The organism is Brevibacillus sp. NRS-1366 (genome assembly GCF_050467985.1).
Map to the genome: position 1 here is coordinate 1 of NZ_JBITPN010000024.1, position 57,671 is coordinate 57,671.

58 protein-coding genes and 4 pseudogenes (1 of these 62 running past the window's edge) are annotated in these 57,671 nt (G+C 47.5%); 4 read left to right on the plus strand and 58 right to left on the minus strand.

Annotation, left to right across the window (positions count from 1 at the left end):
• Positions 1-171 precede the first annotated feature (171 nt).
• The 28 genes from ACIFQN_RS21600 to ACIFQN_RS21735 form a co-directional block, all read right to left on the minus strand.
• A complete protein-coding gene (locus tag ACIFQN_RS21600) occupies positions 172-696 on the minus strand; it encodes a GNAT family N-acetyltransferase (protein ID WP_429835110.1) in 525 nt (174 codons plus the stop codon).
• Between the two features lie 71 nt (positions 697-767).
• Entirely contained in the window at positions 768-1,769 is a 1,002-nt protein-coding gene (locus tag ACIFQN_RS21605) for a CotS family spore coat protein (protein ID WP_429835111.1), read from the minus strand.
• A 167-nt stretch (positions 1,770-1,936) separates the two neighbouring features.
• On the minus strand, positions 1,937-3,556 hold the full coding sequence (locus ACIFQN_RS21610; RefSeq protein WP_429835112.1) for an amidohydrolase: 1,620 nt from the start codon (positions 3,554-3,556) through the stop codon (positions 1,937-1,939).
• Complete coding sequence (locus tag ACIFQN_RS21615; protein ID WP_429835113.1) at positions 3,553-4,980, minus strand: amidohydrolase family protein; 1,428 nt, start codon at positions 4,978-4,980, stop codon at positions 3,553-3,555. Before ACIFQN_RS21615 ends, ACIFQN_RS21610 begins: the two co-directional genes overlap by 4 nt.
• Positions 4,981-5,003: 23 nt before the next feature.
• Positions 5,004-5,732 carry an amino acid ABC transporter ATP-binding protein gene (locus ACIFQN_RS21620; RefSeq protein WP_429835114.1) on the minus strand — a complete coding sequence of 243 codons (729 nt, stop codon included), beginning with the start codon at positions 5,730-5,732 and terminating at the stop codon, positions 5,004-5,006.
• Between the two features lie 37 nt (positions 5,733-5,769).
• Entirely contained in the window at positions 5,770-6,423 is a 654-nt protein-coding gene (locus tag ACIFQN_RS21625) for an amino acid ABC transporter permease (protein WP_429835115.1), read from the minus strand.
• 46 nt (positions 6,424-6,469) lie between these two features.
• Complete coding sequence (locus ACIFQN_RS21630) at positions 6,470-7,291, minus strand: transporter substrate-binding domain-containing protein (protein ID WP_429835116.1); 822 nt, start codon at positions 7,289-7,291, stop codon at positions 6,470-6,472.
• A gap of 36 nt (positions 7,292-7,327) precedes the next feature.
• Positions 7,328-8,278, minus strand: coding sequence for a dimethylarginine dimethylaminohydrolase family protein (locus ACIFQN_RS21635; protein WP_429835117.1), 951 nt, complete (start codon positions 8,276-8,278; stop codon positions 7,328-7,330).
• 199 nt (positions 8,279-8,477) lie between these two features.
• A complete protein-coding gene (locus tag ACIFQN_RS21640; protein WP_429835118.1) occupies positions 8,478-10,055 on the minus strand; it encodes a copper amine oxidase N-terminal domain-containing protein in 1,578 nt (525 codons plus the stop codon).
• A gap of 180 nt (positions 10,056-10,235) precedes the next feature.
• On the minus strand, positions 10,236-10,553 hold the full coding sequence (cyoD, locus tag ACIFQN_RS21645; RefSeq protein ID WP_429835119.1) for a cytochrome o ubiquinol oxidase subunit IV: 318 nt from the start codon (positions 10,551-10,553) through the stop codon (positions 10,236-10,238).
• Between the two features lies 1 nt (position 10,554).
• Complete coding sequence (gene cyoC, locus ACIFQN_RS21650) at positions 10,555-11,175, minus strand: cytochrome o ubiquinol oxidase subunit III (protein WP_429835120.1); 621 nt, start codon at positions 11,173-11,175, stop codon at positions 10,555-10,557.
• Positions 11,175-13,145, minus strand: a complete 1,971-nt coding sequence (locus ACIFQN_RS21655; protein ID WP_429835121.1) for a cbb3-type cytochrome c oxidase subunit I — start codon at positions 13,143-13,145, stop codon at positions 11,175-11,177. Before ACIFQN_RS21655 ends, cyoC begins: the two co-directional genes overlap by 1 nt.
• Positions 13,146-13,165: 20 nt before the next feature.
• Positions 13,166-14,149: a cytochrome aa3 quinol oxidase subunit II gene (qoxA, locus tag ACIFQN_RS21660; protein ID WP_429835122.1), complete on the minus strand. Its 984-nt coding sequence runs from the start codon at positions 14,147-14,149 to the stop codon at positions 13,166-13,168.
• Positions 14,150-14,597: 448 nt separating this feature from the next.
• Positions 14,598-14,810, minus strand: coding sequence for a hypothetical protein (locus ACIFQN_RS21665; protein ID WP_429835123.1), 213 nt, complete (start codon positions 14,808-14,810; stop codon positions 14,598-14,600).
• Positions 14,811-15,109: 299 nt separating this feature from the next.
• Positions 15,110-15,811: a TerC family protein gene (locus ACIFQN_RS21670; protein ID WP_429835124.1), complete on the minus strand. Its 702-nt coding sequence runs from the start codon at positions 15,809-15,811 to the stop codon at positions 15,110-15,112.
• 190 nt (positions 15,812-16,001) lie between these two features.
• Positions 16,002-17,537: a benzoate-CoA ligase family protein gene (locus ACIFQN_RS21675; protein WP_429835125.1), complete on the minus strand. Its 1,536-nt coding sequence runs from the start codon at positions 17,535-17,537 to the stop codon at positions 16,002-16,004.
• A 65-nt stretch (positions 17,538-17,602) separates the two neighbouring features.
• Positions 17,603-18,430 (minus strand): PaaX family transcriptional regulator, encoded by an 828-nt coding sequence (locus ACIFQN_RS21680; protein ID WP_429835126.1) that lies wholly within the window; start codon positions 18,428-18,430, stop codon positions 17,603-17,605.
• 150 nt (positions 18,431-18,580) lie between these two features.
• Complete coding sequence (locus tag ACIFQN_RS21685; RefSeq protein ID WP_429835128.1) at positions 18,581-19,369, minus strand: 2-keto-4-pentenoate hydratase; 789 nt, start codon at positions 19,367-19,369, stop codon at positions 18,581-18,583.
• Between the two features lie 2 nt (positions 19,370-19,371).
• Complete coding sequence (dmpG, locus tag ACIFQN_RS21690; RefSeq protein ID WP_429835129.1) at positions 19,372-20,400, minus strand: 4-hydroxy-2-oxovalerate aldolase; 1,029 nt, start codon at positions 20,398-20,400, stop codon at positions 19,372-19,374.
• Complete coding sequence (locus tag ACIFQN_RS21695; protein WP_429835130.1) at positions 20,397-21,278, minus strand: acetaldehyde dehydrogenase (acetylating); 882 nt, start codon at positions 21,276-21,278, stop codon at positions 20,397-20,399. The genes dmpG (ACIFQN_RS21690) and ACIFQN_RS21695 overlap by 4 nt, the downstream gene beginning before the upstream one ends.
• 15 nt (positions 21,279-21,293) lie before the next feature.
• Positions 21,294-22,073, minus strand: a complete 780-nt coding sequence (locus ACIFQN_RS21700) for a 2-keto-4-pentenoate hydratase (protein WP_429835131.1) — start codon at positions 22,071-22,073, stop codon at positions 21,294-21,296.
• A gap of 28 nt (positions 22,074-22,101) precedes the next feature.
• Entirely contained in the window at positions 22,102-23,571 is a 1,470-nt protein-coding gene (locus tag ACIFQN_RS21705) for an aldehyde dehydrogenase (protein ID WP_429835132.1), read from the minus strand.
• A 10-nt stretch (positions 23,572-23,581) separates the two neighbouring features.
• Positions 23,582-24,043 (minus strand): RidA family protein, encoded by a 462-nt coding sequence (locus ACIFQN_RS21710; RefSeq protein WP_429835133.1) that lies wholly within the window; start codon positions 24,041-24,043, stop codon positions 23,582-23,584.
• A gap of 4 nt (positions 24,044-24,047) precedes the next feature.
• Positions 24,048-25,049, minus strand: coding sequence for an amidohydrolase family protein (locus tag ACIFQN_RS21715; protein ID WP_429835208.1), 1,002 nt, complete (start codon positions 25,047-25,049; stop codon positions 24,048-24,050).
• Positions 25,040-25,576: a 3-hydroxyanthranilate 3,4-dioxygenase gene (locus ACIFQN_RS21720; protein WP_429835134.1), complete on the minus strand. Its 537-nt coding sequence runs from the start codon at positions 25,574-25,576 to the stop codon at positions 25,040-25,042. The genes ACIFQN_RS21715 and ACIFQN_RS21720 overlap by 10 nt, the downstream gene beginning before the upstream one ends.
• Entirely contained in the window at positions 25,573-26,148 is a 576-nt protein-coding gene (locus ACIFQN_RS21725; protein WP_429835135.1) for an NADPH-dependent FMN reductase, read from the minus strand. The genes ACIFQN_RS21720 and ACIFQN_RS21725 overlap by 4 nt, the downstream gene beginning before the upstream one ends.
• 44 nt (positions 26,149-26,192) lie before the next feature.
• Positions 26,193-26,717, minus strand: a complete 525-nt coding sequence (locus ACIFQN_RS21730; RefSeq protein ID WP_429835209.1) for an FAD synthetase — start codon at positions 26,715-26,717, stop codon at positions 26,193-26,195.
• Between the two features lie 68 nt (positions 26,718-26,785).
• Positions 26,786-28,261 (minus strand): 4-hydroxyphenylacetate 3-hydroxylase family protein, encoded by a 1,476-nt coding sequence (locus tag ACIFQN_RS21735; RefSeq protein ID WP_429835136.1) that lies wholly within the window; start codon positions 28,259-28,261, stop codon positions 26,786-26,788.
• Positions 28,262-28,609: 348 nt separating this feature from the next.
• On the opposite strand from ACIFQN_RS21735, the gene ACIFQN_RS21740 reads away from it, so the two are divergent.
• Positions 28,610-29,260, plus strand: a complete 651-nt coding sequence (locus ACIFQN_RS21740; protein ID WP_429835137.1) for a Crp/Fnr family transcriptional regulator — start codon at positions 28,610-28,612, stop codon at positions 29,258-29,260.
• 89 nt (positions 29,261-29,349) lie between these two features.
• Positions 29,350-29,661 (plus strand): annotated as a pseudogene (locus ACIFQN_RS21745) (MFS transporter); the annotation flags it as partial.
• A 4-nt stretch (positions 29,662-29,665) separates the two neighbouring features.
• Here the strand turns inward: ACIFQN_RS21745 and ACIFQN_RS21750 are convergent.
• The 7 genes and pseudogenes from ACIFQN_RS21750 to ACIFQN_RS21780 all read right to left on the minus strand — a co-directional run.
• Positions 29,666-29,864: pseudogene (locus ACIFQN_RS21750) on the minus strand (EamA family transporter); the annotation flags it as partial.
• A 101-nt stretch (positions 29,865-29,965) separates the two neighbouring features.
• Positions 29,966-30,214: a 4-oxalocrotonate tautomerase gene (locus ACIFQN_RS21755; protein ID WP_429835138.1), complete on the minus strand. Its 249-nt coding sequence runs from the start codon at positions 30,212-30,214 to the stop codon at positions 29,966-29,968.
• Positions 30,180-30,962, minus strand: coding sequence for a 2-keto-4-pentenoate hydratase (locus ACIFQN_RS21760; RefSeq protein WP_429835139.1), 783 nt, complete (start codon positions 30,960-30,962; stop codon positions 30,180-30,182). Before ACIFQN_RS21760 ends, ACIFQN_RS21755 begins: the two co-directional genes overlap by 35 nt.
• Before the next feature lie 15 nt (positions 30,963-30,977).
• Positions 30,978-32,003 carry a 4-hydroxy-2-oxovalerate aldolase gene (gene dmpG / locus ACIFQN_RS21765; RefSeq protein ID WP_429835140.1) on the minus strand — a complete coding sequence of 342 codons (1,026 nt, stop codon included), beginning with the start codon at positions 32,001-32,003 and terminating at the stop codon, positions 30,978-30,980.
• A gap of 16 nt (positions 32,004-32,019) precedes the next feature.
• Positions 32,020-32,913 carry an acetaldehyde dehydrogenase (acetylating) gene (locus ACIFQN_RS21770; protein ID WP_429835141.1) on the minus strand — a complete coding sequence of 298 codons (894 nt, stop codon included), beginning with the start codon at positions 32,911-32,913 and terminating at the stop codon, positions 32,020-32,022.
• Positions 32,914-32,937: 24 nt separating this feature from the next.
• Positions 32,938-33,732 (minus strand): 2-keto-4-pentenoate hydratase, encoded by a 795-nt coding sequence (locus ACIFQN_RS21775; RefSeq protein ID WP_429835142.1) that lies wholly within the window; start codon positions 33,730-33,732, stop codon positions 32,938-32,940.
• A 14-nt stretch (positions 33,733-33,746) separates the two neighbouring features.
• Complete coding sequence (locus ACIFQN_RS21780) at positions 33,747-35,222, minus strand: aldehyde dehydrogenase (RefSeq protein WP_429835143.1); 1,476 nt, start codon at positions 35,220-35,222, stop codon at positions 33,747-33,749.
• Positions 35,223-35,431: 209 nt separating this feature from the next.
• Between ACIFQN_RS21780 and ACIFQN_RS21785 the strand changes: the two genes are divergently transcribed.
• Complete coding sequence (locus ACIFQN_RS21785) at positions 35,432-36,241, plus strand: IclR family transcriptional regulator (RefSeq protein ID WP_429835144.1); 810 nt, start codon at positions 35,432-35,434, stop codon at positions 36,239-36,241.
• Positions 36,242-36,262: 21 nt separating this feature from the next.
• Here ACIFQN_RS21785 and ACIFQN_RS21790 read toward each other — a convergent pair whose 3' ends face one another.
• A complete protein-coding gene (locus ACIFQN_RS21790; protein ID WP_429835145.1) occupies positions 36,263-36,796 on the minus strand; it encodes an NADPH-dependent FMN reductase in 534 nt (177 codons plus the stop codon).
• 314 nt (positions 36,797-37,110) lie between these two features.
• Between ACIFQN_RS21790 and ACIFQN_RS21795 the strand changes: the two genes are divergently transcribed.
• Positions 37,111-39,048 carry a XylR N-terminal domain-containing protein gene (locus ACIFQN_RS21795; protein ID WP_429835146.1) on the plus strand — a complete coding sequence of 646 codons (1,938 nt, stop codon included), beginning with the start codon at positions 37,111-37,113 and terminating at the stop codon, positions 39,046-39,048.
• Between the two features lie 51 nt (positions 39,049-39,099).
• Here ACIFQN_RS21795 and ACIFQN_RS21800 read toward each other — a convergent pair whose 3' ends face one another.
• From ACIFQN_RS21800 to ACIFQN_RS21905, 22 genes and pseudogenes are all read right to left on the minus strand, one after another.
• Positions 39,100-40,383, minus strand: a complete 1,284-nt coding sequence (locus ACIFQN_RS21800; protein ID WP_429835147.1) for a TRAP transporter large permease — start codon at positions 40,381-40,383, stop codon at positions 39,100-39,102.
• Positions 40,380-40,934, minus strand: a complete 555-nt coding sequence (locus ACIFQN_RS21805; protein WP_429835148.1) for a TRAP transporter small permease — start codon at positions 40,932-40,934, stop codon at positions 40,380-40,382. The genes ACIFQN_RS21800 and ACIFQN_RS21805 overlap by 4 nt, the downstream gene beginning before the upstream one ends.
• A gap of 73 nt (positions 40,935-41,007) precedes the next feature.
• Positions 41,008-42,423 carry an amidase gene (locus ACIFQN_RS21810; RefSeq protein WP_429835149.1) on the minus strand — a complete coding sequence of 472 codons (1,416 nt, stop codon included), beginning with the start codon at positions 42,421-42,423 and terminating at the stop codon, positions 41,008-41,010.
• Entirely contained in the window at positions 42,413-42,535 is a 123-nt protein-coding gene (locus ACIFQN_RS21815; protein ID WP_429835150.1) for a hypothetical protein, read from the minus strand. The genes ACIFQN_RS21810 and ACIFQN_RS21815 overlap by 11 nt, the downstream gene beginning before the upstream one ends.
• Before the next feature lie 37 nt (positions 42,536-42,572).
• Complete coding sequence (locus ACIFQN_RS21820) at positions 42,573-43,625, minus strand: TRAP transporter substrate-binding protein (protein ID WP_429835151.1); 1,053 nt, start codon at positions 43,623-43,625, stop codon at positions 42,573-42,575.
• A 100-nt stretch (positions 43,626-43,725) separates the two neighbouring features.
• Entirely contained in the window at positions 43,726-44,091 is a 366-nt protein-coding gene (locus ACIFQN_RS21825) for a hypothetical protein (RefSeq protein WP_429835152.1), read from the minus strand.
• A 31-nt stretch (positions 44,092-44,122) separates the two neighbouring features.
• On the minus strand, positions 44,123-44,878 hold the full coding sequence (locus ACIFQN_RS21830) for an SDR family NAD(P)-dependent oxidoreductase (RefSeq protein ID WP_429835153.1): 756 nt from the start codon (positions 44,876-44,878) through the stop codon (positions 44,123-44,125).
• Positions 44,879-44,970: 92 nt separating this feature from the next.
• Entirely contained in the window at positions 44,971-46,101 is a 1,131-nt protein-coding gene (locus ACIFQN_RS21835; RefSeq protein WP_429835154.1) for an acyl-CoA dehydrogenase family protein, read from the minus strand.
• Positions 46,102-46,412: 311 nt separating this feature from the next.
• On the minus strand, positions 46,413-47,615 hold the full coding sequence (locus ACIFQN_RS21840) for a dipeptidase (RefSeq protein ID WP_429835155.1): 1,203 nt from the start codon (positions 47,613-47,615) through the stop codon (positions 46,413-46,415).
• A 44-nt stretch (positions 47,616-47,659) separates the two neighbouring features.
• The gene (locus tag ACIFQN_RS21845; protein WP_429835156.1) at positions 47,660-48,934 is read right to left on the minus strand and encodes a Rieske 2Fe-2S domain-containing protein; all 1,275 of its coding nucleotides are present in this window, start codon (positions 48,932-48,934) and stop codon (positions 47,660-47,662) included.
• Positions 48,935-48,990: 56 nt separating this feature from the next.
• Positions 48,991-49,410, minus strand: coding sequence for a GlcG/HbpS family heme-binding protein (locus ACIFQN_RS21850; protein ID WP_429835157.1), 420 nt, complete (start codon positions 49,408-49,410; stop codon positions 48,991-48,993).
• 59 nt (positions 49,411-49,469) lie between these two features.
• Positions 49,470-49,748 (minus strand): 2Fe-2S iron-sulfur cluster-binding protein, encoded by a 279-nt coding sequence (locus ACIFQN_RS21855; RefSeq protein WP_429835158.1) that lies wholly within the window; start codon positions 49,746-49,748, stop codon positions 49,470-49,472.
• A gap of 50 nt (positions 49,749-49,798) precedes the next feature.
• A complete protein-coding gene (locus tag ACIFQN_RS21860) occupies positions 49,799-50,710 on the minus strand; it encodes a catechol 2,3-dioxygenase (RefSeq protein WP_429835159.1) in 912 nt (303 codons plus the stop codon).
• A gap of 236 nt (positions 50,711-50,946) precedes the next feature.
• Positions 50,947-51,144: pseudogene (locus ACIFQN_RS21865) on the minus strand (acetyl-CoA C-acyltransferase); the annotation flags it as partial.
• The gene (locus ACIFQN_RS21870) at positions 51,107-51,349 is read right to left on the minus strand and encodes a hypothetical protein (RefSeq protein ID WP_429835210.1); all 243 of its coding nucleotides are present in this window, start codon (positions 51,347-51,349) and stop codon (positions 51,107-51,109) included. The gene ACIFQN_RS21870 and the pseudogene ACIFQN_RS21865, both read right to left, overlap by 38 nt.
• An 18-nt stretch (positions 51,350-51,367) precedes the next feature.
• On the minus strand, positions 51,368-51,715 hold the full coding sequence (locus ACIFQN_RS21875) for a hypothetical protein (RefSeq protein ID WP_429835160.1): 348 nt from the start codon (positions 51,713-51,715) through the stop codon (positions 51,368-51,370).
• A gap of 60 nt (positions 51,716-51,775) precedes the next feature.
• Positions 51,776-51,925, minus strand: a complete 150-nt coding sequence (locus ACIFQN_RS21880; protein WP_429835161.1) for an AroM family protein — start codon at positions 51,923-51,925, stop codon at positions 51,776-51,778.
• An 88-nt stretch (positions 51,926-52,013) separates the two neighbouring features.
• Positions 52,014-52,061, minus strand: a pseudogene (locus ACIFQN_RS21885) (hypothetical protein); the annotation flags it as partial.
• Between the two features lie 160 nt (positions 52,062-52,221).
• Positions 52,222-53,166, minus strand: coding sequence for a DUF1177 domain-containing protein (locus tag ACIFQN_RS21890; protein ID WP_429835162.1), 945 nt, complete (start codon positions 53,164-53,166; stop codon positions 52,222-52,224).
• A 59-nt stretch (positions 53,167-53,225) separates the two neighbouring features.
• Positions 53,226-54,287, minus strand: coding sequence for a DUF917 domain-containing protein (locus ACIFQN_RS21895; RefSeq protein WP_429835163.1), 1,062 nt, complete (start codon positions 54,285-54,287; stop codon positions 53,226-53,228).
• Between the two features lie 23 nt (positions 54,288-54,310).
• Positions 54,311-55,924 carry an OPT/YSL family transporter gene (locus ACIFQN_RS21900; RefSeq protein ID WP_429835164.1) on the minus strand — a complete coding sequence of 538 codons (1,614 nt, stop codon included), beginning with the start codon at positions 55,922-55,924 and terminating at the stop codon, positions 54,311-54,313.
• 315 nt (positions 55,925-56,239) lie between these two features.
• A protein-coding gene (locus ACIFQN_RS21905) for a PucR family transcriptional regulator (protein ID WP_429835165.1) crosses the window boundary here: on the minus strand, positions 56,240-57,671 show its 3' portion. 134 nt of this gene lie beyond the right edge of the window; only the last 1,432 of its 1,566 coding nucleotides appear in the window; its start codon lies beyond the right edge, outside the window; the stop codon is at positions 56,240-56,242.

A 57,671-nucleotide genomic window follows, 5' to 3' on the forward strand; every position in this document is an offset into this window, starting at 1 on the left:
TACTTGACAGGGGGCACTTCATTTGTAGAGGGCTTTTTTGTGTTTCTTCTTCCTCCCAAAAATGAATGCCTCTATCTAGAAATAGCTGACCCGTCCCTTTAAGAGACGGGTTTATTAATTGGGGTATTCCAGATATTTTTCATCGCTACGATTCCCAAGCATGGCTTGCAATTACAAGGTAATCCAAAATCTGCGCACGACATTGCCATCCTCTTCTGTAAATTCGGATTCAAGTACACCGCCGTTGTTTCGAATCGTTTTTTCCGATGGCGTATTCCAGTGATCGCAGACAACGAGGACTTTATCCAATCCCAGCTCCCTTGTTTTCTCGAGCGACTTGGCAAGGATTACTGTCGCGTAGCCTTTTTGCCTCTCCGACGGTCGAATTCCGTAGCCGATGTGTCCCCCTACTTTCAGCAAACGTTCATTTAAACGATGACGAATATTGACCGCTCCCACGACGCGCCCATCCTCTTTCACCAGCCAGTACGTAGAATGAGGCACATAGTCCGCTGGAAGATTGTTTTCGTCTTTTTCACTCTCCAAAAAATGCAGATACTGTGCAAAGTCGTATGGCTCTTTTTCCACTACCCAAGGAACGATTGGCTCATTGCTGTTTTTCCATTCCTCATAGAATGACAGATACTCCTCATAATGTTCGACCGAAGGCTTCACCAAAGAAAGCTGCTCTTCCATACCTCTCACTCTCCAAACCGTTTTTCCTGTAAATTCTGTCCATCTTAACATGGTGAATGAGAGCCTTCAAGCTACGTTATTTGATATTCACGAGCACTTTGCAGCATGTCGCTGGTCTTTTGCTTTTCTCGACGCAGAAACTGTTTCACTTGGTATGGAGACATTCGATGATATATTTTCTTTCGCAAATAGCGCTCAAAGACATGTGGAAAAGCCAAATCGATAAAAAAAATACTTTTTTGTTGATCGGTTAAGGGATTTTCTTTCAGATACTCAGATAAAAGCATGGTAAATTTCTTCTTACTCCATTTTGAATCGCGATCTATTATGTTATCAACAAGACGGATGATATCCTTTGAGGGAGAATCGTATCGCACATCTTCCCAATCAATGATTGTTGTATCGGAACCATTGATTAAGAAATTCCGCGGATGAAAATCGCCATGACAGAGAAAGTGCTCGTGTGTAGGAAGGTTTCGCCATTTCAGGAAAAATTGATTTTTATGTAGCATGGTTCGCGCTGTTTTCCCTGAGCTGAGAAAAAAGCGAATATACGGCAAGATCACTTTTATTTTTGGTTCTTTTTTGTATCTGTTTCTTTTTTGCCAAGCCCTGATTGAGGATAGGTCATCTTCGTATTCCTTCATCCAGTTGCTTGGTCCGACATACCGATCTCCCAGCTCTGAGCGAAAGCCCAATGAAGCTCTATGCATTTTGCCCAACAAGCTTCCTGCTTGTTTGATACGATTTGGTGATCGTAATCCAAATGGCTTTCCTGGGTACATACGCTGAAGGATAAAAAGATGATGCTTCCAATAAAAATAGGGTTTATTTCGTAATGTAGGAATCACCTCTGGGATGCTGATTCCCTGATTGCGGAGGTAATTCTCTGCATCAATGATAAACAACTGACGAGTCTTTGAAGTATACAGACTTTTGAGGATATAGTTACCCTGATCAGTTTGGAGCCGGAAAACGCTCGTATTTTTGACTGTTGGTATCCGTTTCATGTTGCGAACAGTAAAACCATACTCCTTCCTAATCGACTCCCTCAACCGATTACCCACTTTCATCTCCCCTAAAGTACCTTTTGATTTATCATATAAACACCGAGGTAAACATGTTAACTCACACAACAAAAAACCTCTCGGGTAAAGTACCCAAGAGGTTACGTCTTCCTACTAATACTTGTTGAAAGTCATGGCCCGAATCCTTTGGCTAGGTGGTATTTTTGAAACGCTTAGATTTCACACAAGTTTTTGTTCCCTCCCTGTTGGTAGCAGATCTCTCCGTTGATAATGGTCATCTCGATGTTCATACTCAAAATTTCATCCGGCTCTATCTCCAGTAGATTTTGCGAATAGACCGTCATATCCGCATACTTTCCTATACTCAGAGTTCCTTTGACTGCTTCTTCATTGGTTGCCAGAGCACCGCCATATGTAAATACTCGCAGCGCTTCCTCCACGGTCAAACTCTCGCTTGGATTATATCCCTCATGCGTGTCATGCGGTGCGCGTCGGGTAACCGCAGCGTGGATGCCCAGCAGAGGTTCCAGCGGTTCTACCGGTGCATCGGAACCACCAGCACACAAGACCCCTGCTTCCAGCATAGTCTTCCATACGTAGGCTTGATTAGCCCGCTCGCTGCCGATGCGATCCGCCACCCATGGGAAGTCCCCTACTACAAACCGTGGCTGAATATCAGCTACGATACTTGGGCTCTTCAATCGTTCCAGCAAATCCGGACGAAGCAGGGAGGTATGAATGATCCGATCCCGGTAGGCCACGGTTGGGAATCTCTCCAATGTGTTCAACACATTTTCCAGCGCCTGATCGCCAATCGTATGAACGGCTACAGGCATCCTCACTTCCCGTGCTTCCCGGAACAGCTGGTGCAGAGTCGCATCGTCATGGATCTCACTTCCTACATTCCCTGGATCATCCGAATAGGGAGCGGATAGATATGCCGTTCGACCGCCAAAGCTTCCGTCGGCAAATATTTTAACAGCACCGATCTGCAGCGTCTCGTTCCCGTATCCTGTGTACATCCCTCGCTCAATCAACCGTTTTACATGAGGATGATAGATTAACAGATTACAGCGCAGCCCTAATTTTTCTTCGTTCAACAGCTCGTCATACAGTTGCCAGGTCTGATCCAATCCCCCCAGGGTCCGTAAATCCTCCGTATGGACACTGGTCAGCCCGCATTGCATCGCCAGTTGAATCGCCTGTTTCAACGATTGCTTCAGCTGCTCGTAGGTCGGGTCCGGAATGTGCCTTTGGACGATGTTGGATGCCGTTTCCAGCAACAGGCCAGTGGGTCTTTTTATGAGCGGATCGACTACCACCGTTCCCCCTGCAGGAATGTCCATGCCCGCGGAGTAACCGGCTATTTCCAATGCTTTGCTGTTCACCAGAAACACATGACCGCAAACACGCGTCAGGAAAACAGGGCAATGTGGTGCCACGCTGTCCAGTTCTTCTATCGTGGGCAAAGTCCCTTCCGTGAACCGGTTCTCGTCCCAGCCTCTACCTTGCAGCCACTCGCTCGATGGCGTTTGGCTTGCCCGCTCCTTGACCACTTGAAGCAGGCGATCTTTTGAGGTGACCTTCTCCAAATCCATTGTCATTAATTTGGTTGCAATCGAGGAAAGGTGCAGGTGACTGTCGATCAGACCCGGTGTCACCATTTTGTTGTCCAAATCCTTCACGGTTGCCTCAGGCCGCCCCCACTGCAGAAGCATGTCACGGTGGCTTCCCAGGTCCACAATCTTACCATCCTTCACTACCACAGATTCAACCTTGGGCGCGGATGGATCAAACGTATAAAACCTGCCATTGGTAAAAATCGTTGTCACAGATACCCCTCCTCCATCATTTGGTAAACGTCGCTCCCAGCTGCTGCAATGTCTTCCCGCGAGCGGCGGCTGATTCGGTCAGCTGCCTCCTGAGCTTGTCGGATGGCTTCCTTTTCGTCCACAGTGGTAAGCTTGCGGTCCTCCATGACCACCTGACCATCAATGAGGACTGTCTCCACTTCGCTGCCTCGTGCCGAATAAACAAGATTGGGAACGATGTTACGGATCGGATCAGTGTAGATCGGGCACAAACTAGGGTCTTGCAGATTGAGGATGACGATGTCCGCTTTTTTGCCCTTTTTCAGACTTCCTATCTCGTGATCAAGTCCAATGGCTTTGGCTGATTCGATCGTCGCCAGCCTCAGGGACAGCCACGCCGGAAAAACCCTTGGATCGGATCGCTTCACCTTGTTTAAGATGGCGGCAAACTTCATTTCGTTGAACATGTTATTGCAGTTGTTGCCAGGCGCTTGATCCGATCCGAGGGCCGCCTGGCCGCCCGCTTCGAGAAAGTCCATAATCGGAGGAACCAACCCATCAATGATTCCGATACTGCCCGCACAGTAGATCATGGAAGCCCCGCTTTTTGCCACCAGCTGCGTTTCTTCTTTTGTGGCCTCCGTCAGGTGTACGGCCATTAGTCGAGAATCCAGATATCCGAGCTCATCGAGAAAAGGAATGGAGCGCTTGCCGTACCGCTTCACCATCTGATCGATTTCCCGGTCCCCTTGTGCCACATGCATATGAATTTGTGTATCGTACTTTTGGGCCAGCTCTTTTACCTCTAGCAGCAGTTCCGCTCCCATCATGTCCGCTCCCTGCGGCCCGAAAAGGCAGGTAATTCGCCCGTTTTCCTTGCCATGCCATTCCTCGAACAGCCTGATGCTATCTTTAAGCTTCTTTTCCCCAATCGACGGGTCTAACGGATACAGTTCTCCAACCGGAATTTGTCCGATATCATCTGGCAGTTCATTTACCGTTTCCGCTACTCTGGCACGTGCCCCAACCTTTGCATAATGCTGGATGATCCGGTTCATCGAGTGGTCAAAATCGCAAAAAGTGGTCGTCCCTGCTTTGATCCCCTCGATGATGGTCACCAGCGATCCCTTCAGCGACTCGTCCTCATCGGTATTTTTCTTGAATGGCCACAATCCTTTTTGCATCCAGTGAGACATGTCCTGCGCCATCCCCCTGAAGATGGACAGACCTGTGTGAATGTGCGCGTCAATGAGACCCGGCATAACCAGCTTTCCGGTTCCATCGATCATTCGCTCTGCCTGGTACGCCGCAAGGATCTCGTCCGTCGCTCCTACAGCAAGAATGGTATCTCCTTTCACGGCGACCGCACCGTTTTCCACCATACCGACTCCCTTGCCTTCCATCGTCAAAACAAAGGCATGAGCGATGATCAAATCCGCTTTCATATGAATGACCTCCGTTTCCATTCCTAATGATTTAACACTTTGGAAAGGAAGTCTTTCGCCCGCTCTGTCTTTGGATTGACAAAAAACTGTTCAGGCGGGGCAACTTCCACAATCTTTCCTTCCGCCATGAAGACAATCTGGTTGCAAATTTCCCGGGCAAACCCCATCTCGTGTGTAACGACCACCATCGTCATCCCGCTAGACGCCAGATTTCGTATGGCATCGAGCACTTCTTTGATCATCTCCGGATCAAGAGCGGAGGTAGGTTCATCGAACAGCATCACTTTGGGGTCCATCGCCAACGCACGTGCGATGGCTACCCGCTGTTGCTGTCCCCCGGAAAGCTGGCCGGGAAACGAGTCGAATTTTTCACCCAAGCCTAGAGATGTCAGCAGTTTTTTCGCCTTTTCCTCCGCTTGCTCCTTAGGCGCTTTTTTCACCTGAATAGGGGCAATGGCTACGTTTTCCACGGCAGTCAAATGCGGATACAGATTAAATGACTGGAACACAAAACCGATGTCGGAACGCAGCTTGTTCATATTGGTCTTGCTGTCATGTACTGAAATACCGTCTACAATGATTTCTCCCGCCTGAATCGACTCCAATGCATTAATACTGCGGATCAGTGTGCTTTTTCCTGCGCCGCTCGGTCCGATCAGGGCATACACATGGGACTGTGGCACTTCCAAATTGATATTTTGCAAAACGTTAAGGCTTCCAAAACTTTTGTTCACCTGATTGATTTGGATCACAGTCGGGCCTCCTTCGCAGCTTGATGACACGGTCCCGTCATTCCGACACCCGATAGCGCCGCTCAAGCAGGGCGATCAATTGGGAAAGGAAGAACGTGATGCAGAAGTACATGATGGCGACAAAGGTCCAAACTTCCAACGCACGGAAAGAAGTAGCGACCAGGTTCTTGGCGACCAATGTCAGATCTACCACGGAGATGACAGAAACCAGCGAGGAGTCCTTGATCAGTGTGATAAATTGGGAAGCCATCGGAGGCAGCACCTTGCGAAACGCTTGCGGCAAGATGATAAACCGCATAGCCTGAACGTAGCTCATTCCCGAAGAACGTGCCGCCTCCATCTGTCCACGTGGTACCGCTTGAATCCCTGCCCTGACGATCTCGGCAATAAACGCGGCAGAAAACAAGCCCAATCCAACAACTCCTGACCAAAATGGTCCCAGCTTTAAGAATTTTCCCAGTACAAAAAATATCCACAGCAACAAGACGAGAAGCGGAACCCCGCGGATAAATTCCACATAGCTGACCGCCAGAAAGGAAACGATCCGATTCCCGGAGACCCGGCAAAGTCCCAGCAGAATGCCAACGGGAATGCTGACAAGAAGCGCACTTGCTGATAATTGCAACGTTAACAGTAAACCGTTCCATAACAAGTCAAAATTTTCAGGAATCACACTCCATGTGCCACCCATCGTGATCAAACCTCCTAAAGCCGCTCTCTTTCACGAGAATTGGCGGTTAGTTGTTCTGCTGGACCTCGTTGATCCACTCGTTCGATTTGAACCATTTGTTGATCGAGGCTTGATCTGCCGGACCATTCCGGTACGAAGCCAGGAACGAGTTCAACCATTGGACGGTGCCGTGGTCGTTCAACGGTACGGCGATACCCAGATTCTCGCTGGACAACACCTCGTATACCCCTCTGACAGAGTCACCATTCAAGATTTCATAGACGCGAATACCTGGGTCATCAAAGACGACTGCGTCCGCCTGTCCCTGTTTTACCGCCAATGCAGCATTGGTAAAACCATCAAAGTCCATCACCTGCGCATTTTTGAACAATTGCTTTGCCAAAAGGGCACCCGTCGTTCCCTGGGAAACCGTAATCTTTTTCCCTGCTTGGTCCAAATCCTTCCAGCTTTGCGTAACGTTATCTTTTTTCGGAACCATGAGCACTTGTCCGGCAGAGTAGTACGGATCGGAGAAGCTAACGGCCAAAGCCCGATCCCCGCGAATCGTCACCCCTGAGATGACCATGTCAATGTCACCGGTTTGCAGTGCAGGAATAAGTCCGCTAAACTCAAACTCTTTAAACTCTACTTCCACTTTCAGCGCCTCGCCAATCGCTCGGCCCAAATCCATGTCATATCCGACAAATTTCCCTTGCTTGTCTTTCATTTCAAATGGAAAATAGCCCGGTGAAGTCCCAATGACCAGCTTTTTCTTTTCCACCGCTTTTTGGATCGTAGAAGGAGCACCCACTCCCGTTCCAGCCTCCTGCGAACATCCCGTCACGATCATCAGAAGCAGCGCCATCAACAAAATCGCCATTTTTTTCATATGTATGCCCCCTCATCTTAATTGGAAGTGCGTAAGCTAGGCTTGGTTGATCGGATCTCTGCGGAGAAAAGCGGTCATACAGTGAATCGATCCCCATCCTTTCATGATTTCGTCCATCTGTGTCTCGATCACTTCGATTCCTGCCTGCTCCATCTTGGCTTTGGTTTCTGGATTACCTACTGGCATTACTACCTTTCCTGGCTCCAATGCGACAAAATTGGTGCAAAACGTTTCTTTTACTTCGGCAATATCGGTTGCCTCAATCACGGTAAAGTCTCTGTCCAAAAGCGGCTTCACGACGTCGTAAGGCACCTGCCAAGGAAACAAGACCACTTTCCGCATGTCAGCGATGTTCAATAGGCCATCGATATGAGCGTGACCGTACGGTATCGGGAAGCGAATAATTTCCGTAACCCCAATGTTGCGCAGCTCTGCCTCAACCTGAGCTGCACCTGCCTCGTTGGCCCGAGCTCCAGTACCAATGATCACCGTCTGCCGGTCGACCCACATCGCGCACGCTCCGTCAAAGAAGCCGTCACCATTAATCGTCTTGATGATCGGAACGCCCAACTTGGCCAATTGCTCAGCGATATATCGCTCTTCTCCTCTACGCGCCTCGATTGCGGGCCGGCAAACGATGGCTCCCTCTGGTGTCATCACGACCAGGTCTCTCAGATACAGGGCATTCGGCTTGTCTTCTCGCATGTTCTCCACATAATGAACCTCAACACCATGATCATGATAAATTTGCACCAAGGCGTCCTGCTGTGCCCGTGCCCTTTCCGGATTCATGGCCGCTTTCCAGCGAAAATCGGAAAAATTGCTCTCATTGACTATCTCGATTTCTCTACCCGGTCTCCTCATCAAGACAGATCGCAGCGTGCCTACTTCCGAGTCGCAATACCAATTGCCCCACAAGTCTGGCATATCCTCCGAAAAAGCCTTTTGCGACGGGAACCAGCGCTCTCCTTGCACGTTTACATTCATAATGAACTCCTCCTTATCTTGATGGGTGTGAATAGCATGATAGTAATGCTATTTTATTTCGAAGTATAAAAACAGGCAATACAAAAAATTCTAAATATATTGAATTTTAAAATTTTTCCCAACGAAAACCTCCTCACGAACAAAACGCCCCCGTTACTTGAACGGAAGCGTCTTGCGTAAAAGCTCACATTTTTTGTTTTCACTCGTATTTATCGAATTCAATAATCGCTTGCTTTTCTGAGTCAATCCAGTCTACTTTAGCTCCTAATTGTTCGCTCACGAAGCGCAGAGGCACGTATACTTTCCCTTTTAGCATGCTGACAGGTGTTGACAGTTTTTTTCTAATACCGTTCACTTTTGCTACGTTGCTGCCTACAGCTACCTCAATTCGAGTTTTATCTTTTGTATACACGGCTGTTTTTGTCTTAACCTTGTATTCGACGTTAGCACCCATCGCTTCTCCGATGAAACGGAATGGGACCATGACTGTACCCTTTGTTTGATAAGGATGAACATTCTTCACTGGTTCACCATTGACAGAAGCAGATTTTTCTTTGAGATCCAGGAAAATGAACACTGTTTCCTTGTTCATTTCTCTCAGCATTGCATACAAGAATCCTTTTTTATTGAAGTCGTTGATTCGTTTTTTGTTTTCCATGATTTGTCGGGCGGTTACAACGTTCTTTTGTGCTGGGATCGTAAAAGAAGTTGCCTTACCAAAATTCCACGCATAAGCATCTGATTGTAGACCAAAGGTAAGCGGTTTTTTCAATTCTGGTACGTTGTTCACCGATATACTCAAGTTGCTTGTTGTTCGAACAGGCATTTTGTTTTTATCGATGTAGTAATCAAGCTTAAGCGATACTGATTGAAGGCCTTCTTGTTTCGCCTTTTCAACGAGTACATCTGGTGTATACGTTTTTTCATTCATTTTCAGCTCTTTTTTCAGTTCTGCCAGTGCTTTTTCTACTTCTTTTTTGGCTTGAGCCATGTATTCTGCATTTGTTTTCACCTTGCCATCCGGGTTACTCTCATCTGCATATTTGTTCATTAAGGCAACAAGATCGACAGCGAATTTTTTAACTTCTTTGTTCGTAGTAGCGTCTTTTGCAATAAATAGTCCTAGTTTTATTAATTCTTTTGTATCCAATGTGATAGACACATGTGTTGCTTTTACATGTTGTCCATTTGGAAGCTGAACGGTTGTTGAACCATGGTTTTTCGCATGAGAAAGCTTAAAACCAAAAGTAGAAACGTATTTTTTGAAGAAGTCCATCGTTAATTTGTTCATTTTCTCTTGGAACTCTGCCAGCTTCGCTTGGTCGATCCCTGCTTCACCGGGCAGAGATGAGTTGTCGACAGCCAAATACTTTTTATCCATAGGCGTCGTTACATACAAGTTGTTTTTATCAAGCAGGATTTCAAGCGACGCTTTTTTCTTATCCGACCAAAGATTGTTATCGCGCAATAGCTTATCGTCATTGAGCGTTACTACCATTTTTGCAGTGTTTGCGTCTATGGTAGATCCTTGAATGGTTAGCCCTTCTTTCATGGCCTTCAAGAGAGCTGTTAGTTCCATCCCGTCTTCTTTCTGTTCTTTTGCTAAGCCAGCTAGATTATCGAAGTTGCCCGTCAGCTTTATGCTGCTCTTAAAATCGTAGTTAGGTTTTTCGATGGAAGCAACAACGGCATCTCCTACCAGTGACGCTTCATTGGCGCAACCTGTTAACACAAAAACAGCTGCCAGGAGAAGCAATCCCCATTTTTTCAGGAACATGAACTACACCTCTTCATTAAAATTTTCACCTGAAACTTATGGACAAATCGCAAATATCCACAAACTCCATGCGGATTTTAGCATAAAAAAGCAGCGCATTGTTCATGTAAAATAAACCAAAATACCTACCAGCAAAAAAACCTCTCGGGAATATCCCCAAGAGGTTTCTAGAGCGTATCTTTAGTATTTGTTGAACGTCATGATCCAGATGGAACCAAGTACGATCGTCAAAACGATCACAAGCCCCAGGACCAGTGTCTGTACGTTGTAACGCGGCTTTTCTCCCTCGCGGATATGCATGAAGAAGAACAGCTGAACTACGAATTGCAAGATGGCCATCACCATGATGGTAATCAATGTAGCTGTTTTATCGAGCATCTGATTCATGACCAGTACCAGTGGAATAATGGTGAGCACAATCGACAGGATGAAGCCAATCACGTACGACTTCAATGATCCATGATTGTGATGATCTCCATGGTTTTCATGTTGTGTCATCTTACATCACCCCCATCAGATAGACGACTGTGAAGAGGAAGATCCACACAACGTCAAGGAAGTGCCAGTACAAGCTCAGGTTGGTTACCTTGCGGCGAGTAACCGGTGTGATTCCGCGACGCTTCAACTGAATCATCAGCGCAACCATCCAGAACAGACCAACGGATACGTGCAATCCGTGCGTACCAACCAGCGTGAAGAAGGCGGACCAGAAGGCACTTGTGCCCATGGTTACTCCCTCATGCACCAAATGCGTAAACTCGTTAACCTCCAGCACTACGAACGCCAGACCCAAAAGGGCAGTTACAGCCAACCAGCTGATCATTTCTTTTACTTTCCCTTTATTCATCGCCAGAACAGCCAAACCACTGGTAAAGCTGCTGGTCAAAAGGATAAAGGTGGAAGCGATGATCCCTGGGAGTTCAAACATTTCTTTACCAGTCGGCCCGCCAGCGTAGCTATGCATCAGTACCGCATAGGTGGCAAACAGCGAACCGAACAGAATGCAGTCCGTTACAACGAAGATCCAAAATCCGAGAACCTTTAGTTGCTCGTGCTCTTCATGACCATGATCGTGGTCATGTCCGTGACCATGGTCGTGATGCTTAGCCATCTGTTGCATTACAACACCCTCCCCAGTGAAGCCTCGGTGCGTCGCACTTCATCCACCGGTACATAATAATCCGTATCATATTGGAAGGAACGTACCCACATGCACACAGCGACACCAATAAATCCAATTACGGCGATCCAAACCCAACCGAATGTAAAGCCAAATCCAACCAAGAACCAAAACAGAGACATGATAAACGGAATACCCGAGTTTTTCGGCATATGGATTGGTTCCAGATGCACCGGTTCTTCTTTATACGTACCATTTGCTTTTGCTTGTTTGGTTGCCCACCAATCATCGGCGTCTTTCACTGTTGGAACGACTGCAAAGTTATAGAACGGAGCTGGAGATGGAATCGACCATTCCAATGTACGTGCATTCCATGGATCTCCTGTCGTGTCCCGTTCCCCGTGCTTAATACTGTAAGCGATTTGCCATACTTGGAAGATGAAACCGATCCCCATCATGAAAGCACCGACAGTGGAAACCAAGTTCATATCTGCCCAACCGCGATCCCATCCGTACGTATAGTAACGGCGAGTCATACCCATGAAACCAAGTGCGTACTGCGGCATGAAGCACACGTAGAAACCGATATTCCAGAACCAGAAGCCCCATCTGCCCAATTTCTCATCCAGCTTGAAGCCGAACAGCTTTGGCCACCAGTAGTAAATACCTGCCAAGTAACCGAACACTACCCCACCAATCAATACCTGATGGAAGTGAGCGATCAGGAAGTAACTATTATGGTACTGATAGTCTGCCGGTGCTACCGCCAGCATGACACCCGTTGCGCCCCCTACGAGGAAGCAAGGGATAAAGGCGATGGTCCACAGCATTGGTTGTTTAAAGGATATCCGACCACGGAACATCGTAAACAGCCAGTTAAATACCTTAACCCCGGTCGGAATCGCAATGACCATCGTTGATATCGCAAAGAACGCAATAACACTTGCACTGGTACCCATGGTGAAGAAGTGGTGAGCCCATGTGAAGAAGGACAGTACGGCAATAGCCATCAACGCCCAAACCATGGATTTGTAACCAAAGATCTTTTTCTTAGAGAACGTTGCTACAACTTCAGAGAAAATACCAAAGGCTGGCACAACGACGATGTATACTTCCGGGTGACCCCACATCCAGATGAGGTTCAGGTACATCATCGGGTTACCGCCGCCATCCATTGTGAAGAAATGGGCGCCTGCAAAGCGGTCTAGGAACAAAAGTGCAATGGTTACAGTCAAGATAGGGAATGCAAAGATAATCATAATGCTGCTGGACAATACGGACCAGCTAAACAATGGCATTTGAGAAAGCTTCATGCCAGGTGCACGCATTTTGAGTATCGTTACGATAAAGTTAATCCCTGTAGCCAAACTACCGATACCGGAAATCTGTATACCCCATATCCAGAAGTTCTGGCCGGGTCCCGGACTAAAATCATTTTGTGACAATGGTGGATACGACAACCAACCAGCGTCTGGTGAACCACCAATGACGAACGAGAGGTTGAATAGCATCGCCCCAAGCATGAACAGCCAAAAGCTGAGTGCATTCAAGAATGGATACGCTACGTCACGCGCTCCTAATTGAAGCGGAACAACCATGTTGAACAAACCAAACATCATCGGCATCGCCATGAACAAAATCATGATTGTACCGTGAGTAGTAAAGATGGCATTGTAGTGATCCGAATGTAAGAATTCTACATTGGGGAATGCCAGTTGCAAACGCATCAGCAGGGCGTCCACCCCACCGCGGAACAGCATCAAAAGTGATGCGATTAAGTACATAATCCCGATACGTTTATGGTCAACTGTTGTCAGCCATTCACGCCATAGCCAACCCCATTTTTTAAACTTGGTTAGTACAAACACGATCGCAACCATGGTAAGGGCAATCGAAACGTCTGCACCGTAAATTAGCGGGTCACCAGTTACAAAGAACGTGGATGCAAATTCCTTAATGTTCTCCCACACGTGGTATTCCTCCTCCCTCTCTAATGCTTCATACCGGAGTGATCCATACCCGGCATACTGCTCATATCAGACATTTGATGTGTTTCGTGCGAAGTTTCATTTGTCTCGGCACCTGTCTCGGCAGGTTCTTTTTTCATCACATGATCCATATCATGACCATGGCTATATTTTGCAAGAATCTCTTCAAACAAACCTTCTGGGAAAGCGGAGTAGAGCGTCTTCTCAGTCAATCCTGGCTTTTTCAATTCATTGTAATCTTCTTTCGTCATGGCTGGAGTCGTACCTTTCACTTCTTCCACCCACTTATTAAATTCATCTTGTGGCTTGGCTACAACCTTGAACTGCATGTGAGCGAAGCCTTCCCCAGAGAAGTTGGAGCTGAAGCCTTGGAACTCACCTGGTTCATCTGCTTGCAAATACAGCTCAGTAGCCATTCCCGCCATCGCGTAAATTTGACCACCTAACTCTGGCACCCAGAAAGAGTTCATCGGAGCCTCTGCTGACACTTGGAAGTGAACAGGTACTCCTGCTGGAATCTCAAGGTAGTTAACTGTCGCGATTTTTTGATCCGGATAAGTAAACATCCATTTCCAATCCAATGCCGTAACTTGAATGGTAATCGGAGCCACTTCTTTATTAGGAGACTCTTTCAGCACGTACACATCACGAACGGTAAAGTAACCTAGGATCGCAATGATAACCACTGGGATTCCCCACCAGATTACCTCAAGCGTCGTATTGTGTGCCCAATCTGGCTTGTACGGTGCTTTATTGTCTGGTTTATCCCGATAGCGATATACGATAAAAGCAGTAAGCGCAAGAACTGGAACGATAATGACAGCACACAATATCACGGAAATAATAATGAGATTGTATTGCGTCTCGGCTACCGGTCCCTTCGGATTCAAGACAAGATATTCACTTCCACATCCTGAAAGCAGGACGGTCGCTAGCGCTGCCAAGATCCAAAACTGGATTTGCCTCAGCATTTTTCCTCCACTCATTCTCCTAATCCCTCCTCTTTCACAAACAACAAAACATGTAACTCATAAGCTTTTTTTAATGTAGTTAAACACATCTCATAACCGCAACTACATACTATCAGAGAGAGGACATATTTGTACTTCTTTTTTAGCACGTTCAATATTTCGTAGTTTTTCTGTTACAAAGTGTTCACGAAGCGGTCACGAGTTGATCATAATATTGTTACGAATCTCCTCTAATACACACCCTCACCCAAAATTGGCCGATATCCCCAGTTGCCCAATGCAGTAAAGCGCTTTCAACATAAATGAAAAAGCCCTCGCAAGCCGTGGACCTGGAGCATCCGGCTTACGAGGGCTTTTTTCTTCTATATATTAGGAAGCGCTCTTCCCAGTTTGATGCACACAAAAAACCTCCCATTGTCGTACGGACATGAGAGGTTCTCTTATCGTTTTGTTTTCATCGTCACTACACTTGTTGTTTACGGATGTTCATCAGGCGGAAAACAGTGCTCAATAGGAAGATGTTCATTCCCCCGATCAAAAATCCAATCGAAACCATCAAAGGAAGATTCTCCGATCTGAAATCGCTTACACTGAATGCCATCAACAAAGCGCCAATGATTGTTGCTGTCCACGCCATCCATTTGAGTGTATCTGCTGCTTTTTTATCGGTATTCATGTGACAAGACCCCCGTCATCATAGATTTACAATTCATCTGATGGCTATATTGTAACACAAAATTCATTTGTTGTTCATCTTTTGTTCAAATTTTTATTAAAAAATTGTCAAAAGTTTTCTCGCAAACCTATTGGCATCACTGTTGTGATAATTTTCCTTTGTGTCTTAAATGTGAATCCGTCACATTTTGATTCAGTCATAAATGAGGAAAACCCAGGAAACACTAAAAAAGACCAACTGCTTCAAACATGCTGAGTACATGTCCAATTGCAGTGGCCTTTTTTCCTTGCCATTATTTTTTAGAGCGTCTCCGCCTGATCTTGACCGATGTTGTTTTCTCGCTCCTTCTCCGCTTTCCGTTTGAGGTAATTCCCAACCGCAATGACGATCAGAGCTAATGCTACCGGCAAAATTATATGTAGCGCTGGCAGTACTTCTTCAAGGAAAGCCCCGACTACTTTATCTCCTACAATCATTTCACCTGCTGTATAACCGAGTAATGCTGCACCCAAGAGGACGATAATCGGGAAGCTGTTCATCAGCTTCATCAAAAGCTGGCTACCCCAAATAATTAAAGGAATACTGATTGCAAGTCCAATCAAGACCAAAACCATGTTGCCATTGGCAGCCCCTGCTACCGCAATCACGTTGTCTAGGCTCATGATGAGATCCGCAAAAATAATCGTTTTCAATGCTTCCATCATATTGGAACCACCGCCGATATGGCTGTCTTCATCTTCACCCTTCAACAGCTTGATGGCAATCCAAATTAGCAAAAGTCCCCCGACGACTTGTACAAACGGAATTTTCAACAGCCAAATCGCAATAAAGGTAAGGATCACTCTCAAAATGATCGCCCCAAAGCTTCCCCAAAACACGGCTTTCTTTTGCAGCTCTGGACTCAAGTTGCGACAGGCTAAGGCAATTACGACCGCATTATCTCCACTTAAGACCAAATTAACAATAATAATTTGCAATAAACTAAGAAGAAAATCTGTCATGATGATAGCTCCTTTCGAAAAACTAGCTTGTAGAGTAAATAATAGACCTTTATTTTTCATTGTGCATTACAATTTTCAGCTTCTTTTTCAATTTCTTTTGAATACCACAATCTAAAAAAGAAAGATCTGTCTACATAGACAGATCAAAAATAAATATATAATTATAAATTAATATCCTTTCTTTACCTTTTCACTCTAACTTATTGCGATGGATTTTCCCTGAAGCCGTTTTTGGCAGTTCCTTTCGAAAATGAATCGCTCTCGGGTATTTGATGGAACCTAATCGAGCCTTTACATACGATTGAAGTTCCTTTGCCAATGCATCTGACGCTTCTTCCGGATTAGCTAAAACAACGTACGCTCCCGTTTTGACGAGCTCATCTTTATCTTTTTCACCAATGACGCAAGCTTCTGTCACAGCCGGATGCTCCAACAGGCAATTTTCTATTTCTACCGGTGAAACCCAGATGCCCCCTACCTTTAACATGTCATCTGAGCGACCACAGTACCAGTAATATCCATCCGCATCCTGATAAAATTTATCTCCTGAAAAAAACCATTCTCCAATCATTTTTTGATTCATGGTTTCCTGCTTATTCCAATAAGAAGGAGCAAGACTGTCCCCTTTTACAAGCAAATTGCCGACTTCTCCTGTCATAACTTCACGTAAATCGTCATCGACAATCTTGACCTCATACCCAGGCACCACTTTTCCTACACTGCCAGGCTTACTAAAACCGGGACGATTGGCGATAAATACGTGGAGCGTTTCCGTAGATCCGATCCCATTTACGATTTCTACGCCGAATCTTTTTTTCCATTTGTGATAGAGCGAGGGAGGGAGAGCTTCACCTGCAGATACAAAGAGTCTGATGGATGATACATCATAGTCTTTCTTTTCTGCTTCCCGAAGCATAGCTGCATAGATGGTTGGGACCGCGAAGAATACTGTCGGGCGGTATTTGGTAATGGCATGCAAAAGATGTTCCGGGGTTGGCCGCTCTTGCATCAATACCGTCGATGCACCTGCACGAAATGGAAAAAACATCCCATTCCCCATTCCATAGCCAAAAAACAGCTTGGAAGCAGTGAGAATCACATCATCCCCCGATATTCCCAGAACCTGCTTAGCAAAACCTTCATAACAAACATGCATGTCATAATGCAAATGAACGGTTCCTTTTGGCTTTCCCGAGGTACCCGAACTATACTGAAAAAAAGCCACGTCATCTCTATTTGTTTTTGCGCAATCCAGTTTCGTCGAAGAGGCTTCCACCCAATTTTCAAAGGAGATAAATCCTTCTGCCTCCCCGACAACGACAACAGGCTTTGGAAATCTCATGTTCTGGGCTGCGGGTAAAACGATAGGAAGTAGATCTTTTTCAACCAGCAACAGGTCTGCACAGCTATCCTCTAAAAAGTAGCGATAGTCCTCCGTTGTTAGCCATGTACTCACGGAAATGGGAACCGCACCGATTTTTAAAGCACCGTAATAACTGGCTACCAGATGTGGTGTATCGTACAGAATCATAAGAACTTTGCTCCCGGCCTTTATTCCGCCGGCTTGCATCGCATTTCCTACTTTGTTTACCTTTTCACTCAACGCATGGTAAGTTAAGCTTTCATCCTTGAAATAGATCGCGATTTTACTTGCTCTTCCTTCTCGCATATTTTTCTCGAGAAAATGCTCAGTGACATTGTAGTTAACGGGTATTCTTATGTTCAAATACGTTCACCACCCAAATCGTCTAAATGTAACAAAAAAATAGTTTTGGTTTTTTCGCTTATTTACTATCTTTTTCGAACATGTTTGTAAAAGCTGACGGCTCCGGCAGTAAGCACTCCATAATATTTCCGAAACAGATGACGGGCTTCTTCCCCTACCCAGTTTACATGCAATAGTTCAATGGGCAGCTCAGGGTCAATATGAAGAAACATTCGATATTCATGAACAAGGTTCACACGTTCGGCAAAAGTCCGGTGATCATCCCACTGTTCTTTTTCCTGTAAAAAAGCCAGGTAACGAGGTTCGTATTTGTTTATAAATTCTGTGTATTTTAAATTAATCGAATCCATTTCCCATGCTTGTTCGACCAAAGATTGATTGCTTCCTGGTCCAATATGTCTGGATTCAAACATCTGAATAAAATGTTCCATCTGATACGTTTTAATGACTCGCTTGATCGGATCGAATAAATTATACGGCGTTATCCATGTGCCCGGTGTTAACTGACCAAACCCATGCCAAGCCAGTTCTTTGCGCAGCTGGTCACGAAGCTGTCTGTTTTTCTCCGGTATCGAATAGACGAGAACTCTCCACCATCCGTCCCAATTGATTGTATCTACCTCTCGAAACGTACGTCGCAAGCCTTCATCCATTTTCTCTATCCCTTCATCGGAGAGAGAATAGTAGGTTACACCATCCTGACGCTTCGAAAGAACAATTTGCTGATGCCTCATGCGAAAAATGGCAGCTTTAACGGCTTCTTCAGAAAACTCAAGAGCGCCTAACAGTTTGATTAGTTCTGGCATCGTAATCATTCCATTATCTTTGCGAATATAATCCCCAAAGATCGTAAAAAATGCCGAGCGTACCTGCAACTGATACTCCACCACCATTTCGTAAAATCCCCATTATGATGCAAAAATTGTATCAAAGTCTTCGCTAGAATGCTAGGACGCAAAATGACGCCCAAATCGGACATGCAAAAAGCGCTTAGCAACCAAAGCTGCTACGCGCTGTCCGTAACCCAAATTCCATTTTTTTCTCTATTTGCAAGAAAACGAAACGCTCCCTAATTCCGCAAATTGAGCATGAATGGTGTCGCCAGATTGGAAGCTGATCGCTTCTGAGATCGCTCCACTAAGGATGATATCTCCTTTTTTTACGCCCTTTCCGACTTCCCCAAGCTTGTTGACTGCCCAAGCTACAGAAGCCCCCGGATGACCCAAAACGGCTGCACTTGCCCCAACTTGCGCTACTTCCCCGTTTTTGGACAGAACCATTCCAAGATTCCCCAAATCCAGACTTTTCGGCGAAACCCAATGGCTTCCTACTACAAACCTGGCGGAGGAACAATTGTCGGCAATCACATCGGCGAGCGTGAATCGGAAGTTGAGGTAGCGGCTGTCGATGACCTCGATTGCCGGAGCCACATATTTGGTCGCTGCCAGTACTTCTTCAGAAGTGATGTTCGTTCCTTGAAGATCTTCCCCCATGAAAAAGGCTATTTCCGGTTCCGCTTTTGGATGAATGAGCTGGTCAAACTCCAAGGGCTGCCATTCCAAGGCAAGCATTTCATCAGTAATATACCCGTAGATGGCCTCGTGAACACCCATCATTTGTTGTTTGGCACGACTGGTTAACCCTAGCTTCAACCCAATGATTCTTGCGCCTTCCTGCACTTTGCGCTCAAGCAGCTTTTCCTGAATGGCATAGGCTTCAGCGAACGTCAGTTGGGGATACTTGTCTGTCACTTTCTCAACTTCTCTGCGTTCTTTTTCAGCTGACAGAAGATAGTCTACGATCTCCTGATCCATACCTTGCGCCAATGTCATGATTACACCCCCAGCCTTTGCGCTTTCGCCAGTTCAGCCGCAACGTCAAGAATCATGTCTTCCTGACCCCCGACTGCTTTTCTTTTTCCGAGCTCGATCAAGATATCACGTGCATCTATGCCAAAACGTTTGCCTGCTCGTTCTGCATGCAGCAAGAAGCTCGAATAGACACCGGCATATCCGAGAACCAGGCTGCCTTTCTTTATCTCCTGACTGTCAGGTATCAGCGGCCCCACGACTTCTTCGGCAAGGTCCATCATTTTGTAAAGATCAATGCCAAGGTGCATTCCCATACGCTCCAGGACCGCGATCAAAACTTCTGTTTGCGTATTTCCTGCACCTGCCCCCAAACATCGTACGCTTCCATCAATGCGGGTAGCTCCCTCTTCAATGGCAACGAGTGTATTGGCTACGGCAACGGACAAATTATTATGAGCGTGAAAGCCAACTTCAATGTCTAAAGACTTTCGCAAAGCGCTGATCCGCTCACGGACTTGTTCAGGCAGCAAAGCACCAGCCGAATCGGTCACATACACAGCCTCGGCCCCGTAACTCTCCATTAATTTGGCCTGACTCACCAGCTGCTCCACTGGAGCCATGTGAGCCATCATCAAAAATCCGACTGTTTCCATGCCCAGCTCACGCGCTGCGTAAATGTGCTGCGCCGAGACATCCGCTTCTGTCACATGTGTCGCGACCCGAACCAGGCTCGCTCCCAGCTTATGGGCCTGCTTTAATTCATTCACAGTTCCAATCCCCGGAATCAAGAGCACGGCAATCTTGGCCTGTTTGCATTCTTCTACCGCAGCTTCGATCAACTCCATTTCATCCACACGGGAACGGCCGTATTGGAGAGTAGAACCGCCAAGTCCATCTCCATGACTCACTTCAATATAGTGCATACCGGCATCATCCAGAGCGCGTGTCACACACCGAACCTGCTCTTCTGTATATTGATGGGCAACGACGTGGCTGCCGTCACGCAAGCATACTTCGGTTATCTTGACCTGTTTGTCGGTTTTACGATTCATGAGCAGAACTCCTCTCCCTGCATATGACGGGCCAGGTCCTCAGCTGCTCGTGCTGCTGCGGCAGTCATTATGTCCAAATTGCCTGCGTAATTCGGGAAATAATCCCCTGCCCCTTCTACTTCCAAGACAACCGTTACCCGCTTTTCATCAAATAAGATATCTTGTTTCAAACGATACCCCGGAACGTATTGCTGGACGGTTTTGATCATGTCATGCACGGATTGACGAATCGCGGCTTCGTCCATCTGCTTTACTTCGCAATAGATCGTGTCGCGCATGAGAATAGGGGGTTCGGCAGGGTTGAGGATGATGATCGCCTTGCCCTGGTCAGCACCACCCACCTCTTCAATCCCGCGGCGAGTCGTAATGGTAAACTCATCAATGTTTGCCCGAGTGCCAGGTCCTGCACTTTTACTCGAGATGGTCGCAACGATTTCTGCATAAGAAACGTCGGCTACCCGATTGATGGCATGCACGATCGGAATCGTCGCCTGTCCACCGCAGGTGATCATGTTGACGTTTCCTTCCTTTCCATTCGCGTCTGAGTTAACAGCCGGACAGACAAAAGGTCCTCTCGCCGCCGGGGTCAGATCAATCGCCAGCTTCCCCAATTCTTTTAAAACCTTCGCATGCCTCACATGTGTTTTTGCTGAAGTGGCATCGAAAACGATGTCTGCTAAATCAGGTTGGTCAATGATCGCTTGAATCCCAGTCGCGAACACCTGATATCCCCGCTCTTTTGCCCGTTTGAGTCCGTCAGAATCCGGATCAATCCCTAGCATCGCGGTCAATTCGATGGTCTCACTTCGCTCCAGCTTATACATGAGATCGGTGCCGATATTTCCGGAACCGAGTATGGCTGCTTTCACTTTACTCATCACGACTTCCTCCCTTTACTCAAATGAAACAGAAACGGACCCAAGTGGACCGAAATTGGCTACGATGGAATCGCCATGCGTTACGTTCTGAGCGGCGGATAGCGCCCCCGGGAGGATTAATTCTCCAGCCTTCAGTTGAATCCCGAACTCGTGCAGTTTGTTTGCCAGCCAGGCGATGGCATGTGCCGGATGCCCCAGAGCCGCAGCACCTGATCCTGTCGCCACGAGCTCGTCATTCTTATACAGCACCATGCCGATGCTCCGTAAATCCAAGCCTTCTATCGTACTTTGCCTGTCTCCCACAACCACTTTTGCAGAAGATCCGTTGTCAGCAACTGTGTCGACCAAGCGTATCTTCCAATCAGCAATGCGGCTGTCTATGATCTCCAGGGTAGGCACCACATATTTGGTAGCCAGTAATACATCCATGTAGGTGACCTTTGGACCGACCAGGTCTTCCCCTAGAATAAAGCCGATTTCTGCCTCTACTCGCGGAAAGAGCAGGTCGCTTACTTGAATGGTTCCGCCATTTCCTACCCGCATATCATCAAACAGATGTCCATAATCCGGTTCATTCACACCCAGCATTTGCTGCATAGCCGTACTCGTGAGACCTACCTTTTTTCCGATGACCACCCGTCCATCTGCGAGCTTTTGCTTCATGATTTCTAATTGAATGTGGTACGCATCCGATACACTCATATCCGCAAAACGCTCTGAAATCGGAGCGATGGGACGCTTGTTTTTCTCTGCCTCCATCAATTCTTCCGCAAGTACTTGAATGGACAGTTTCATAGACTAGCTCCTTTCTTCCCTGTTTTCGCTATAATTTCATCGTTACGGTTTTGGCTTCGGTATAAAATTCAAAGCTGTGTCGACCGCCTTCGCGCCCTATACCGCTAGCTTTTGACCCGCCAAAGGGCGTGCGCAAATCACGAACGTACCAGCAATTGATCCACAACAGGCCAGCATGCACCTGTTCCGCCACCCGGTGAGCTCGTCGCAAATCATTGGTCCATACCACGCCGGCCAATCCGTAGATGGAGTCATTGGCGATGCGAATGGCGTCTTCTTCCGTTTTAAAGGGAATGACCACGACGACTGGACCGAAAATCTCTTCTTGGGCAACTCGCATTTTATTGTCGACATCATAAAGAACAGTAGGCTCGTAGTAGTTTCCTTCGCCCAAGTCTGTTAATCGTTTTCCGCCTGCCGCGAGCTTGGCACCTTCGGAAAGACCGATTTGCACGTACCCGTCCACTGTTTCCAGGTGGTTTTTGGACACAAGTGCTCCCATCTCGGTGGCTGGGTCCATGGGATCGCCCACTTTGAGCTTTTGTGCCGCTTGGACGAATTTGTCCAGGAACTGATCGTAAATGCTTTCCTGAACCAGCAGCCTGGAGCCAGCGAGGCAAATTTCCCCTTGGTTTCTGTAAATCGCTTCTATCGACCCGCGGACCGCTTCATCCAGATCAGCATCCTCAAACACGATATTGGCTGACTTCCCTCCCAATTCAAGCGAGACGGGAATTAACTCGGAGGCTGCGTTTTTCATCACTGTTTTTCCGGTATTGGATTCACCTACAAATGAAATCCGGCGCACATGAGGATTGGTACACATCTGCGTACCTACAGATCCTCCGGGACCGGTAATGATATTGAGTACACCGGGCGGCAAGCCTGCTTCATTGGCGATCTCACCGAGCATGACCGCGGAAAGCGGCGTATAGGAAGCAGGCTTCACCACAACCGTATTCCCTGCCGCCAATGCTGCGGATGCCTTCCAGGTCATCTGCATGAATGGGAGATTCCACGGAATGATCAAGCTCGTCACACCAGCCGGAGCGTATTTGGCATAGGACATGAATTTGCTCATCTCGTAATTTTCATGGACGACATATTTAGCCATTTCCGCAAAGAATCGCAAATTCGCGGCTGCCCGCGGTATATCGAAGCCGCGACTTTCCTTGATCGGCTTCCCTACATCCAACGTTTCTACTGTTGCCAACTCATCTACGCGTTCCATGACGAGGTCAGACATCTTGCAAAGAATGCTGGCCCTTTCATCGACAGACATTTTGCTCCAGACACCGCTCTCAAAGGTACGTTGTGCCACTGCTATCGCCTTTTGCGCATCTTGCTCGTTGGCATTGGCGACAGACGCCAGCTTGCAATTCGTGGAAGGGTCGATGGAATCAAAGGTCTCCCCCGAGATAGCGTCGACGTATTCGCCGTCAATGAACAGTTTCGCATTTTTTATCGTTTTCCGACTCACATTTGTGGTCTGACCCATGTGTATCCTCCTATTCCTCCACTTCTAGAATCATCTCGACTTCAACGGCATTGTTCAGCGGCAGCTGCGCCATGCCGACAGCAGAACGTCCGTGCTTGCCTTTTTCCCCGAAGATTTGGACAAGCAAATCCGATGCTCCATTCATGACTTTGGGTTGATCGGTAAAATCGGGATCACTATTGACAAAGCCTAAAATTTTGACAATGCGCTTTACTTTGCCGAGTTCGCCTAGCTCTTGTTTCACCACAGCTAGTAAATTGAGCATGCACTGCCGGGCTGCCAAATAACCGACCTCAATCGTGACATCTGCTCCCAGCTTTCCGCGGTATTCATCCGTGCCTTGACCAGCCGTAATGATCAGATTACCTGTGCGTACACATCCGACGTAATTCCCGACAGCCTGGCGCGGTGCAGGCAAGGTCAAACCTAATTCCTGTAGTCGTTGTTCAGGTGTAACGTCCACATGATTCATTTGGTCATCCCCTCTTTTCTTTCAAATGCAAGAAACGCAGGGCATTTTCTCCGAGCATCGCCCGCTTTTGTTCTTCCGTTAGCGTCAATGTCTGGTCAATCACTTCTCCCGGAGGATTTTCTCTTAACAGGAAGGGGTAATCCGACCCCATCAAAATCTTGTCATGACCAAAGCGATCCACCAAAAATTGAAGATTGGCCGGGTCGTTCACTAACGAGTCAAAGTAAAAATTTTTCGCATAATAACTCGGTGGCTGTTCAAGCAGCCTCAAATGTGGCCAAACCTTCCAGCCTTTGTCCAAACGAGGCAAAATGTACGGGAACGACCCGCCACCGTGGGCAAAACAAATGTTGAGCCCTGGGAACTTATCAATCACACCCCCCAAGATCAAGCTGGCTGCTGCCAAAGCCGTCTCACTAGGCATGCCGACTGTATACATGAGATTGTGGCGAGGCATCCGCTCTCTGCCTAATGTCTCCCACGGGTGGATAAAGAGCGGAACTTCCCACTTCTCCGCCATTTCGAAAAATTCGATGAGAGACGGATCGTCCAAATTATTTCCATTTACATTCGAGCCGATCTCAATTCCTTTGAGGCCCAGCTCGTGCATGCAGCGGTCCATCTCGCGGATGGCGATTTCTGTATGTTGCAAGGGGACCGTCCCGAGACCTGTAAAACGTTGCGGATTTTCCTCTACCGTCTTTGCGATAAAATCATTTTGGATGCGGGCCATGACTACCGCTTCCTCTGCTGGTGCCCAGTAAGAAAACGTAACAGGGATAGGCGACAATACTTGCATGTCTACCTTTTCTCGCTCCATATCCTCTATTCGCTTGGCCGGATCCCATACCTGATCCGTTACTTCGCGAAACACTTTCCCAGCAACCATAATATTGGCTCCGCATGCACACGTCCGATGCAGGGTCGGCCAGCGATCACTTTGATATTTTTCGGCCAGGTTCGGAAGATCTTCCGGAATGATATGCGTATGGAAATCTACTCGCATTTCCACTCACTCGCTTCCGGCGGCATCGCGTGTCCACAATTTTTGCATGTGCGAAGGTCCTGACTTCCGTTAAATCCATTGATTGCTTCTTTCACCTGGACTTCAATATTCGTCAGCTGTACTGTTACGCGATGCATTTCATGGTCGCACTTTTCGCAAAACCAGACAAAGTCCTCCAGCTCGCCTACTGCACGGTTCCTCTCGATCACGATCCCGATAGTATCAGGTACGCGGTGAGGAGAATGCGGTACATTCGGCGGAAGCAAGAACATTTCGCCTTCTTTCACGGTGATCACTTCGCGTTTGCCTTCGTAGTTGATGATCTCTACATAGGCATCTCCCTTCAGTTGATAAAAAACTTCTTCTGAGGGATCCACGTGAAAGTCGCGCCGTTTGTTCGGACCACCAATGACCTGCACCATAATTTCCGCGTCTTTCCAGATTACTTTATTGTTTACAGGCGGCTTCAGCAGTTCTTTGTTTTCCTCAATAAATTTCCAGAGATTAATCGTTTTGAAAGTGCTCATCGCTTCATTTCCCCCTCCTGGATTCGGTTTTCCCTTTCTCCTTTTAATGCTTTTTGCATAAAGACGACTTCATTCGCCAAGTCCGTCATTCTATCCAGCACCTCTTGATCCACGATTTCATTTTGCTTATTGAAATGGTCATTGTGAGCGTAAACGTAGCTAGGTGCCACAAAAGCGCGAAAGTATCCGGCGATTGGCTTCAATTGATTTTCAATCACCAGAAAGTGCTGATAGGTCCCACCTGTAGCAACGAATCCCATCACTTTATGGCGAAGGGCCTGCGGATGGACTAAATCAAACAGGTTTTTGAGCGCGCCGGTGAAGGAGCCTTGGAAGATGGGAGTCCCGATAATGTAAAAATCAGCGGCTGAAACGATATCAATCACCTTTTTTGTGTCCCCCGTGTACGTCGCCGGATCGCGTCCATCGCAAAACTGGACATCGTACTCGCTCAAATCCAGAAATTCAACCTCCACCTCTGGATGTGCTTGCTTTACTTTTTGGAGAACTTGCTGCACGACTACGCCTACTTTGCGTCCCGTAATCGTTCCTGAAATCCCTACTAATTTCACCCTTGTCACCTCGAATTTCTTTAAACGGATCTGGCAGATCTGATCTACCATCCTAATAGTGCAACAGATTGTTCGGTATCTCCCTGCGAAAGCAACTGACGTATTCTCGTAGAGGAAATCATTTTTCCATCGCCGCAATAAACGGGCTCCACGAGGCAAACTGGAAAAAACCGGGCGAGGAGATTTACGTCCCCTCCTCTGCTTCTTCCAAAGCGAAAGTCGTTGCCCACCAATATTTCCTGAGGACCAAGGCCCTTTAACTCTTCTAAAAAATCGATCGCACGTCGCCTCGTATAGCTTTCGTCAAAACGAGCGATGACTGCGTGATCAAGACCCAGCTTTGCCAATCGATCGGTTTTTTCCTGAAGGGACGTCAGTACACGTGCGCCTTGAAAATAAAAGCGAGGAGGTGGATCAAACGTATAGACCACACTAGGCACCCCGAGACTCTTGCTCCGTTCAATAAGACGGCGAATCACGGCTTGATGCCCTTGATGTACGCCATCGAAAGCGCCGATCGCGATCACAGAACTGGTTAATCCCAGGGTTCCATTTGTATGAATTCTCAGTTTTCACACCCCCTTTTCTGGCCTCTATCTATTCCTTTTCGCCCATAAATGACGGCGCGTGCTTCGCTTTACTTTTTCATGGCTGGTTGAGACGAATTGATTTTGAGAGCTTCGTCAACCATGTCAAATGAGTGATTGCGCTTGAATGCGTTGTAAAAAATGGCTCTTTTGCGAATCGGATCACCTGTATAGTAGCGCTCGTACTGAAGCAAACGTTGCCCGAATGCCTCTCCGCACAGATCCCACGCCAATTTGAACAGCTGCACCCGCTCTTCAGCGGATACTCCTTCTCTTCCTACATAGAAGTGCTCCATATCTTCCTTGAGATCCGGATGGGCAAAATCAGCACCTGTCGGGGACATGAGCAGACCTCCGGCTCCAATGATTTGCATGACTTCTATCGCACGCGGATACATCTTCGGCAGTAAACCGCGAATCGTCTCAAGCGATACCTCACCCGGCATAGCCTCGCCAAAAGGATTCAGTTGATACTCGTACTCGGCTACGCTCAGCAATGCCCGGATCGTTTCCACGGATTGGACTAGCTCTCCAAGCTGATCTTGGACATTCAAAAAAACGTCGACCCCAATGGAATCCGCTAGTCGGCAAGCAACTTCTGTAGCGAACTGCAGCTTGATCAATCCGCGAACGCCAGACTGGTGAGCCGGCTGCTGCGCGATTCCTGTTTTGGGATAGAGCAGATTTGCCGCCTCCACATTGTTGTACAGGAAAACGCGTTCCCAAGGGACCAGCACATCATGGAAGACTAGCACGGCATCCATTTCCTCAAATCTCGACGCCAATGGGTGATCAAACAGCGAGCGCTTTCCGTCCTGCATCGGTTCCCGACAGAGAATACGAAGACCGGGTGTATCAATCGGAATGGCAAATGCAAGTGCATAGCGCTCATCGCCCGGTTTGTATCCCGGGAAGGAATAAATAATGACTTCATCGGTTATGGGCGAAAGGGTAGCGAGCATCTTGGCTCCTCTCACCACTAATCCTTCGGGCGTCTCCTTCACAGCACCTAAATGCGTAAAGGTCTCTTTTTGTTCATGCGAAGTCTTACTGCGATCATTTTGCGGATTAATAATGGCATGAGTCAAAAACAGGTCGTTGTCGCGAATATAGCGATAGTAGTTCCGGATGTTATTCGCCCATTGATCACTATACTTATCAAGAAATTCTGCGTTGCTGTACAACGAGGTCACCACAACATTCAAAAAGTCTGGCGTACGGCCCATGAGGCCAAATGTTGCTCTTGCAAATACTTCAAATACAGCTCTGCGCGCTTGTAGATCTTCATAGTTTTTAGGAACCAGAAACGCATTGTTCACGCGCTCCCCTGTTTCCGGGCAAATATGGGTGATCTTGTCCTGATACTGCGGATCGTGCTGCAGATCGTACAAATGAGCAATTTGATGAATCGGTTCCTGGAATACTGGCTCGTTGTACACATCTGTTATTTTTCGGCCTGCCAGCCATACCTCCGGCTGACGTGATTGTAGCGCTGCAATATACTGAGCACCTGTACGAATTCCCATGACGCTTCCTCCTAAAAATTGTTTTCGGATCAATTCAATAGAATATTCGTTTTTTATCCTTTCGTTTCAATATCACAACTTGTACTCGAATTATATTATTTAGCTCAGTGATTATCTGTTAAACAGTTAACATTTTATTGATTTTTTTGAAGTTTCAAAACGGTCATTCTATTTTTGAATATAAACATGCAGGAATTCATTATTAATGAGATATTTTCAAAGTAGTGCAATCAGTAAGCCCATAGTACACTCTAATAAAAAGAATTTTCTGTAATGTTTGATATTTATTTTCCCGTTAATTAATCGTATACTGTACACAGTTTATGCTATTTCATGAGGAGGGAAGTAATGACAACATTATTGGATAAAGCAGAGTGTCCATTTTCTGCTCTCTGGCAGCCCTATCTCAAATACGGTCAGAGAATGTATTTTCAGCGTAAATCCATCATTTTTACACAAGGAAAATCAGCCTCAGGCTTTTATTTTGTGCTTAAAGGATTAATCAAAACCGTTACCGTAAAACCAGAAGGCCAAGAAAAAATATTGGAGTTCCTGGGTCCCGGAAAGCTTTTAGGGGAGTGTGGATTGGATCTCACCCTTTATTACTCTACAGCGATAGCTGCAGAGGATTCCGTCGTCTATTTCTTCTCCCTTCAGCATTTCAAGCATCTGTCCAGCACCTATCCGGATTTTGTTACCTTGTTTTTGAATTCTCTCAATCAAAAAATAAGAATTCTATCTGAAGAAAATACGTTGACAGCTTTATCAGCCGAGCAACAAATTGCTTATACGCTTTTAAAAATGAAAAGGGTGTGCAAAAGCAATCGCCTTTCTATTACCCAGCAGGATATCGCTAGCTTTACAAGTCTCACTCGGATAACCGTTTATAAAATTTTCAAAAAATGGAAAGAAAGCAATCTGATCGACATTCAGCAACGGACGATTATTATTAAAAAGCCTGCTCAGTTGCTTGCTTTTTTCCAAGAATCGATTTCGTAATGGAAGAAATCAGTCCACGTGTTTTCTCTCTTTATATAAATTTTCAACCATACTGTTAATTGGTTAATAGTTTTTATTTTCAGATTATTTCGGTTCTATCCAGTTTATTGTCAGATCAGACATGGTCGTTAACACCAGTACATGCTGGCCTCATCGGCAGCTACGCTCTGATCGGGATGATGATCGGAAATGTTCTGATTGGCACTTTGTCTGATCTAATCGGACGGAAATGGTCTCTGATTACGTATATCGCTGTTTTTTCGATAACAATGGGGTTGTCTGCTGCGGCTACTACTCCGGAGCTGTTAGGTATGTTTCGCTTTATTGGAGGGGTGGCACTAGGAGGAGCTATGCCGCTTGCTACCTCCCTGACGATTGAATACTCTCCTGCTCATCGTCGCTTGCTTTCTTTGCAGTAATTTTTTCTTTAAGGATCATTCGTACAAACAGGACCATGAATGCAGGTGTCGTGGATGTAATAATGGCTCCCCATACTCATTCAAGTGGTGGTACAATATCGACCACAACTTTACAACAACATCATTCCGCCCCAAATACTAGCGGCGAGTGATGAATATAAAGAACCTATCAAGGTGTTTTTCATTGTTGCCCTCCGTTTTTTAGACCCGAAAATCAACACGAAAAAGCTTCCACCGAAATAATGGCGGAAGCTTTCTAATTGACAAGGAACTTCTATTCTATACGCTATCTCCCCGGAATATCCGCTGCCGGTACTCCCCCAATCCCCCAGTGGGACTTCGGGACCTCGGTAACAATGACTCTAACGTTTTCTTTCGGAGCCCCGAGTGTCTCACACACCGTTGAAGTAAGGTTAGCGATCAATTCCTTCACTTTTTCCTCAGGTCTGCCTGCTATCATTTGCACTTGAATGAATGGCATTTTTGTACACCTTCCTTTATTATTTGATGGAGAAGGATACCTCTCCAAGTCCATCCAGCTTCGCGGTTACTGCGTCACCAGTCTCTAGCAGGAGAGCCTCTGTAATGCCACCCGTTAAAATGACTTCTCCCTTTTTCAGCTTCTTCCCTTTTCGCGACAGCATATTTGCCAGCATCGCCACCGATTGTGCCGGATTCCCCAACACTGCTGCTCCTGTTCCAAAATCTCTCAGCTTGCCATTGATGGTGATGGCCACTCCAACCAGCTCCAAATCAAGGTCATTTGAGTAGGGAATCTTTTCACCGAATACTACCCGTGATGAAGACGCATTGTCCGCAATGACATCCGGAAGGGTAAACTTGAAATTTTGGTAGCGGCTATCGATGATTTCCAACGCTGGAACGACATATTCGGTTGCTGCAAGCACTTGTGCGCCAGTTATACCCGGACCTTCGATATCTTTTCCCAATACAAAGGCAATTTCCGCCTCGACCTTAGGGTGGATGAGATCAGACATGGAAACTACTTCCTGATTAGGGACGTTCATGTAATCGAAAATAAATCCGTAAATCGGCTCTTCTACACCCATTTGCACCATTTTTGGACGACTCGTTAGCCCCATTTTCGGGCCAAGAATCTTTTTGCCTTGGGCAAGCTTGATATTCACCAGTTCTTCCTGGATCAGGTAAGCATCTTCAACCGTCAAATTTGGATACTCTTCAGTGATTCGGACGATTTCCCGTTTTTCTTCCTCTGCCGACAGACAGTATTGCGCCAACTGTTGAATATCGATGGTTTTCATCTTATTTCCTCCCTATCACCCAGCAGCTTCCGTCTTCTTTTTCGCGATTTCCGCTGCGACATCCAAAATCATATCCTCTTGACCGCCGACCACTTTTCTCTTTCCCAGTTCAACGAGAATGTCACGGGAATCCAGGCCAAATCGCCGGGCGGCTCTTTGGGCATGAAGCAAGAAGCTGGAGTATACGCCTGCATAGCCCAACACCAGACTATCTCTCGTGATTTCCTGAGGGGTATGGAGAATGGGTGCGACTGTCTCCTCAGCTACATCCATCATTTTATAGAGATCAATTCCGGTGTCAATGCCTAGCCGATCAAGGACTGCCACCAGCACTTCCGTTTGCGTGTTGCCTGCCCCCGCCCCCAGGCATCGGGCGCTTCCGTCAATCCGAGTTGCCCCCTCCTCGATCGCGACCAACGTGTTCGCCATCGCCAAAGAGAGGTTATTATGTCCGTGGAATCCAATTTCTACGGTCAGCGTATTGCGCAGGGCCCGAATTCTTTCCCTCACTTCATGCGGCAACAGGGCGCCTGCTGAATCGACCACATAAACGATGTCGGCTCCGTAGCTTTCCATCAGCTTAGCTTGTTCGACCAGTTTTTCCACAGGGGCCATATGAGACATCATTAAGAACCCTACTGTTTCCAATCCAAGCTCCTTCGACATCGCGATATGCTGGGCAGATACGTCCGCTTCCGTAACATGGGTCGCAATTCTCGCCATCTTCACGCCAAGGCCAGCTGCATGCTTCAACTCATTTACGGTACCGATCCCCGGAAGCAAAAGAACCGCTACTTTTGTATGTTGGCAAACGGAAACTGCCGCTTCGATCAGTTCCATCTCATTCGTTCGTGACAGGCCATACTGGAGCGAGGAGCCAGCCAAGCCGTCGCCGTGGGCTACCTCAATATAGGGCATCTTGGCTTCGTCTAGTGCTTTCGCGACTCTCGTTACTTGATCGACGGTAAATTGATGGGCGATAGCATGGCTTCCGTCACGCAGAGCCACCTCCGTAATTTTAATCTTGAGATTACCTGACATGATTCAACCTCTCCTCTTAGCGTATTTCCCCTGCAACCTTTGCCAGTTGGCGCTTTGCACACTCTTCGGCCACCTTGACTGCTGCGGCTGTCATGATATCCAAATTTCCGGAATATTTCGGCAAATAATCCCCTGCACCCTCGACTTCCAGGAATACTGTTACCTTATTTCCGTCAAATAGCGGTTCGGTCCGCAGACGATAACCAGGAACGTAAGCTTGAACCTCTAAAACGATCTCTTGGATTGAGCGGGTAATAGCTTCTACATCCATCGTCTCTTCTTCAACCAACGCGTGAACCGTATCCCGCATTATGATCGGCGGCTCAGCAGGGTTTAAGATAATGATGGCTTTTCCCTTTTTTGCTCCTCCAATTTTTTCAATTCCTCTTGATGTCGTCTGCGTAAATTCATCAATGTTTGCCCGTGTACCCGGTCCGGCGCTGCGACTGGAAATCGTCGCTACGATTTCGGCATATTCCACCGGACTTACCCGGTTGATCGCATGTACGATGGGAATCGTCGCTTGGCCTCCGCAGGTGATCAGATTGATGTTATCAGCTTCGGGATGTTCATGAAGATTGACGGGCGGCACTACCAACGCCCCAACTGCAGCAGGAGTTAAATCCAGTACCAGTTTGCCTGCTTCCTTTAATTTCTTCGCATGACGAATATGGGCTTTAGCCGAAGTCGCGTCAAATACAATATCCGCCAATTCAGGGCGATGCAAAAATCCTTCGATTCCTGTATCGATCGTTTCAATTCCCATTTCTTTTGCACGGCGCAACCCGTCCGAATCCGGATCAATCCCGATTAAGCACGTTAATTCCAATACGTCGGAGCGCAGCAGCTTCAGCATCAAATCCGTTCCGATATTTCCTGAGCCGAGAATGGCCGCCTTTACTTTTGCCATGTATATGTCCGCCTTTCTCCACCATTATTTCGTAAATTTCACACTTACTTCTCCCAAATGGGCAAATCGTGCCTGGAAGAAATCTCCTGGTTCTGCACTGACAGCTGCGGATAACGCGCCAGAAAGGATCACTTCCCCCGCTTTCAGCGTGACGCCAAACTCAAATAGCTGATTCGCCAGCCATGCTACGCAGGTTGCCGGATTCCCCAGAGCAGCGGCACCGATTCCGCTATTTACGATTTCTCCATTCTTGTACAACACCATCCCAATCTGAGGAAGGTTCACCTGGTTGACTGGGATCGGCTTCCCTCCCAAGACATACAGTCCAGATGAAGCATTATCGGCAATCGTGTCCTGGAGCTTGATCTTCCAATCCGCTATTCGGCTGTCCACAATTTCCAAAGCTGGTAGGACGTAATCCGTTGCTTCAAGCACATCCGCTTCTTTCACATTCGGTCCAACCAAATCCTTCTTCAGCACAAAGGCAATCTCTCCCTCCACCTTTGGCTGCAGAACACGATCGAAGGGGATTTTGTTACCGTTTTCGATTACCATATTGTCCAGCAAATGCCCGTAGTCCGGCTGGTCAACACCCAGTAACTGCTGCATGGCAAGCGAAGTCAATCCGATTTTCTTTCCTACAACCTTCTGCCCCGCTTCCAGCTTATGACCGATGGTGACCAGCTGCACTTCATAGGCTTCTTTCACGGACAGGTTTGGATATTGCTCCGTAAAGGGCTCGATGCCTTTGCGAGTAGTTTCCGCCTGAGCCAAGTGGTCTGCCAATTTGTATACCTGCTCTCGATCTATTACACTCATCTTCTTTCCTCCCCTTATAATTTAATGCAGATATTGGTTAACTCTGAGTAGAATTCAAAGCTGTGCATTCCGCCCTCGCGTCCAATACCGCTCTGTTTCATTCCGCCAAATGGTGTGCGCAAGTCACGCAAGAACCAGGTATTTACCCATACAATCCCCGCTTCGATTTGACCGGCTACACGGTGAGCGCGGCGAAGGTCATTGGTCCAAATAGAGGCGCTTAACCCGTAATGAGTATCATTGGCCTGTTCAATGACTTCTTCCTCTGTATCAAACGGGATTACGGTAACTACCGGTCCAAATATTTCCTCGTTTACCACACGGCAATTCCGGTCTAATCCAACAATAATGGTCGGATCGATATAATATCCTTTGTCTTGGCCATCCGGGCGCTTTCCGCCTGTCAGGATTTCTCCGCCTTCTTGTTTAGCCAGTTCGATGTAACTCGTCACGCGCTGATAATGTTCTTCTCCGATGAGAGCGCCGACCTTCGTTTTCGGATCGAACGGATCTCCTACTACCAATTCCTTCGTTTTTGCCAAGAACTTCTCCACAAACTGCTCATATACTGGCCTTTCTACATAAATGCGGGACCCGCAAAGGCATACTTCTCCTTGGTTAATAAAGCTCGACTTCATGGTGGTTTCGATAACCTCATCCAGATCAGAGTCAGCGAAAATGATGTTCGGATTCTTTCCGCCCAGCTCATAGGAGAGGCGCTTCAACGTCTTCGCAGCAGCTGCCATGATCACTTTTCCAGTTGTCGTCTCCCCTGTAAAGGAGATCGCATCGACATCCGGATGTTCCGAAAGCGCGGAGCCCGCAGAATTAGGGCCAAACCCGTGAACGATATTCACAACGCCGTCCGGCACCCCTGCTTCGCGGCAAATTTCCCCTAGCAATGTTGCCGTCATTGGGGTCAATTCAGCTGGCTTGATGACGCATGTATTACCTGCAGCCAGGCACGGTGCCAGCTTCCAAGTCAACAAGAGCAACGGAAGATTCCACGGATTGATCAGTCCTACTACTCCAACCGGGCGACGGATCGAATAGTTGAGCGCCACATCATCGGTTTGGTATGCTTCGGTTCCGAGCGATCTCATGTAGTCTGCGAAGAAGTGGAAGTTGTAAGCCGCTCTGGGAATATCGATGCTGCTGGAGAGCCAAATCGGTTTTCCTGTATCCAGGGATTCGAGTGCTGCCAGCTCATCCTTTCTTTCCAGGATGATATCTCCGATGCGTCGAATGACTGCCGCACGATCATTTGCGGTCATGTTCTTCCATGGACCCTTTAGCGCTTTCTTCGCTGCCTGAACCGCAAGATCAATTTCTTCTGCTCCGCCTTCCGCTACGGTTCCTAGTACTTCTTCGTTCGCCGGGTTAATGTTTTGAAAAGTCTTGTAATTCACCGAAGATTGATACTCCCCGTTAATAAAGTGAAGACAATCGATCGGCTTTTTTTGAATGGTTTGCCCAGTTATGAGTTGCATAAAATTCCCTCCCATAATTTAGCTTTTGCGTTTATTGGTGATGACTGGATGTTTTTTCTGACATCATCTTATACCAGCCAAAAAGGTAACATAAGCCGCATGTCCCGGATAACGGGACAAGAAAAGATTTTTCAAAATAGAAAATCATTGTATAATGATGTCACTTCACCCAAATCCTATTGGATTGGCTATCTGAAAGGACAACTGCCATGACTGAAAAACCAGCGAAACAAGAGCACCTGCTTTCTTCCGTAACGAATGCCCTTCGCATTATGCGTGCTTTCACCCTCGAAGAACCGGAAAAAGGAATTCGAGAGCTGGCAAAGGAGCTTGCGCTTAGCAAAAGCTCCGTACAGCGTTTGGTTGCCACTCTGTCTCAGCAGGGATTTGTGGTCAAAGATCCGTCTACACAAAAATACCGTTTAGGTGTCTCTCTGCTCGGCCTTAGTAGGGTCGTCACCAATCATCTTGAAATTCACAGGGAATCCCTTCCAGTCCTGGAGAAATTAGTAGAGAAAGTAGGAGAAACGGCACACATTGGCATTCTGGAAGGAACCAACGTGGTCTATTTGCACAAAGTAGAAACCAAGCGCCCCACTTCTATTTTGACGGACATAGGAAAAAATAACCCGCCTTACTGCACAGGCTGCGGCAAAGCCATTCTCGCCTATCAGGATAGCGAAGTGATTGAACAAGTCATCTCCGAAGGACTTATTCCCTACACGGACAAAACGATCACGATTCCTTCCGAATTTCGGGATCATCTAAAAGCAATTAAACAAAATGGATTTGCCGTTAGTATGGGAGAATTAAATGAGGATGCAGTATCTATTGCCGCACCTGTGCGCGATTATACGGGGCACGTATTCGCCGCTTTATCTATCGTCGGGCCAATTCAACGAATGAACAGCAATCTGTTCCCTGATTATTCCAAGGAAGTCATGAGGGCGGCGATGGAAATCTCCGAAAATCTCGGTTACATCAAGAAAATTTCCTATCGACCAGACCGTTCCAAATAGCATCAGGTATACCGAATAGGTTTATTTCAGAGCCTTGTGCATAAATACAACCTCTTGGGCAAGCTGCGATATCCTGTCTATGACATCCTGATCAACAATCTCATTCGTCTTGTTGAAGTGCTCATTGTGAACGTAAACATAGCTTGGAGCAACGTAAGCTCGAAAGTATCCTGCAATCGGTTTCAACTGATTTTCGATGACTAAGAAATGCTGCCAAGTCCCCCCTGTAGCAACAAACCCGATGACTTTGTTTCTTAGGGCAGCAGGTGGTATCAAATCAAACAGATTTTTTAATGCACCCGTCAAGGAACCTTGGAAAATCGGGGTACCAATGATATAAAAGTCAGCTGATAAAACGCGATCAATAACGGCCCTCGTGTCCTCGTTGTAGGTGGAAGGATCCCTTCCGTCACAAAACTGAACATCATACTGTTTCAAGTCCAAGAGTTCCACTTCTATTTCCTCATGCTGCTTTTTCGCTTCTCCCAATACCTGATTGACGACTGCTAGCGTCTTCGAACCCGTTAGTGTTCCTGAAATCCCCAATAGCTTCATTTGCAAAGCTCCCCTTTTAGATTTATGCGTTGCAGCCATGCCTTTCCTCACGCTTGACTTTATATTAGCAATCGTCCGACTATTCCATAATGTACTTTTCGTACAGTGATTCGATTAATTCGTGTACGATTCACACCTTAATATTTTTTCTCCGTATGTTATGATTCAGATAAAAATAGCTTGCGTTGCTTCCCTGTAGTGGAAATTTACGAAATTTTCTGTCCTATCTCACGAAAATTCCTTTACTTTGGAAGAAACAGGTGGTTTCTCTCCACATTCTTTTTCCGAAAAGACCTTTTAGAGAGGGGATATCTATGACAAAAAAGGCAAGCGATATAACCTTAAACGATATGCTTGAATTACATGACAAGGATGGAGATTTTCTGCGACTACATCGCATGATCATCTCAAGTGCCGAAGCCTGGGGAGCGCTGATCCGCGATCTGATTATGGCGCTCGGCATCGAAAGAGCAAAGCGCTTCTTGCTCCGCTATGGGTGGCATTGCGGCGTTCACGAAGCAAGAATCTTCAAGAATATGTTCCAGTGGGAAGATGACAAGGAATGGGTGCTTGCCGGCTCGAAGATGCACGATATCTCTGGCCGCGTTTCTTCCGTTCCAATCAAGCTGAATATTCAAATAAAAAAGGGAATCTTCGATGTGGAAGGATATTGGTTTAACTCCTATGAAGCCACTCAATATTTGAAGTATTTCAGCCATCACCATGAACCCGTTTGCTACTTCCTGGTGGGATATGCCGGGGGATACTGCAGTGAATCTTTTGGGAAGAGAATCATCTTCAAGGAAGTAGCATGTGCCGGTAAGGGCGATGAACATTGCCGCTTTGTAGGGAAAACGGTTGAGCTCTGGGGAGACGAGATTGCCGACGAGCTGGTAGATTATGAGCAAGAGGATATCGGGGACGAACTGGACAGAGCCTACAAGCGTATTGAAAAGCAGCGGGAGGTTTTAAAAAGAGCAGGCACCCTCAGTCAAAGCCTTACGCAGATCGTACTTCAAGGGAAAGGTTTGGATGCCATTGCCGAAATTTTAGGAACAACCTTAAACTGTAGCGTGCTGCTGGAAAACCAGCATTTTGAAACGATTGCTGGGTTTGGCGATGTAACCGGGTACTCTCTGAAATCTCTGATGGAAAACAAAAAAGCGCTATCCGATAGTCAATTGGGAAGCATCAACAGAATGTTCCAGGAGCACTGCGCAACAGAGTTTGATTTGCATGAACCTTTTCCTTTCCCCCATAAACGGCTTACAATCCCTATTGTGATCCGCAATCAGACCTATGGATTCATTTCCGTGATAAAAAATGAAGGGGAGGTTGGGGAGCTCGAAGCCGCTTTTCTCGAGCAAACAGCCAATATTTGTGCTTTCCAAATGTTGAATGAGAAAACGGCGATTGAAACGGAGCAGCGAATGATGGGAGAGCTGCTGGACCAGCTTCTTACTCAACCCGTGGAGAATTCCTACGCTGCGAAAAAGCTTTCCTATCTCGGATATAATCTGAGGCAACCGCACTATGTTTTTATTTTTCGTTTGGAAGACCCCTGTATGCAGCTAGAGAATGAGCATGCCATTACTGCGAAAAGGGATGATATCATCAATTACCTGTTGAAGGATGCATCCATCTTGGACGAAAAAATATTGTTGTCAAGTCGCTTGGATCGCATCCATGCCCTTGTCCCTGAGTCATTGATCAAAAAACAGTACATGCCCGTCAAAAAATACGGAGAAGGACTTTTGAAACGCTTGGGAAACATCGTCCAGCCCTTAAAAATCGTTCTTGGCATCAGTGATTGTTGCAAAGATATCACGCAGCTGAATGATTCATTCAACGATTCTTTGAAAGCGATCGAGATTGCCAAAATCAAAAGGCAGGACAACCAGGTCGTACTCTCTTCCGAGCTTGGCCACCTCGCCATATTACTCGATGCCAAAAGACCCGATGAATTGGAACGCTACGCTTCCAAGCTTCTAGGACAGCTCTATGAATACGACCAGCAGTATTCCAGTGAATTCTTGCAAACCCTCTACAACTATTTAAATAATGAATGCAACCTGTACAAAACGGCTCGATTCATGAACGTTTCTATTAGCGGCATGCGCTACAGGCTGGGACGCATACAAGAATTATCGGGGATCGATGTGAGCCAATCTACAACGAGATTCGAGATCCAGATGGCGTTGGAAATTTACCTTGTGCTAGGAAAGATTCAATTTCATAAAATCAGCAAATAGGAATGGGACGTATGCCCATTCCTTGGATTCCCCACGCTTCCCGGCAAAGCTTTAATAGTAGACCAGCGCCGGGAAAATCGTGAGCAACAAAATACAGACCATATACGCAAAAAGAAAGTACCCAGCTCCCCTGAAAATGGTGGTGATCGGAACGGAAGGTGCCAATCCTTTCACGACAAACACGTTAATCCCAACCGGTGGCGTGATGGCTCCCACGCTTGTGATAATGCACAACACGATCGCGAACCATACCGGATCAAAGCCTAAAGAAAGAGCCGTCGGGAAAAAGATAGGGATAGAAATGATCAGGAAGCCCAAAGCATCCATAATCGCCCCGCCAACTACGAAAACCAGATAAATACCGAGCATGATAAAAAATGGATGAAGAGGTAGGGCACTCACCCAATCCGCCACTTCAAACGGCAGACGGGTAATGGTTAAAAAGCGACCGAAAACCAACGCGCTGGCAACCAGCATGACGACCATTGCCGATGCTCGAAGGGTATCGAAAGCAGCCTTTTTGAAATTTTCCCATGTCAGCTTCTTTAAAATTACCGCGTATACCAAAGCTCCAAATGTCCCAATAGCCCCGGACTCCGTTGCGGTAAACCAGCCCATAAACAATCCGCCAATGACGAAAACGAGCAAAGCCAAAGTAGGAAAAACACCAGGTATGACTTTCATCTTTTCCAGCATAGTAGATTTTGGACCCGCCGGACCCAATTCAGGATTCCTTTGACAGAGTACCCAGACTGTCAAAAGAAAAAGGCTGACAAGCAAAATACTGGGAACAATACTCGCGATAAAAAGATCGCGAATGGATAGTTCCATCTGCAAGGCAATAACCAAAAGCACCGTGCTGGGTGGAATAATAATTCCAAGTGTGCCGCCACCAGCGATGCTTCCCGTACTCAGGGCGTCATCATACTTGTATTTCTTCATCTCAGGGATGGCCATCGTCCCAATCATGGCTGCCGTAGCTGAATTGGAGCCGCAGATGGACCCAAATCCTGCGCTCGCCAAGATAATGGTCCATGCCATTCCCCCCTTCAGCTGTCCTACCCATTTATAGGCTGCATGAAAGAGCTTGTCCGTAATCCCTGCTCGGAAGACCACTTCCCCCATGAGAATGTACATCGGGATCACGCTTAAAGAATAATCAGAAAATTGACTCCATAAATCCGTTGTTGTCACTTTGAATGCCGCTTCGGGGGAAGCTACGACCACCAAGCCTATGAATCCGACCAAAAACATGGCAAAACTGATGGGCATTCTCAACATCATGAGAATAAAGAGGGCAAGGATTCCCAAAAGGGCAATAACAGTAGCACTCAATTCTGTTCACCTCCAGTACAAATCTTCAAAAAATCAACCAAAAGCGACAAGAATAAAGCAAAAAAACCAACACTCACGACTAAAATCACCGGATAATACACAATGCCTAAGGTTTGGGACAGAATACCACTTTCCATCGTCGAGTATGAAAACTTGACAAAGTGGTAGGAAAGGAAAATAAAAAAGATGAGACTTGCTAATATCACGAGTCCTTGAATCAACGTCCTTACTCTTCTTGGCAAACGTTGGACAAAGACATCGATATCCACATGGCCTCGATAAATTTGCGTATATCCCAGTGAAAGGGCTGCCGTCACAGCCGCCGACCATCCAACCAGCTCCGTAATCCCTACGATCGGAGTAAACATCACGCGCATTAAGACGTTTGCGACGATAAGCAGCATCATGCTTACCATAGATACAACCGCCAGGAACGCAAGAAAATGATTAACCTGTTGATTCAAACGATCCAATGCGTTCATGAAATTCGACTTTTTGGGGAGTGGAACCATTGCTAATTCTTTTACTTCCATTTCACTTTGACTTGCCATGAGTAAGTCACCCCTATATCATTTCTGCTGCATTTGTCCCTAGCCCTACGCTCACAAATGCTATGGATCCATGCTAGCGGACCAGATAAGTCTCGTTCTCAGCGAGTTTAGCCACCCAATTTTGGGATCTTTCATAAACTTCAGCGATTTGAAATATCCTGCGCTCCTCAAACGGTCTGCCGATGATTTGCATACCTACTGGGAGATTGCCCGACATAAATCCGCATGGGAGGGTGAGAGCAGGAAGTCCTGTAATATTACCGAATGGCGTGCGCCCCAATGTAAACATATTGCCGATCGCCTGATCGGGCGGCACGGTTCCAATCAGGAACGGGCGTTTAGCGTTAGCAGGAGCAAGAAGACCATCAAATCCTTTCAGCTTCTCCCTTAACTCCTGACTAAACTTGCTTCGCGTGCGCTGCGCATTCAGGTACTGCACAGCACTGATGCTTTGGCCGAAGCTGAAACGGTATTTCAGGTCTTCCCCATACCAATCCTTATACTTGTTTAAAATGGGCTCGTGAAAAGCCAGGACCTCTGATTGGGCAATCACTTTCAGCGCCTGCAGGGCCTCGTCAAGTCCCGGTAATTCAATTTCCGCGATTTCCGCACCTAGCGCCTGCATGTCCCTCATTGCCTGCTCAACCAACCATTCTACTTCGGGCTCCAAATCATCAAAGAAGTGCTTCCGAACCACCGCCAGCCTGATCCCTTTCAGATCTGGAAGGGCCTGATCCCACATGACATCATCCGCTTGGGATACAGTAGCGGAATCTAATGGATCGAAGCCTGTTATCGCTTCCAGCAGGATAGCCGAATCCTTCACCGTGCGCGTCATGGGTCCGATATGGTCCAGGGACCAGCTAAACGGCAAACATCCATTCCTGCTGACTCTGCCGTATGTAGGCTTCATGCCAGTAATCCCGCAGATCGCTGCCGGCAAGCGGATCGAGCCTGCCGTGTCCGTTCCGATCGCACCGTAGCACAGACCTGTAGCGACGGCCACCGCTGAACCTCCACTGGAGCCTCCAGGAACTCTTTCCAAATCCCACGGGTTGCGACACACTCCATAATGGGGATTTTCTGTTGTAGCTCCCATAGCAAACTCGTGCAAATTTGCCTTGCCGATAAGGATAGCTCCTGCCTCTTTTAGCTTTCGAACGACCGTTGCGTCACGATCCGGAATCCAATTCTCCATAACCTTTGAGCCTGCTGTTGTTTCATGGCCCTTCGTTTCCAAAATATCCTTGACGGCTATCGGAACCCCGTGAAGAGGACCGCGTACACCTTGCTCCATGAGTTCCCGCTCTAGCACCTCGGCTTGCTGACAGGCGTCTTCTGCCAATACATTGATATAAGCATTGACTGTGGGATTGTATCGTTCAATTCGTTGAAGCACCTGCTTAGTCAGTTCTACCGGTGAAATTTTCTTTGTCTGTATCAGCTTTGACAAGGTCGATATGTCCAGAAAAAATAAATCACTCATCATAATCCCGCCACTCTATTAAGGTAAATGTGAATGCAGGCTCCTCTTTTAGCAAATTTATGGATGCTTCCTGATCCAGCTGCAATACTTGCTTCAAATAATCCTCTAAATTCATGCCTACTCCCCTCCTCTGCTAGCAACCATCACAGCTCCTACTCTTTTGAATATTTGTCGATCAAATCATAGAGTTTTTGCTTATACTCTTTTGCTGGCTGCCCTTTTGCTTCCAGTTCATCCACGTATTTGTCCTGCATCGCCTTCAGCTTTTGCTCCCATACGTCTTTATCGCTTAGCTCAACCATCTGTGTACCATGCTCTTTTTGACTCCACTCCAAAGCTTCCTTAACATGATTGTCCAGGTACTCTCCGGTAAATGCAGTCATTTCGCCGTTAAGCTCATCGATGACCTTTTGAACATCCGCCGGCAAGGAATTCCATACGTCTTTGTTCATGACGGCAATAAAGGTGTTAATGGTCAGTGGATAATTAGTTACATATTTGACGCTTTCAGCAAATTTCAAGTCAAGCAAGGCTTCCCGGGAGGTAACCAGACCGTTGACCACTCCGGTTTGTAGAGCTTCTGCCACCTCGGCCTGGGACATTCCCACAGGCGACGCGCCCAGCTCCTGCATGATTGGCGTAAGGGCCCCAGAAATGCGAAGCTGCTTCCCTTTCAAGTCACCCAGGCTAGTAACGGAATCCTTGGTTTGAATATAGGAGGCTTCTGTTGCAAATGAGGTAATTATCTTAAAATCCTTGAGCGCTTCTGGCGGATACTGTTCGATCAAATCATGAACGACCCGGCTTGCCGCTTTGGAGCTTGTGTAGCCGGAGGGCATATCAGAGATAGCCAATAACGGGAAGCGGCCCGGTTCATAAGTGGTGGAGGACAACCCGATATCCGCTACTTTGTTGGCGATGCCGTCGTACATGTTATCTGCTTTCAGAAGGGTTCCGCCCAGGAACAAATTGACTTTGACCTTGCCATTCGTGCGCTTTTCCAGCTCTGCTTTCCATTTTTCCATTTGTACGGCAGGAAAAGTATTCGCTGGGGCAAAAAAGGCATAGGATAATTCAATAGGCTTCTCATTTGACGCTGGGGAAGACTGGCCGCCCGCTTGTTGGGCCGCTTGATTGCCTCCTCCGCATGCAGTTAGCATGGCAACCAAAGATAGAGTTAATAGACTGGTTACTAGTTTTTTCACAAATTTTGCCCCCTTTTTTATAAATGCATCAGGACGCACTGACAATAGCCATCCTTTGGTTAATGTCAGTCGTCCCTTTCCTGCTCTATCAGACTTCCTATTACTTCCCTTGCTCCAGCAAGAAAAACGGGCGGCCCAGGATCGCTTCCAATCGGAAATACTTATCCAATCCGGTGGCACGGAAGGAATGCGTCATATTTGTTACTGTTTGCAGATCCGGCACATCAAAAAGCAAACAAGCGTGCCATCCTTCACTGCCAGCGTGCCCGGCCGTAAGAATATCTCTATCAATCGTTCCAAGTAGTTCCGACCCATTGTCTTTCCATGTAGCGATCACATCATTTAACTTTGGAAGAACTGCTTGGGTCTTTTCTTCCGTTGTTGTATTGAACCAGCCTGTAGATTCAAACTTGATCATGACCCGCAATTTCGTCGGTATTTGGGGTGCTCCATGTTCCATAGCCATCTCCACACACACTCCTTTATAGGCAATTGATTTAACGCATTAATCTTCCGCCGTTGATATCAAAGGTTGCTCCTGTGACAAAGCCCCCGTTTTCAGAGGTCAGATACGATACTAAATCTGCAACTTCTTCCGCTTCTCCTACTCTGCCGATGGGAATCGTTTGAATCATTTGCTCCAGTTTTTCGGTCGGCACATTATCCATTTCAGGTGTGCGTACCGCAGCAGGTGACACCGCATTCACCGTGATTCCATATGGGGCTAGGGATCTTGCAAACACTTTAGTCAAGGCCAGCTGACCAGCTTTGGACGCACAATAGGCTGCACTGGAGGTTAATGGGCCATCTTGCCCGCCAATGGAGGACATGTTGATGATTCGTCCCCATTTTTGCTCTTTCATTGCGTGCATGACGGCTTGCGCGACAAAGAAGGTGCTTGCAAGATTCGTGGACATGATTTGGTCCCATTCCTCCAGCGTCATATCTTCTATCGCCGTTTGCGTCCGAATTCCTGCATTGTTTACGAGAATATCAATCCGGTCCCATTTGCTTAAAATGTCATGAACAGCCTGCTTCATTGCCTCATGATCCGAGACATCTACCGCCATAAAAACGGCTTCATCGCGGCTCACTTTGTCAAGATGCTGCTCTCTTAACAGATCCAGCTTCTTTTGACTGCGGCTTAGGAAAGCGACCTTTTTGCCTTCGCTCAGCAGCTTTTCTGCTATGGCTTTTCCCAGCCCCTGGGAGGCTCCCGTTACCACAGCTACCCGTTGAACTTTGTTTTCCACTGTATGTCGTCCTTCCCTTTGCATTTATTTCCCCTCAAAATTTGATTGGAGTCTCCCGCATGCTGCAAGGTAACACGATGGCTCTGACAAGATCAGATGTAGCCAGGCATCGGCGGCACGCCAAGAAAAACGGAACCGGCACCGTCGTACATGCCTTCGCCAAGGAACGCGTGCTGGGTCACGACCATCGCGTCGCGCAGATAGCGCTGCAGCGGGTGTCCATCGTAGATCGCCGCAGTGCCCGCAAGCATGTAGGCCGACTGAACGGCGTCCGCGCCTGCACGGGTAGCTTGAACGGCAGCGAGACGCAGCAAGCTTGTTTGTTCAGCGGAGACACCGTCACCCCTCAGGATCGAGTTCCAAGCTGAATCGGTGGCTTCGTAGAAGAAGGCGCGCGCCGATCTGAGCGAGGCTTCTGCCTTTGCCACGGATATTCGCAGGTAAGCGCGATCAGTCATTTTCGGTGCTCCGGTAATGCCAGAACGGCCACCCGCCATCTGAGAGACTTCATCGAGCGCGGCACGAGCGACGCCGAGATTGACCACCGCCAGTACCTGCGCTGCATAAGCGATGGATGGATACTGGTAGAGCGGCTCATTGATAGTAGGCACACCACCACGGATAAAGGTCCATTCGTCAGAGACGATAACGTCTTTCACCCGCAGGTCATGGCTGCCTGTTCCGCGCAACCCGAGCACTTCCCAGTTTTCGACGATTTCCACATCCTCGGGCATGAGCACAGCCGTGCGCGGCTTGCCCCCGTCCCCAGCTCCAATACCGACACCAAGAATGTCGGCGCCCTTACAGCCGCTTGCGAACTTCCAAAGACCGTTCACTCGCCAGCCGCCCTCGACCTTCTCTGCGGGCTGGATTGGAAACAGGCCACCTGCAAATGCCACGTCCGGTCCGTTTGCGTAAAGGCGTACCAGTGTGTCGCGTGGAAGAGCCGCCAGATAGACCGCTGCAGAGCCAAAGCTCGCCACCCATCCGGCGGAACCGTCAGCCTCAGAGATGGCTTCGATCAGCCTGAGGAACTCCGAGGGCGAGAGAGAATCGCCGCCAAAGCAACGCGGCGTGGCAGCGCGAAAGACGCCCAGTTGCTTTAATTGCGCTATCATATCCCGAGGCACGTGCCGTTTCGCGTCAAACTCGTCCCGCCTGGCGCGGATTTCGGTCAGCACGCGGTCGAACTGATTCTGACTTTGCTTTTCAACAGCATTCAAGATTCTTTCCTCCCTTTTCCTATATCACCTAATCATTCATTGGTTTTCTTCCATGAAAAGAAGGGCGGCCGCCACCGGCCGGGTACCTTCTCTTCCATGAACTCTCGCTCAGGCTCTCGTCTAAACCAATGCCACATCACGCATCGCTTTTTACAAGAACGCCAGGGATAAACCTTGTCATCGCTGAAGGAGGAGTTTTGTCAACTCACAGGTGATATTGCGTTATTCTGACCATCAGATAGCGAGGGGATTTCATGGATAAACCAATCTGCCATGAGCTTCCCCCGAATCCATAGAGTTACTAGGAACGATCATTTCACCCAAATTTTACTTAAAGCTCGCATTACATTACCCCCGGTGACTTTCGCGATATCCGTGTCCGAATAGCCGCGAACAACCAACCACTTGACGATGTTAGGCATCGCCTCCATCGGATCCTCCAGCCCCAATACATAGCTGCTTTCATCAAACTCTTCCCCGCTATGTGATTGGCCAATGGATAATTGAGCGTCTACCGCATGCTGCAAGGCAACATGATCGCCGAAAAAGGTATCCGGCCCAAAGCCCACGTGATCGATGCCCACCAGATTTACGATGTATTCAAAATGCTCCATGACGGATTCAATGGAATGATCCGAACTACTTTTGGTCAATGTGGTATTCGGCGCTGCCAAAATACCAATCACTCCGCCCTTATTTGCGCAGGACTTCAGCACTTCATCCGGTTTCATCCGTGGGGTATTCCACAGCCCTCGTGCCCCAGCGTGGGTAATCAGGACAGGTTTTTCACTGGCTTCAATCGTATCGAGACTCGTCTGATCCCCACAGTGGGAAATATCAATTACCATTCCCAGCTGGTTCATGCGCTTGACTACGCGACGGCCGAAGTTGGTCAATCCTCCATCCCGCACTTCGGACAATCCGCTGCCTAACGTATTGGCTTCATTGTAGGTAATCCCCATACAGCGAATGCCGAATCCGTATAAAATATCCACCCGATCGATTTCGTTTTCCAGGGCGGTTGCCGCTTCCAGTGATGGGATGATTGCAATCCGGCCGGTTTCTTTTGCTCGGTATAGATCGAAAATATTCGAAGCAATCATGACGGTATCTTGCTGAACGATATCACAGTAGCGCATTCCAAGATTCCAGATGACATCATCCCACTTGAGTCCCATTCGAGAGCTGATATTCATGATCCCGTCCATGAAATTCTCGAAAACGGCATCCAATCCGGAACGCGACAGACCTTCGTAACCAAACGAGGTAAATCCATGCTTGCAATATTCCAACGTGTGCTCCGGATGAAGAGGCATAACGAAGCCGTGGTCCCTTAGTGAGATCATGATATTATCCTCAAAGATCCGTTCCACTTTCTTCTGTTGCCTTTCATTTAATGGAATCGAATAGTTTCCTAACCGTTCTGTCTGACTGGCCAGCGGAAACGCCTTATAATCTAATCCGGCAGCCAAGTAATGAAAGGAACGATATCCGTCATAGATTTTCCTTTTCAATGTTTCCCCCTTCTTCCGCTCTCCCCGTCTACGACGATGAACCTCTACTTTTTCACCAACGGAGCAAATTCTTTCGCCAGCGGAATTACCTCTTGCAAGGTTTTTCCTTTCGGTGCACTCTTTCCGCAGCTATACAATTTTTCCAAAGGGAACTCATCCAGCTTGGGTATTTCATTTTCATTATTCATAAACTCTTTTACTGTCTGCAGCATCATCCGACGCATCTGAATGATCGGCATGTCGCTGGTTCCCAGATGCTCAACGCTACGGTCCACAATCGGCCCCATCATTTCGGTAACCGCATGATCCTGGTTTGCAATCCCGCGAATGCCGGAAAAGTTTCCACCCTTCATCAGCGTGCGATCCTGCTCATAAAAGTTTTCTTTATTGCGCAGCTTGCGGAAGTTTTCATCCAGAATCAATCCTCGGCGGTCATGCTGGGCCTTCACATCGATCGGCCCCTTATGGGAAAATTGAACATCCCAGCTCCAAGTGCTGTGATCATCCCTTGGGACAAAAATATGGAACATCCCATCTTCCCCTTCCATTCGAGGAGGATACGTATAGAATGGGAAAATGTAGTGAATTTCAAGGAATACGTTATTGTCCCCTTCGCCTACTCCTTCGGCCAAGCACCGCTTGCCATAAATCGTGCTTTCCACTTCCTGGCGAACTGGCGGGTTTTTGCACAACGGATGGTCAGGGTCAATACCCAGGTCGCTGCTCAAAATCCCTTGTTTCAGAATCTGTTTCGATAAAGCCCTGTGTAAGAACGCCGCATGTACATAGTCCACATCATTTTCCATGACCTGCAGGTAGTTGCATTCCTGCCAAACTCTTTCCGATAGAAGATGCTCGTCGGGCAAGCCCATCCAGAAAAAATTTGGCAACGGAGGCATGGATTCTGATGGTCCCATATAAGTCCATAAGATGCCGTTCTTTTCTATCACCGGATAGGATTTGATCTTGATCCTTTTCTTAAAGTTGCTTTCCACCGGTTCTGACGGCAAATCGGTACATGTTCCGTTCACATCAAATTTCCATCCATGATAGATACAAGTCAATCCGCATCCGTCATTGATTCCAAGCGCCATAGACGTTCCCCGGTGCGGACACTTCTCATCGATTAGCCCTACCTTACCTTCAGAATCTCGAAACGCAACCAGATCTTCTCCTAATAAACGGAGGGTGACGGTATTGCCGTCAGCCACAAGCTCATCTGACTTCAGCGCCGGGATCCAGTATCTGCGAAACAAGTCTCCCATTGGCGTTCCGCTGTCTGTTCGTGTTAAAAGATGATTGTCTTCAACTTTAAGCATTGTTTTATCCCCTTTTATTCAGAAGATTCAAAAAACTTCTCATCCATATCGTACATTCATTGAATTAAGCTCAAGGCAGCCTGGCAGCACGCCATATCTTCATCTGCTGACCCTCCGCTAATGCCAATCCCGCCGATTATCTCATCGCCTATTTTAATGGGGAATCCACCCCCAAAGACTACCAAGCGCGGTGTATGGACAATGCCTTCTCGCAGAGCCGGTTCATTACGGATAAGCGGGTGCCACTCATGAGTCGGCAATCCGAAAGCGATGGCCGTATAAGCTTTGTTCTGAGCAATTTCAATGCTGAGAATCGGAGCCTGGTCCATCCGGCGAAAATGAACCAGATGGCCCCCCTCGTCAACGATCGCTACATTGATCTTAATGCCAAGCTGTTTTGCCTTTTTAACGGCAGCCTCTGCCATCTGATTGCCCATTTCCGACAATATTGTCTTCTTTTCGCGATAGATTTCCACTTTCTCTCCCCTCCGTTCCCCACCTGTTTTCTACTGAAAGCAAAGAACCAATCGGCATGTCATTTGAGCGTTATTTCAATGGTTATATTCTCCCTCGGATAGGTCTTGCAGGCTAAACTATAGTTTTCCTTTCTTTCCTCCTCGGTAAGGACAGCCATTGAACTCGTTCCTCGCTCAAATTTGCCTTCCGTGACCTGAATCTTGCACATTCCACAGCCGCCGCCCCGGCAACCCAGTGGGATCGACACCCCGTGACGGCGTGCTGCGGTCAATACATCTTCCGTACTGGAACACTTGAATATTTCACCAACAAGACGATTCACTTGTACTGTAAACATCGCTTCGTACCCCTATCCGTTGGTTACTTTTGTAAGTCTATTGCTGGCAACTATGTGAGCGCTTTCATAAAGGAATCAATTAACTCTCTGCGATGATAGAAAATTCCCTGGCCGATTCGGTCTTCTGTCCACGTAATGGTCGGAAAATCGGTATAGGTAAAATAACCACCGCAGAACGCTTCATTTCTATTTCCGGATGGATCGAAGAAGTAGACCGTTTGGCCTCTCGTAATCCCGTGTCTTGTAGGGGTTACCTCAATTTGCACTTCGTTGCGGGACAAAATATCCGCAGCCTTCAGTACTTCATAGAAATTATCTACATGGAAAGCGGCGTGATGCAATTTTTTATCCGGGCCTTTGACAAACGCAATGTCATGCGCTTTATTTCCGGTAAACAAGAAGCTGCCCAGCATCATTTCTCCGTCTACCGTCATGACCTTTTCACTTTGTTTGAAGCCGAGCACTTCCATAAAGAAGCGAGTGGCCGTTTCCAAATCTTCCCCTGTCAAAAGACAATGATCGAGGGCATGCGGTGCAATTCCGCGAGTATCCGTTGGCCAAGGATGTGGATTCAGGGAGCCAACCTTCTTGCCCAGCACTTCAATATCGTGATAAAGCTCCACCTGATGCCCTGTTGGAGTTTCGATACGGATCGCCTGACCTTCAGCCAACCGAGTACCATTTGGCACACGTCGGACCGTACAGCCAAACTGTTCTACCTTTTTTTCATAATGGGCCAGGTCATCCAGCTTTTCTACTTTAAAAGCCATGTGGTCCAATCCTGCAGAATCTGCCTGCTGCAAAACAACGCTATGGTGGTCATACTCATCCCATGCCTTCATATAAATTCTGCCTTCTGATCTTCCCGTTTCTTCCAAACCAATCACATTCGTGTAGTAGTCAACTGACTTTTCAAGATCCATCACTTTTAACTCGACACGCCCTAAACGCATAATCCCCATGAAACTGCCCCCTTTGTGATTTAGTTTGATTCACTTCCTTTTGTCATTGTTATTATAAGCACAAAAATTCAGACAATATATTACCGAACCAGTTTGATTTACGATCGATTCCTGTATGATTCTGTTGTTTCTCACGGGAGACTCACGAAAGTGCATGGACATAGAAATGGCTGCCGAGATTTCCCCGACAGCCTGAGGTCTACCCAAAAGCAGAGTATTTTATTGACTGTGCTACATCAAAGCAGCTCGAGCATCGTGGCCATTCCCTGTCCACTGCCTACACAAAGGGTGGCGATTCCGTAGCGTTCGCCTCGTCTTCTCATTTCATAAAGCAGAGTGACGAGAATACGTGCACCAGTCGCGCCAAGTGGATGTCCCAATGCGATGGCTCCTCCGTTAACATTCACTCTGTCCAAATCCAGTGACAGATCGCGCCCGAGGTTCTTCGTCCAGGACCCTCGCAATTTCTAAAGCAGTAGGATTGATTTCTATAATGGAGTGAAGCACCGAATCATACTTGCAGATTCTTTCCAAATAGACCTGTACGAGATCTTCAGAGCGGAAGCTTCCCGCTTCCATTGCCGCCTGCATATTGGATATATCCGCTTCGATGATCCAATTTTCCAGTTTCGTCTCCAATAGTTTACACCCGCTCTCCTACTTCTGCCCCTTATACCCATACACCGAATAATCCGCCCGTACTTTTCTGATCGCCAACCAGACAGGTAATCCTCTGGCGACCCAGCGCAAGGCTGACATGATGTTTTGCTCATTCTCGAACTGCTCGACGATCACAACCGTCGTTTCATTAATATAAGATTGAAGCTCATCCCAGCCCATTGCCGAATAACGGTCTGTCCCATAAGTTCTTAGCTCCAAGAAATCTTGCCGCTTCGGGTCTTTGAGTTGGATGAGACGACGTATGGCTTGTGCACATTCTGGATGAATAGTCTGACTGCTCGGCAAAATGGTAAATCCCCTTCCTCGTGCTCGATTCTCTCCCATATGTTCGACATGACCACCCTGTGTTCCCTTCTATTGTCTGCTCTGTTGTCTTCCATTTAGCTAAATCAGCTCCGACATCAGCTTTGTCATCAGGGCTGTCGACAGCATGGCGGGCTTGCCAAACAGGCTACTGACAAGCTGTCGTGCCTCTTCCGAATATCCCATGCAATCGAGAAGCAGCAGATCGACCTGACCCTTCAATGGTTCCATTGCCTTCTGATACGCCTCTAGGTCTAGATAGAACGGCGAACACTGGTGCACAAAATAGCAAAATATTCTGAATGCCAGAGGCCTCCATGTCGCTGATCTTTTCCTGCAAAATCGGTTGGATGCTTTCCCGGGACATCACGACTGCTTCCGCATTGGGCAATCGGGAGGTTAGCACATATTCCCCTGGTCCAGGACCCCTACCCGAATCAGTTCAGCGAACGATAGAGAAATGTTGATTAAGAAAAAAACAGGGAGACGCATCATCTCCCTGCTTCTTTTCGCTTGACGTGCACGTTTTACATGACTGGCTCGTTGCCCATGGTTTGAAAAATTTTCATGGAGCCATAGCGTGTAACGATGTGCTCAAACTCAGCCTCGTCGTAAAAACGCGTAATGCCTTTTGTAAATTCTTTTGCAACCTCTACCGCAAATTTGACGGCGAGGGCAATATCTGTTTCATGACTCGCTCCGGTTCCGCAGCCTGGAACGGCACTCTGGGCGGTGATGGCAACTCCTACGACTGGGGCATCCGTCGCGACAGATGGCTGAAGGATGCTATTGACGTGGAACAGGTCGTTTCCATACGGCGTGATGTCCTGCATCGTGATCGGGAAGGTGACTGGCAGTTGTCCGGTGGTCATCTCCATAATCCGCAGTAGATCCTCACTTATGCGCAAAATGTATCCTTCCTTGACCGTTGGCGAGATCGCGATCCCTTTATGATTGACGATTCGATTCCCTTTGGTCGTATCAATAGAGAGGATCGCTTCCATCTCAGGAATAATCTCATACTTGTTCATGGTCAAAATGTCGACAGGCGAGCCCATGAAATCAACCGGTTCATGCGGCACTGTCGGCGCATGCGGGCAAATGTGCGTACTGATTATGACATCACCAGTCAGCATATCACCGTTTTTTTGCATTTGTGCAAGCTTCAAGGCAGAGGCCACAGCAGCAATCGCACCATCTGCATCAGACACCAGTCCAATACGACTAGGGCGTGCGCCAATTCCGCCGAGGCGACCAATGATCCCAAAGGTAGGAGCTGTGCCTCCAGCAGACTTGCCGTTTTTCCCTGGCACCAGAATTTTCACGAAATCCGTGCTACCTTCTTCTCCAGAGACTGTTTGCGTAGTTACAGTTACGCCTGGAAATGCAGAGAATAACTGCTTGATGGTTTCTCCATTTACATAGGCACTGTCCATGATTTCAAAAACAGTCATTGTTTGTTTTAACGCCATGCTGATTCCTCCTTGATTCGAACGATGATGCATATATTCTCGTGGTGTGCAGATCGTTCTTAGCCAAAGATGTAGGAAAGAATTTGTTTGTTGACCGCATCCTCTACCGCTGCGAGCAGCTCTTTATTGCGCATGGTCGAGCTGAGAATCAGCTTTTCTTTTGGCACGTGAATGACCGCCAGCTTCTGTCCTTTTTCAATTTCCGCCGAGACGATCGGTTTGGCCGTTTGGGCATCGAGCGTCATGATGAGGTCTGGGAAGGTGCCCAATCGCTCTCCATTTTGTTCAAGCGTCATGTACTCGTTCCAGAATGTCATTTCGTGACCACTGATGACGACTCTCCCTACATCAAATCCACCCGCTGTGGTCAATTCGAATTCATCTACCAGACCAGAAGTAACGACACGGCCACCCAGTTTCTTGCATACAGCCTCGATCGCCGACTCTCCTTTGGAACCAAGCAGGGCTTCCCCTACCTCGATCGCCTGGAGAATGGCACCCGGAGCTCCGTTTTCACGCGCATAGGATACGGTGATCGGATTGCGTGCAACGACAACCAAGCCTCCTGTTTCTACAGATACTTTGCGAACCAGTCCAGCCGCTTGCTGCAATTGTCCACTGACGCAAACCTCATGATACAGCTCATCCTTACCGCCAACAGCAGCCTGGTGCGAAATGTAGCCTTCTACCTGATGCAGGTTCATCGCTCCCATCGAACCGGTAGGATGGGCACGACCATTACATGGCAAGTCAATGACAGGCAATCCTGTTACTGCTGCTTGAAACCAGCCGTTTACTGTTGTTCCTGCCCCATTCTCATTGGTGATGATCCCTTTGATTGGCTGTTGAATCGTTCTTTCCAGAAGCTGCAGCGCACGTACATAGTGCATAGGCTTTACGTATTGATTCTCTGCAGCCGGTGCCCCAACCAAAGCTACCGTTGCCAGCAGGTCCTCATCATTCATTTCATCTACCGTATACAATTGTGGCGATCCCACTTCGAGTGCCAGACGTCCGGTTTCCATCCCATCTTCAATCCAGCCTCCACCGCCGCCACCGAGTACCGCTCCACCGTAAACCGCTGCTTCCATCATGGATATGGTGATTTTGATTTTTGCCATTTCGCTTCTCCTCCGTTTGTAGTTTATTTTTTCGCGAATTTAAACAAGGAGTTACAGAAACTGTAGATCGCGTCACCCGCGATAAATCCTGCGGCGAGAATGCTCAGCGTACTCTCAGCCTGCTTGCCTTTTACTTTCAGGGTGATACTGCGAATCAGAATACCAGCCAATACAGCGAATCCGGCATATGGATTCAGGATCAAAAGTCCAGTAGCGAACATGACACCCATTTGTTTATTTGCTCCACCAATCAATTGCAAAATCGCCCCTGGAATCGCCCACAGCAATAATTGCTTAGCAATTGCCGGAGAGGTTCCTGCTTCGATCGTGCTGGCGTACACAGCATCAACTGGCGGAATCAGACCTTCGGAAAAGAAGCTTTGATACGAAAAGGCGACAGTAATGAGTGCTACACCAAAAGCGATCAAGCCAGCGATGTATTGTTGCTTGCGTCCTTCGAGCTCCATCGCCATATCAGCACCATTGCCGCGCAAAATGAAGCCCGTTTTCAAATCGTAGCCCATATCGGCAAAAGCAGGTCCAGTCGCAGCACTAAAACCGACCAAAAGAGCGAGTGCCACAGGCGGGAAACCAATCATCATCCCAATAATCAACGTGATCAAAGCAATCGCAAAAGCGGGGAACCATCCGGAGTGCATGGCGGCGATCCCTACAATCAGCTCATGGACATAAGCAGCGAACGCAGCAAAGAGCAAAAAGCCAATCAGCATGCCAAAAGACATGTGTGTAATGAGTCCACCTGCGATCGCAACAATAAGTGCCACAACGAGATAAGCAAGAAAGCCGAAGCCCAGGACGCGCGATGTTGTTTTTTCACTTTGCGTATAGGAGACATCCTCCAATGCACCAGCCGAAGTGATAGCTGCTGCAGCCGGTTTCTTCTTTTTGAGAATAACGAATGCCACTTGAAACAAAGCGACGATCCCCGCACCGATCATAAAGCCGTGCGGAATGTACAAGGCGTTCAAGTCAACCTGGAAAAGCGGAATCGAATATTGACGAAGCAAAAGGCCAAATCCAAACATGGCCAGCGCCCAAATATTCCCGATAAACGCAACCCCAAATGCTGACATTGAAATTCCCAAGTAGGAACCGAGCAAACCGATAGCCGTACCTACTCCCAACAGGAGCCCACGCTTTCCGCCTTTGTCTCCTGCGATAATCGCCTCTGCAGTCGCGACACCTGGTGCCCACGTGCCAGTCGCTGGAAACACTTTGGAGTCAAACAGCTTGTACAGCAGCGCTGTATCTACAAACATCGCAAGTCCCGCACCAATCAGCATCGGAACGATGAGCTCAGGCTTGCCCATCGCAAACGGAATCCCGATCGGTATCAGCAAGCTGTTCGCTGCCCCAAAGGTGGCGGATGAAATCGATGTTTGTACGAGATTTTGACGATGAACGGAGCGGTACTTGGAGAAGATCTCCATCGGAATCCGCGCGATCAGCATTGCCGCAATCGCTCCGATAATCGAAGTACTCGGCGTAACCCCCAGTGACGTAATCAACTGCATCCCGATAATTGCTCCGAATACGGACAAAGCAATATTCAGGATCAGCGTAGTAGGCTCAAAAGCGGAGGGATGTTTTCCTCTTGGGGACTTTTCTTTGGCCATAATAGCGCCTCCTTTGTTAATAAATTCAATGAAAAATCGTAATGATCGCATGCCTTTCCTTAGCCAACTAAAGTTAGTGGTATTATTGCTACGTCAGGCAAAAGGAATGCGCTCGCTACCTGAAAGCGCCTTCATGATTGCAAAAAAAATCGCTGCTTTTCTCTCCCCCTGATCATCACGTTTCTTTCCTGCTTAAAACTGTCTTCCCTAAATTCTTTTTACTTTCTGATAGTACAAAAAAAAGCCGCTTCCCCCTATGGAAAGCGACCCAAAACTTCGCACCCCTTTTTGGGCACGATCACAAACGGTATGATTTCATTGAATCGGTTGAATGTCGACTCCCTCTGTTTTCCAGACACGCATCGCTACATCCAGACGAAAACGTACTTCGGGATCATTTACATCCGTCTGAAGAATTTCCCCGATCCGCTCCAAACGATACAAGACAGAATTGCGATGGATAAACAATTCTTCTGCTACCCGTTTGGTATTGCCACCTGATTTGAGAAATGCCCCCAAGGTAGCTACCAGTTCAGTGCCATATTCCTTGTCATAAGCGACAATCGGCTCTATCAACATAGACGTAAGCATCTTCAACACCGGATGCCCGGCTGCGTCTAAAAGCAAATCCTCTACCAGCACTTCGTAAAAATGCACGATTCTTTGTTTGGGCAAAGTGTGCTGCCCGATGGAAATGGCCTTGTGGGCTTCCAGACTGCTAGCCGGAACCTCTGCCAAAAGCTGGCGCACGCCACCAATTCCAACAGTGAGCTGCAAATCAGAAGGAAACCCCTCGCCCAGCGGCAACAGCTCCTTAGCCAATGCTTCAGCATCTTCTCTTTGCTTTTCCACTTCTCCATGGATCGACGAGCATAAGACAATCAGAGAATCATTGATAACGACACCCTTCCGATTATTTGCCCCCGGCTTGTTCACCTTTTGCAATAATTGATTGTAGAGATGAGCAAGCTGTTCATCCGGTGGCAGCTTGTCCACTTCAGTCATATTGGTTACACGGACGACCATCACATAGTGAAAAGGCCGAAGAGAGAGCCCCAACTGCTTTGCCCGATAACGCAGCAAGTCTTCTTGGTGCGAGGACCCCGAAAACAGCTCTACCAAAAACGACTCTTGCTCGCGTTCACGCTGCAACTGCTGGGACTGTCGAATCGTAAATTCAATCGCCAAAACAGTCACAGCATGATCGAGGCACATCTGTTCAAAACGGTCTTGTTCCCTCAGTTCTCTCGTAATAGCCAGGTAACCCATGATTCTGCTGCCTACCTGAATCGCTCGCTTTTCTCGGATCACTGCCTTACCAAAGTGAGAAGTGCTGCTTTCTACTTCCCCATTCTCTTTCAATACAGCAGCCTCGCAGGAGAGCAGATGACCGATAAGGACAACCAGCTCTGTCGTCCGCCGATTCAAGACCAGATTCGTAAACTGCTGGTTCACTTCTCGAACCTCGCGCAGCATAAACGCCTGCCGATTCAGTATCTGGTCGATGACCGCATGTGTCATATCAATAAAGGAGTTTTCCAGCGGGATATCAAATAAGGGAATGCCGTACAGATTGCTTTTGTACAAGGCCTCTGGGGGCACTTCCTGTATGAACCTTCTCGTCTTGATCCCTATCGCTGAGCTGCCGACCTGATGCATTTCATCCAGAAGACGGCAAAGAAGCGCAGGTTCATCGCGAAACGAGTAGCCTGTAGTAATAATCAATTCGCTCGGTCTGAGAAACCCC

Coding starts and splice junctions, on each gene's coding strand:
- ACIFQN_RS21600 (WP_429835110.1), bottom strand. CDS start 696: ATGGAAGAGCAGCTTTCTTTGGTGAAGCCTTCGGTCGAACATTATGAG.
- ACIFQN_RS21605 (WP_429835111.1), bottom strand. CDS start 1,769: ATGAAAGTGGGTAATCGGTTGAGGGAGTCGATTAGGAAGGAGTATGGT.
- ACIFQN_RS21615 (WP_429835113.1), bottom strand. CDS start 4,980: ATGAAAGCGGATTTGATCATCGCTCATGCCTTTGTTTTGACGATGGAA.
- ACIFQN_RS21625 (WP_429835115.1), bottom strand. CDS start 6,423: ATGGGTGGCACATGGAGTGTGATTCCTGAAAATTTTGACTTGTTATGG.
- ACIFQN_RS21630 (WP_429835116.1), bottom strand. CDS start 7,291: ATGAAAAAAATGGCGATTTTGTTGATGGCGCTGCTTCTGATGATCGTG.
- ACIFQN_RS21635 (WP_429835117.1), bottom strand. CDS start 8,278: ATGAATGTAAACGTGCAAGGAGAGCGCTGGTTCCCGTCGCAAAAGGCT.
- ACIFQN_RS21640 (WP_429835118.1), bottom strand. CDS start 10,055: ATGTTCCTGAAAAAATGGGGATTGCTTCTCCTGGCAGCTGTTTTTGTG.
- cyoD (WP_429835119.1), bottom strand. CDS start 10,553: ATGACACAACATGAAAACCATGGAGATCATCACAATCATGGATCATTG.
- cyoC (WP_429835120.1), bottom strand. CDS start 11,175: ATGCAACAGATGGCTAAGCATCACGACCATGGTCACGGACATGACCAC.
- qoxA (WP_429835122.1), bottom strand. CDS start 14,149: ATGAGTGGAGGAAAAATGCTGAGGCAAATCCAGTTTTGGATCTTGGCA.
- ACIFQN_RS21665 (WP_429835123.1), bottom strand. CDS start 14,810: ATGAATACCGATAAAAAAGCAGCAGATACACTCAAATGGATGGCGTGG.
- ACIFQN_RS21670 (WP_429835124.1), bottom strand. CDS start 15,811: ATGACAGATTTTCTTCTTAGTTTATTGCAAATTATTATTGTTAATTTG.
- ACIFQN_RS21680 (WP_429835126.1), bottom strand. CDS start 18,430: ATGGTGGTGGAGTATCAGTTGCAGGTACGCTCGGCATTTTTTACGATC.
- ACIFQN_RS21685 (WP_429835128.1), bottom strand. CDS start 19,369: ATGACATTGGCGCAAGGTATGGATCAGGAGATCGTAGACTATCTTCTG.
- dmpG (WP_429835129.1), bottom strand. CDS start 20,400: ATGAATCGTAAAACCGACAAACAGGTCAAGATAACCGAAGTATGCTTG.
- ACIFQN_RS21695 (WP_429835130.1), bottom strand. CDS start 21,278: ATGAGTAAAGTGAAAGCAGCCATACTCGGTTCCGGAAATATCGGCACC.
- ACIFQN_RS21700 (WP_429835131.1), bottom strand. CDS start 22,073: ATGAAACTGTCCATTCAAGTACTTGCGGAAGAATTGATGGAGGCAGAG.
- ACIFQN_RS21705 (WP_429835132.1), bottom strand. CDS start 23,571: ATGGGTCAGACCACAAATGTGAGTCGGAAAACGATAAAAAATGCGAAA.
- ACIFQN_RS21710 (WP_429835133.1), bottom strand. CDS start 24,043: ATGAATCATGTGGACGTTACACCTGAACAACGACTACAGGAATTAGGT.
- ACIFQN_RS21715 (WP_429835208.1), bottom strand. CDS start 25,049: ATGCGAGTAGATTTCCATACGCATATCATTCCGGAAGATCTTCCGAAC.
- ACIFQN_RS21720 (WP_429835134.1), bottom strand. CDS start 25,576: ATGAGCACTTTCAAAACGATTAATCTCTGGAAATTTATTGAGGAAAAC.
- ACIFQN_RS21735 (WP_429835136.1), bottom strand. CDS start 28,261: ATGGGAATTCGTACAGGTGCTCAGTATATTGCAGCGCTACAATCACGT.
- ACIFQN_RS21740 (WP_429835137.1), top strand. CDS start 28,610: ATGACAACATTATTGGATAAAGCAGAGTGTCCATTTTCTGCTCTCTGG.
- ACIFQN_RS21755 (WP_429835138.1), bottom strand. CDS start 30,214: ATGGACTTGGAGAGGTATCCTTCTCCATCAAATAATAAAGGAAGGTGT.
- ACIFQN_RS21760 (WP_429835139.1), bottom strand. CDS start 30,962: ATGAAAACCATCGATATTCAACAGTTGGCGCAATACTGTCTGTCGGCA.
- dmpG (WP_429835140.1), bottom strand. CDS start 32,003: ATGTCAGGTAATCTCAAGATTAAAATTACGGAGGTGGCTCTGCGTGAC.
- ACIFQN_RS21770 (WP_429835141.1), bottom strand. CDS start 32,913: ATGGCAAAAGTAAAGGCGGCCATTCTCGGCTCAGGAAATATCGGAACG.
- ACIFQN_RS21775 (WP_429835142.1), bottom strand. CDS start 33,732: ATGAGTGTAATAGATCGAGAGCAGGTATACAAATTGGCAGACCACTTG.
- ACIFQN_RS21780 (WP_429835143.1), bottom strand. CDS start 35,222: ATGCAACTCATAACTGGGCAAACCATTCAAAAAAAGCCGATCGATTGT.
- ACIFQN_RS21785 (WP_429835144.1), top strand. CDS start 35,432: ATGACTGAAAAACCAGCGAAACAAGAGCACCTGCTTTCTTCCGTAACG.
- ACIFQN_RS21790 (WP_429835145.1), bottom strand. CDS start 36,796: ATGAAGCTATTGGGGATTTCAGGAACACTAACGGGTTCGAAGACGCTA.
- ACIFQN_RS21795 (WP_429835146.1), top strand. CDS start 37,111: ATGACAAAAAAGGCAAGCGATATAACCTTAAACGATATGCTTGAATTA.
- ACIFQN_RS21805 (WP_429835148.1), bottom strand. CDS start 40,934: ATGGCAAGTCAAAGTGAAATGGAAGTAAAAGAATTAGCAATGGTTCCA.
- ACIFQN_RS21810 (WP_429835149.1), bottom strand. CDS start 42,423: ATGATGAGTGATTTATTTTTTCTGGACATATCGACCTTGTCAAAGCTG.
- ACIFQN_RS21815 (WP_429835150.1), bottom strand. CDS start 42,535: ATGAATTTAGAGGATTATTTGAAGCAAGTATTGCAGCTGGATCAGGAA.
- ACIFQN_RS21825 (WP_429835152.1), bottom strand. CDS start 44,091: ATGGCTATGGAACATGGAGCACCCCAAATACCGACGAAATTGCGGGTC.
- ACIFQN_RS21845 (WP_429835156.1), bottom strand. CDS start 48,934: ATGCTTAAAGTTGAAGACAATCATCTTTTAACACGAACAGACAGCGGA.
- ACIFQN_RS21855 (WP_429835158.1), bottom strand. CDS start 49,748: ATGTTTACAGTACAAGTGAATCGTCTTGTTGGTGAAATATTCAAGTGT.
- ACIFQN_RS21860 (WP_429835159.1), bottom strand. CDS start 50,710: ATGGGGATTATGCGTTTAGGGCGTGTCGAGTTAAAAGTGATGGATCTT.
- ACIFQN_RS21875 (WP_429835160.1), bottom strand. CDS start 51,715: ATGGGAGAGAATCGAGCACGAGGAAGGGGATTTACCATTTTGCCGAGC.
- ACIFQN_RS21880 (WP_429835161.1), bottom strand. CDS start 51,925: ATGGAACCATTGAAGGGTCAGGTCGATCTGCTGCTTCTCGATTGCATG.
- ACIFQN_RS21890 (WP_429835162.1), bottom strand. CDS start 53,166: ATGGCGTTAAAACAAACAATGACTGTTTTTGAAATCATGGACAGTGCC.
- ACIFQN_RS21895 (WP_429835163.1), bottom strand. CDS start 54,287: ATGGCAAAAATCAAAATCACCATATCCATGATGGAAGCAGCGGTTTAC.
- ACIFQN_RS21900 (WP_429835164.1), bottom strand. CDS start 55,924: ATGGCCAAAGAAAAGTCCCCAAGAGGAAAACATCCCTCCGCTTTTGAG.